This window comes from Maribacter sp. 2-571 (assembly GCF_050589625.1).
Taxonomy (GTDB): domain Bacteria; phylum Bacteroidota; class Bacteroidia; order Flavobacteriales; family Flavobacteriaceae; genus Pelagihabitans.
The window spans coordinates 113740-166246 of sequence record NZ_JBNGOP010000008.1; the positions used below are offsets into that span (position 1 = coordinate 113740).

The window sequence follows — 52507 nt, forward strand, 5'->3', positions numbered from 1 at the left end:
TTTGGTTGCAATTCCATTAAAAATCGAAGTGCATCTTTTTCTGCTCGTGGAATAGTTAGGGTTTTTGACAAGGTGATGACCGAATCAAAATAGGCTTTTGCCTTTCCCGGTTCGGTTTTGCTATAAAATTCACCCAAGTGGGTATAGCTTGCGAGTTGTCCCCGTTTGTCGTTTTGAAGTTTTCTCCATTCCAAAGGTTTTTGAAATGCTGTTGGCGCTACGTCCTCTCCTTTATGCCATTGGGCATAAGCCAGGTTATCCAGCACCCTTGCGCGCGCTCGTTTATTTTTAAGGGAAACGGTATCCTTTTTAAGCTTTTTTAAAAGCGTTATGGCCAGGTCGTATTTTTTGGAGTCAATGTAGGTAGCGGCGAGGTTGTTTTGGTAGACCTGTCGTTCTTTTTCAAAAGGAGCGTTGTCTATGGCGATGGAGTAATACGTTATGGCGTCGGGATAGTTGAGCAATTTTCTATGATCGGTGGCGAGGGCATTTTGGGCAGAACTGATGTACTTCGCGTCTTTTTCCAAGGTGAGATAATCCAATGATTCGGTTAAGGTTTCCTTGCTTCCAAAATAGTCGCCTTGAATTTTTTGTATAAGCCCCATGCTCATTAATCGTCGCCCCACATTACTACTATCTTTTAACGTTAAAAATGCGGTTTTTGAGGCGTTGAAGTGATAGAACGCACTGTCAAAAACTTGGAGTCTTTTGTAATATATTCCCAAGTTTTTATGTGCTTTACCTTGATATGATTTATTGGCAGATCGGTTGGCGGCATACAATAAATGGCGATCGTAAAAAACCGTGCTGTCCTGTTGCCCTGCCTTATGGTGAAGTATAGTTTTATGATCGATTACTGCCAAATGTAGGGAGTCGAAAGGCAATTTTTTGGAACGCTTAAAGGCGCTGTCCACAAATTGCATGCGTGCTTGTAGGTTCAGCTTCGTATTCTTACTTTTTTTCAATAACCGTAGAATAGAGGTTTTCTTTGGGCTTTTGAAAGATGCAGGTTCAAAATAATGGCAATTTGTACATAAGCACAACAAAAAAAGAAGGGATGAACGCTTGGTTAACATTGGGAAATATCTTTCGATAAAAGTATGGAAATAAAAAAAGCCACACTGCAAAGTGTGGCTTTGGATAATTGAACAAATGGACTATCCATCCTCCCGTTCCTCATCAACATCCCCATCGTCTCCTTCCGTGGCCTGCGTTTCATACAGGGTATCGGTTTCAGCAATGGGTTCGCTGGTACAAGAAAATAAAAAGGTGTTGCATACTAGTGCCAATACGGCTATGATCGCTTTTTTCATAATTTTAAAATTTTCGGATTAAACAAAGAGGTGGCCGTCCGGGACGTTCCCGAATTTGTTTTTGCCAGCCACCCGTGAGTGTTGGAGTACTCCTTGTTTTGTGGAAAGTGAAATCCGGTAGACGGCAGCGTTAGGCTACTTTCCAATGGGCCAAACCCCACCGTTTACAGATTTCCGTAAGTATGATTTTTCTAGAAGTGCTATGTTAGCTTTGCATAGCGGTAATCATTGTTGAGACAAATTTATAATCATCCAAAGCTTATATTTATGGGGAGTTCCAAGAATTCCAATAGTTCTTAGAAATTCCATTTAAATCCAAAAACGCCAACCTAACGATGGAAACAAAGACCAGTGATAGTTATCAAAAAGCGGTTTTAGCGAAGTACAAAAAGGAAAGAGGAGGAGAAATGAGCAGCTATTTGACAAAGCCCACACGGAGACAAATTCGGAAAGCTTGCTTATGGTTGTTGAACAAACGGAACACTAAAAATGACCAACATACTTTAAGACTATTTTTTCAGTTCGAAGAAGACGATAACCGAATTTCAAAAATTCAAAAATTTGACGGAGACAAATTTCTTCCTATAATCAACTTCTTAAAGGGGAAAACTAGAAATACGAGTATTGAAAGTTTAGAGCTGATAGGCTGGCTGATTGACTTTCGCCCAAGGCCATTACAAGAATATTTGAAATCTGGGAATTTAGTTTTAGAAGAGGATGAATCAAGCCCGGAAACCTTAATAGTACCAGGGGAGTTTGATACAACAGATGTTAACGAATTAGAAAAAAGGTCGGAAGAAGAAAGGAAAAAGAAGGAAAATGAGAAAATAAAAAGAAAAAAAGAGGCGACGACATTAAAACAAAAAGAGAAAAAAGGAAGGAGCCGGCTAATTATTACTATCAGTATCGCATTTGGAATGATTTGTTTTTTTGTGGGTATTCAAAATTGGCCGCTAATTTTTCCAAACAACAACCCTGGCACTAATGGTTGCCTAACCTGGGCCGATTCGCTATACGTAGAGGTGGCCTGCGATATAGGGCCTTATTCAGAATTTGGTACAGAAGTGAAGCCTATTGAACAAATACCATCGAGAAACATGCGCAAAGTAAAGGTACATGCGGCATATGATTTTTTTACCGAGGACAACAAACCCCGTATATGGTATTATAAGAGCAAGGACGGGGAAATCGAATATTTTACATATCCCGGTAGGCATCCCACCAATGGAGAAACGTTAAAAAAGATTACCCCCTATATTATTGAAAAGTATGTGGATAAACATCGGTACAACGCAGGTTCTTTTTTAGCGCCCAATAATACCAACAAGAATTGAACTATTATGGCAAAACACCTTTTAAGAATCATTTGGCAGCACTAGCTGCAAAAATATAGCATATTCCATAATTCCGATGAACAAAACGTACACGACCGAGCACACGCCTTTCTTCCGGTAAAATCCTATAATTCTTACAAATTATACAGTAATTATTACGGATTATACATCCTTAAAGTTTTGCCCCGTACTTCTATTTTACCTTGCCCTCAGTTTTAAAAAAGCGTCCGCCCGATGCTCACCAAACGGGCAAAGTTTTTGGAGAACACCAACAACGTACACGGTGCGTAAATCCTGGTCCGAGAACGGTAAAGACCATACTTTTTGAAACACGGCCGATAGTTCTGGCCGTTCCTTTGCTTCCCCCAACCAATGTTACCGTAAATCGGTAGAACATGAAATTTCCCCCCTTTAAAACGTAATCTTAAACTATTTATATTATGGAAACTAAAATGAAGCGAGTATCAAAAGGAGCGATCCGATTATCCATTCCGGCGAAGGTCGCCTACAATGCGGATACTTTTAGAAAAAGCGTTTTTAATTTACTGGACGAACTGGGCTGTCCCAAATGCTTTTCGGGGGTTGACTGTTACTTTACCAACATACGGGACTATCTCGTAAACCCGAGCGACCTAAGTGTTACGCCGATTGAGGAGACGGCAAACTTGGCAAAGCCCATTTCATTTCAAGGCAACACGTTAAATGTTGGTCTAAGCCAGGAAACCGCCTATAACATTGACAAAATAGAGGTGGCGTTAAAGGATATTTTTGAGGAAATCGGTTGTTTGGCCTGTTGTTCCGGACAGGACATTTTCTTTCAAGAACAATTTGAACGTAACTTTTAATGCCAGACGATGCCTAAGACAACAAAACTAGGGCAACTACAATGCCTACCCGAATTAGGGGTAGGCATTATCTATTCGCCCCTTATCGAAAAAATAGCGTTTCCGGACGGCCTGCTGGACACTTTGGAAATAGAGCCACAGACCCTTTGTATCCGTAACAAAGAGGATAAGCTTATTGCGCCTCGGACCGCTTTTGAGTCCGTAGCGGAAATGCCCTATCATAAACTGGTACACAGCATCGGGGCACCGGTAGGAGGGGGGCTTGCGCCCGCCGAAGAACAATTGGCCCTGATCCGATATGCCACCGAACTGTTTCAAAGCCCCTGGGTGACGGAACACCTTAGTTTTAATGCGACCACGGAATTCAATACCGGCTTTTTTCTGCCGCCGTGTCAAACGGAAAAGGGACTGCAACAGGCCATTAACAATGTACAACAACTGCAAAATGCCATTGGTGTGCCAATCGCCGTAGAAACAGGGGTAAACTACCTTCGACCGAACGACAGGGAAATTCCCGACGGCCAGTTTGTGGCCGAACTCTGCCAGCGTACCGGTTGTGGTATTCTTTTGGATATCCATAACCTTTTTGCCAATCAATTGAACGGCAGGCAGGGCATAAAGGCGTTTTTGGAACAGATACCTTTGGAACATGTGGTTGAAATACATATTGCCGGCGGAACCGAATTGAACGGATTGTGGATGGATTCCCATTCGGGCCCGATAGACGAGCGCCTGCTCGCCATAACCCGTGAAATACTACCGGACCTTCCCAACCTCAAGCAAATCACCTATGAAATTTTTGATTCGTACATCCCCGTAGTCGGAGATCGGACCATCATCCGCGAAATGGAAAATGTTAGAAACCTCTGGGAAAACCGAAAAACGGCCTATACCATTCCGGAAACAAAGCAAATGCCTAGGGAAGTGATTGCCGTTCAGAAAATGAATAGCGAATTGGAACCTGAACAGTGGGAGCGTATACTGGGAAGTTTGGTCATTGGAAAACCAACGGAGAACTTAGGGTACGATGATCGGGCACGAGTGGATACCTATCAATATCTTATCCGGGAGTTTCGGGCCTCTATGATCGCCCGTATTTTTAAGCTGACCACACGCTATATGATGTTGGTTTTGGGAAAGGAGGCCTTCGTCGTTGTTTTAAGGGATTTTTGGAGCGGATGTGCGCCCGAGCAGCTCAGTTACAAGGAGGCCCTCAATTTTTCGGACTATCTGTTCGAGAAAAATTTTAAGCTTCCTTGGTTGTTCCGGCTATTGAAGTACGAGGTTGCCGTGCTAAGGACCCTGATGGACAACGAGCTGAGAATCGTCCATTTTGATGCCGATCCCACGCCGATGTTCAATGCGCTGTCCCAAGGAAAGCTACCCGATCAAATCGGGACGGTCGGAAATTACGAGGTTGAGGTACTCCCGGAAAGGGAAAAGACGACCTGGGTCACTGTTTGACCTTTGCGGTTTGCTCTGGGGTAAAAGTATTGATGGAGTTTTGATACAAGAATGGTATAAATATTTTTAAAAGTCAGCAATTAGCATAATTCAAACATATTGGAACCATGTTCGCTAACAATGGTCTTGTTTCACTCCCGAGTAAACACATAGCGGTGTGTTTTAGGGGTATTGATGTCGTACAATTGTTGCTGTAAGGTTTCTAGCTCTCTTTTCAACTCATTTTCGAGCGGTTTGATCTTGATATAGGTTGCAAACTCCCGTTCAAAATAGCCGTACCAGGGTTTGCCCTGAAATTGTTCAAGTTTTTTCGCCAGGTGTTTTTCCTTGGAATCCAAGGAGCCATCTCCTTGGTAGTCGGAAAGATGGGCGTACGCTATTAGGGGAATGGTGCGTAATGCCGACTCTTTTTCATGATAGGTATCGCAAATGGCCGCTACCTTTAAAGCCTGTGCGTATTGGGGAGTGTGCGTATTTTGCGCTAGATCGATCCCCTTTTGGAGCGCTACATGGGTGTATATACCAACTGGAACACCATCGATCTTGAGTTGATAACTACCCGAAGGTACATCCGTTAAAAAGAGCTGTTGTCGATTGAACCGGGCCATAAACGGAACCAGGTCCAACGCTTTTCTTTCTTCCGGATCCATAACAAATGGGAGTGCTCCCTCCCGAAGATCAAAGCGGATTTGCCCCGGGTCGGTAGCGATATTTTCAACGGAGGCGTTTATGGCGGTAAGTACTTTTTTATCGGCGGTACGGATCGCCACTTTGGAAACGTATTCCGGTTCTCCAAGAGCCTTTAAAATTTCATAGGCCATGACCACGTGGCCCGGGGTACCCGGGTGAACCCGATCTTCCCCTACCAAGGTAAAGGTGCTGTCCCGTTGTTGTCTTTTGCTATTGATGCTGTCCATTTTGGCATGTAGGTCTATCAAGGGTAGCGCATATGTTCGGGACAGCTGCCGTATGTGTTCTGCGCAACGGGCCAGGGCATCGTTTACCCCATAACGGTTATCGCTGTCCAGCAATGCCGTTTGTTCATAGATACTGGGGGTCATCAGAATAGGGACCGTTCCCGAACCGACCAGTAAACGGACAAGGGTATCGGTTTTTTTACGGTAATGGTCCAATGCCTTTTGGCGCAGGGCGATGGTGTCCGCGGCGGCTTCGCCCGAAAAGTAGAGTTCACGTCCTACATCGTTCATCCCTACCATAAGAAAGGTGTATTCCGGGTTATGGGACAACACATCCTTTTTTGCACGGTGCAGCATTCGTTCGGCGACGTCTCCGGAGATTCCACAGTTGATCAGGGAAATGGTGCTATCGGGATAGCGGGTGGTATAAAATCGCCGTAACAGGGAATGGTACGTTCCGCTATGGGTAATACTGTTTCCCAAAAAGCTGATACGGTCACCATCCTTAAACTCCAAGGATCTGGCGTCCTGTGCGGTCAGGGTAACCATACCGCTACCGATGAGGAACCCTAGCAAAGCCAATAATGTTCGGGTGCCGGGCAGAGTAAGGGAACGAAGGGGTGTTGAAAAAAAGGGCATATGCGGTCTTGATAAAAGGTTGCTGTGGATAACGGAAGTCATTTTCGCTAAAGTAAGGTTTCGGTACCACTTCAAGGGTATGCCGCGAAATGCATTTACAATGGCCAATAAAAAAAGAAGCAGGGATCGCTCCCCGCTTCTTTATTACTTCAAACAAATACTTATTTCCTTGGCAATTTTGTCGGGTATCGTCTAGTTAACGATCATTTTTACCGACGTACTTCCCTGGTCGCCAATGACGTTCAGCACGTACGTTCCATGCTTTAAACGGCCAATGTTGAGTTGTTCCTCACCGGACAGTTCGGTCTTCGTGAACACTGTTCGGCCCAACATATCAAAAATACGTACCGAATAGTTGTTCAGATCGCTACTTACGGTAATGGTACCATCCAACACTGGGTTGGGTGCCAAGCGAATGTTGACTTCGGCCGATAGCGCATCGTCCAAACGGGCAACGGCGTTCGCCGACCCCGTCGTGAGATCTCCTATGGCATCGAATACTGCATACCCGACAATTTCAGTGGCGTGGGCCACTTCCGAGTCCCTGGAGGTTTCTTCATGAAAGCGCACTTGGGCACTGTTACCGTTAAAGGAACGGTACCTGACCGTACCGGTATCCCCACCATCCGTGGTTTGGTCGTATGCCATGAACAGGGCGTTCTGAGAACTGTACGATTGCTCAAAATTGATGGTATACCAGGCGTCGGTAACCGAATTGGGTGTTGCGGAAACTTCGAATTTGGCCGATCCGTCACCCGAACCTGTACCGGAAGTAATGGCAATGTAATGGATGTTTTCATCGTTATGGCCACGATTCCCGTCTTGGGTACCTCCATTTTCCTCTTCTTGAATGAGCACCTGAAAACCGGTAGTGCTCACATTACGGATACGCACTCCTACCGCATCGCCGCCGTTAAGGGACGCTACGTTGGCAAATACGTTCGGTTTTTCGGTAAATGCCGAAGAGAACTGTACGGTCTTCCATGAAGTGCTTGCCAAAAAGCTTCCCGCTTTTACTTCCGCTCCGTTCGACATAATGTGTTCTCCCCGTTCTACCACCATATAGCCGACATCTTCAGAGGCGTGTTCCTCATCAAGATATTCCCACTCATCTACCTGCCATTGGAAACTATTGGATGCCACGTCCTTTACCCGTACCACGGCGGCATTGCCCCCATTGAAACTGATACTCCCAACGAATACGATAGGGTCGTTGTAGGTATTGTTCAAGGTAACCGTTTTAAAAGTGTGGTTATTGCTGGATTTGCCCACTTCTCCGAATACAAGGCCGGTAGTGCTCCCGCCGTTTACGAATTCGATGTAACCGTTACAATCCAACCTTTCAGACGAAATACCGCCACAGGTATTGGTGGCCGCATCATAGGCGCCGGTGTTTATGGCCTGGTCTTCCGCTTCCAAGGTCTGCCCGTTGACCATGATCTTATCTACGATCAAGGTGATATCGCCCCCATTGTCGGTTTCGCCATTATTGGTAAATACCACACGAATAGTACCCTCGGTGCTCGGTGCAAAAAAAGAATAGTCCGCATTTGAGGTCTTTGCGGTTCGGCTTTCCCCGATTTTCTCGCCATTGACCTGTACTTCGAAAAGCTCTTCCCCAGTGGTACCCCTTGCGGTAACGATAATCTCATTGGCAGGGCTTCCCAAGATCAAATTGGCTTCACCAAACAAACTTGGGTCGTTCCAAGAGCTATCGGCCGTAGCGAACCAAGCCAGCTTGGATTCCCTTCCCGATCCGTCATCGTCGTTCAAATGGACGTCAAGACCGATGCTGGTTTCGGCATTCGGGACAATTCCTAAAGAGGCCAAAGAGAAAACAACTTCCAAATCATATCCATCCGCGGTTTCTATCATTTCGAAAGCAGCATTGGAAACATCATACCCGTTACCGATTTCATAAAGGGTACCGTCATTATATTTAAATGTAAATTGAAAGTCATTAGAATCGTAACTGTCCCCCTTCGCATTATCGCCATCAATATAAATTTCTACCCCATCGTCTTCATAGGGTTCCGGGGAATCGGAAACCAACACATCGTCGGTAACCCTGACGAAAAAATAGAGGTTGGTGTCGTCCCAGGTAGCATAGTACGTACCGGAAAGGTCGTCCGAACTGTCAATATTAAGTGTTCCGGTATCCATATTGGCACTGTTGAGGTCATAACCTTGTGCGCCATAGGCCGCATCCTTAATTCCATCTAATAGCGGTGCCGCTTCCGTTAAGAAAATATCGGCGGCCTCGGTAACGTTAGGTTCACCGTCATCACCTCCGGAATCCGTTCCTTCAAATTCAATGAATCCATTGCAGTCCAATCGTTCCGAAGAAATGCCCCCGCATGAATTGGTCGTTTCGTCATAGGCACCGGTATTTACCGCTTGGTTTTCGGCCTCGAATACGATACCATCGATACTGATCCTATCAACGATCAACGTAATATCGGCACCCGTAGCGGTTTCGCCATTATTGGTGAACACCACACGAACGGTTCCGCGCTCGGCCGTTTCAAAAACGTAGTTTTCGTATTCGGTAGTAGCTACTTGGGTTTCCCCTATTTTTACACCGTTTACCTCTACATCAAAGGTCTCCTCACCAGTGGTCCCCTTGGCGCGGACGACTATCCCATCGTTGGCGATAACGGTACCCGGAGTAAACGAGATGTTATCCAAATTGTAATATCCTTTTACCTCCAGTCGAAGCACGGCCTCTCCTTCGGGAAGGGCCACTCCCAAAAGGGAATTCGGTTGGTATACTCCAAAATCACCTGTATTGGTTATGGGCAGATCCCCTAGCGGAATTCCGTCCAACAGTATTCTGATTTCTTGGTTCGCCAGGGAAGTGGCCGCCAAAAGGTTAATGTCATAACTCCCTGCGGCAACGTTCACCGTATACTCCAACCATTCTCCGGGCTCCGTAAAAGTGATGACACAATTTCCGCCCGAACCGCTGGCAACATCTACCTCGTCGATACGTCCACAGGCATCCCGTACCCCGTTTTCCGCATCGTCCGCAACATCGTTATAGGCAACATTTTGTCCGCCCTGATCATAGTTCTCCAATTCCAGAACGGTACCTGGGGAAATGGCCCAGGGATTACCACCATTACCGAAAGTACTTTGCGCCGGCAGTGCATACGAAGTGTTTAAATTATGTACCGGAAAACCGTTGTTTACCGTTGGGGTCCGTACTTGGGCCGAAGCAGAGTTCGGGTCGTACGGATTGCTCATGGTACTCAGTAAATTGGTTTGTGTCTGTGTCAACCCTGTTGCGTTGCTGAAATTCGGATTTAATACCAGGTCGTTACCACCCACGATAACCGCGTTTCCGCCGGTATTCCAATGGATGTTGTCAATATAGGTAACATTGGTATCCTCGTATTTGGAAATGACATCCGTATCGGAGTTGGAGTTTACCATGACGTTTCCTTTGACCACCACATCGTTTACACGACCAAGGGAAAGTTGTGAATCGCCTATGGCTACCGGATAGGCCGGATCGGCAATTCGGGTAGATTGGGCATTATCGAACATGATGTTGTCGACCACGTCCACAAAATCACTGGAAAAAACATTGATGCCCTGACCGCCATTCCCATAACATTGGTTATCGATTACAAGTGTTCGGCCCTCGTACAATTGCCTTACCGAGGCATCCTTTTGATCTTGTTTAAAATCATCGATGATAATGCCATTCCCGTCCGTTACGCGATTGCCGCCGATAGAGCCTGCAAATCCCCGCAGGTTGGTATTATAGCGGCTAATATTGTTTTTGATGATGATCCTATGGTTCGGATATTCGGGAAAACCGGGTTGCCCGGTGTTTTTTGGTTGGTAAAAGGAAATTCCACTATTGGCATTGATAGCGGCATAGGCACAATGCTCGATAATGTTGTTCTCGATAATGACCAATTCTACGGACACGGCCACACCGTTGCCGGGAAGATCATGAAAGTAGTTGTTCCGAATAATGATGTGGTGCGATTCGTTGTCGATTCCCACACCCCGTCTTTGATACCATGATTCGATTCCGAAATCAGGATTGTCGATGATGCCTTTTGGGTCATCTTCGGAGGCATAAAATTCAAAGTTGTCTATGATGATATAGGAGACCTTAAAAAAGTCGAAGCCTTTTCCTGCGGTAACCTCTATCTTGGGGCGGTTGCCGTTCGCATCATTGATACCCCTAAAAGTGATATACTGTCCCGGCGCTCCCGAATCATAAAAACCAACTTCTCCGTAGGGATTGTTAGGATCTTCATTTTTGTAAATGCCGGGCAGTACGTTTACTTCATCGCCGGGCGCTACCGAAAAGGACGCCTTTTGAATGGTTTTAAAGGCCATTTCCTCGCTCAGCCCAGAGTTGTCATCGTTCCCGTTATTGACATCTACATAATAAATGTTCTGCGCGTATCCCATGATCAAAAACAGCATGAAAAAGCACATTGTAAGTAATTGTTTGATTCCCATATTCTTAATTTAACGACACTTTTTTTGCGCATCGGCGGCAAGGATACCATTAAAATTGAGAATAAAAAAATAAAATGGTTAAACGTTTAATCATTTTACGATGAACTACTCTTTTTTAAGGGACGTAGGACCATTTGTACAGGAATAAGGGCGATCCATACACCTGGTAAGGATGTTTTACCGGCAACTACATATCTTGTAAGTATAACGCTTATAAGGCTATAGGATAAAACAAAAAGTGTAAGCCACTTCAATAATAAGCCCTTAAAGAACGCTTGATTTTTATGGAACCAAACAGGCAAACTACCGCTCGTACCGACAAAAATTCGAATGCTTCCGGCATCGAAAAGTTGACCGCTGAAAAAGCTACCGAATCTAATGCACTTGAAATCCCTACTATAAACTTACCAAAAGGGGGAGGGGCCTTAAAGGGAATCGATGAAAAGTTTAAGGTGAACTCCGCTAATGGCACGGCCGGTTTTAGTATCCCTTTGCCCGTCACACCGGGACGAAACGGATTTTCACCGGAGCTTTCCCTTTCCTATAATTCGGGTGCCGGGAACGGCAGTTACGGTTTGGGATGGTCGTTGGAATTTGCCACCATCCAAAGGAAGACCGATAAACGTTTGCCCCGATACCGGGACGCGCTGGACGAAGACGTTTTTATGTTTTCCGGGGTCGAAGATCTGGTGCCCTATCTTGAATTGGATACCAATAGCGGTGCTTATGTTAAAAAAGAAAGCGTCACTCCCGATGGGTATACCATAACACGATACCGGCCCAGGATCGAAGGCGGTTTTGCGCGAATTGAAAAAATTGTTCATCAAGATCATGGTACCTACTGGAAGGTAACGACCGGGGCGAATATCGTTACTATCTTTGGCCGGAGTATACACGCCCGGATCGCCGACCCTGAGGACCATTCCCGAATTTTTATGTGGCTTCCCGAGTTTCGCTACGACGGCAAGGGCAATTGGATGCGTTATGGGTACAAACAGGATACCAACGTTGCTTCGGATGGCAACCCGCTGTCCGATGTACACCTTCCTGATACACTTTTCGAAAAAAATAGAAGGTCCGGCCTGGCGCCTTTCACAAATACCTATTTGAAAAGTATTGGCTATGGCAATCAAGAGGCCTATTATGCCGACGATACAAAACCGTATGACCCGCAAGACCCCGAAAGTGACGTCCATTTTTTTGATTTGATATTCGACTATGGGGAACATAACGAGGCCCTGCCGACACCGGCCGAGGAGCGCCCATGGGAATATAGGTCCGATTCCTTTTCCTCATATCGTTCCGGATTTGAAATCCGTACGAACCGTTTGTGCCAACGTATTTTAATGTTTCATCATTTTGAAGAAGAAAAACAGTTTAAGGGTACGGCCGAAGAGGGCGATTTCGGTCGCGATTACCTGGTGCGTTCCTTGGAATTGTTTTATGGCCCATCCTCCATTAACGGTTCCGGAGTATCCGAAGTCACCTATTTGAACGCGATCAAACAATCGGGCTATATACGCAAACCGGATGGAACGTATTCCAAAAAATCGCTCCCCGAATTGGAATTCGACTATCAGCGTCTTTCATGGGGCAATGAAGTTAAGGTGGTAGATGCCGCCCATATTGCCAACACCCCTGTAGGCCTATCCAACAATTATCAATGGGTAGATCTCTATAACGAGGGAATTCCCGGAATTTTGACCGAAGAAGCATCCGGGTGGTTTTACAAAAACAACCTAGGGGATGTCGACGAGAATGGCCGGGCCACTTTTGCCCCGATGCGGAAGGTTGCCGAAAGGCCCTCCTTTTCCGGACTTGCCACAGGTGTTTTATCGCTTAGGGATTTGGAGTCGAACGGAGAAAAACAACTGGTGGTCGCGAGTTCGGGGGTCAATGGCTTTTTTGAACTCACCGATACCGAAAAATGGACCCCGCTACAGCATTTTGAACAAATGGCGAACATTGACCTACAGGACCCCAATACCCGTTTATTGGACCTTAACGGCGATGGACGGCCCGAATTGGTGATCACCGAAGAAAATGCCTTTGTATGGTATGCCTCGGACGGAAAACAAGGATACCTGCCCGCCGAGTTTGCCGAAAAGACCTTTGATCAAGAAAAAGGTCCGGCCATTGTTTTTGCGGATGGCGAGCAAACTATTTTCTTGGCCGATATGTCCGGTGATGGGTTGACGGATATTGTTAGGATCCGCAATGGAGCGGTGAGTTACTGGGCCAATAAGGGGTATGGTGTTTTCAGCGCTAGGATAGCCATGTCGAACGCCCCTTTGTTCGACCGTCCCGACCAGTTCGATCCGCGGTATTTACATTTGGCGGATGTTAGCGGAACGGGAGCAACGGATTTGATCTATTTGGGTGAAAATAGCTTTAAGGCCTATATCAACCTTAGTGGAAACGCCTGGAGCGATGAACACCTGATAACGCCCACTTTTCCTATGGGAGGCGGTGCCAAACTTTCGGTTGTGGACCTATTGGGTTCCGGTACCTCATGTGTGGTCTGGTCCTCCGATTTACCGAGCGATTCCGGTACCCCCATGCGATATATCGACCTAATGAACGGTAAAAAACCGCATGTATTACAGCGCTATAAAAACAACCTTGGAAAGGAAACGTATTTGGAATACAAGAGTGCTACCCATTATTACATAAAAGATAAATTGGCAGGAACTCCTTGGCTTACCAAATTACCGTTTCCCGTTCAGGTACTGAGTGCGCAAACCACTGTGGAAAAAGTAACGAATGTACGGTTCAGGACCACCTATAGTTATCACCACGGATATTTCGATCATGCCGAGAGCGAATTTCGGGGCTTCGGAAGGGTAGAACAGCAAGATACCGAATACTACAACACCTGGGCAAAGAACGTTGCTACGGATACTTTGGAACAAGATCCGGTGCTGTACCAACCGCCCGTTTTAACCAAAACCTGGTATCATACCGGCGCTTTTTTAGATCGGGAACAACTTTTATCACAATTTAAAAAGGAGTATTGGTACGAGCTGTATAAGAAACAATTTCCCCAACTTCCCTTGAATGTTCCGTCGCTTGAATTGCCCAACATTACAATTTCCGATACCGTCGATGCCAGTGATTTCGAAACACTAAGGGAAGCGTTCAGGGCCTGTAAGGGCATGGCAATACGCCAGGAGGTTTTTGCTTTGGACGCCCCGGAAAATCCCACTGATACGGAATTGCAGCGACAATGGAAACCCTTTACGGTGGCTTCCCACACCTGTTCGGTACGATCGCTCCAGCCGAAACAAGAAAACCGATATGCGGTTTTTTTACCGACCCAAAGCGAAACCCTCAATGTTTCGTACGAACGATTGGAAGAGGATCCCCGAATAGGGCATACTTTCAACTTGGCAATCGATGAACTGGGAAAACCCCTAGAAACGGCATCGGTAGTTTACCCGCGCCAAATAGCTCCGGAACAACATCCGTTGCTAAAACGGGAAGCCGACGCGGCTGCCATGGTCTATGAAAGGGAAGATGAAAAACAGGCCTATATTGCGGCACTTTCCGCCGCCCGCAACGCTCAGGCGACACCAATAGTTACCTACACCAAAAACACTTATACCGCTGATGTTGTTTCACCGACCATCTATCGCCTTCGTACTTTGGCAGATACCCAAACGTTTGAACTGACCGGAATGGATAAAGCGAAGACGCCCTTGTTAACGATATCCGATTTTGAAACCGTGGAGGCTGCCGCGGTCTTGGACTATTTCGAAGAAGCGGATCCGACCATCTTCCAAAAACGTTTGATAGAACGGGTACAAACCACCTTTTATGACGAAGCGCTTCTGCAAGAGTTGCCTGTTGGAAAGCTTGCGAGCCATGGGATTACCTATCAGCGCTACCAATTGGCCTATACCGCTACCATTTTGAATACCATTTTTGGGGATAAACTTCCCGTCAATACGGCTGCTTTGGAAGCTATTATGGGCGATGGGGATACCGATAGCCAGCAGGCGGATGCAAAGTTTTCCAAACGGGACGGCCATTGGTGGATCCGTTCGGGAATAACCGATTTTTTGAACGGCGGCGATCTCAGTTTGGTTAAAAATCGGTTTTTTTCGCCTCAAAAGTATCAGGATCCCTTCGGTGCGGATACCAGCGTATCCTTCTACAAGGACTATTTTCTAATGATGGATAAGGTGACCGATGCGCTCGGAAAGGAAATCCGCGCGATGGACTTTAACTTCAGGACCCTGAGTCCCATAAGGATGCAGGATGCCAATAACAACCTTTCCGGCATTTTGTTGGATGAGATCGGTAGCGTAAAAGCGATTGCCGTAATGGGAAAGGGCAATGAGGCCGATAGCTTGGAAGGCATAACGGAATTCACGGATCAGGCAGAGCGAACCCTGATTTCGGAATATTTTGTGGAAGGCGATTCGGCACTTCTCGAAGTCAAGGCCCGAGCATTATTGCAAAAAGCGACAACGCGTTTTGTATATGATTTCGATTCCTATAAAAATGCCATTGCAGCTCGGGAAGCGCAAGACCCAAATATGGTGGCAATGAACCCTTGTAAAGAGATCGGTGCCAAACCCACGGTGAACGCCACCATTTTACGCGAAAGGCATATTGACCCCGATTCACCGTTACAGCTGAGCTTTGAGTATTCCGACGGTATGGGAAACATAGCTATGGCAAAAGCTCAGGCCGCCCCGGGCGAAGCGCTGGAACTTACCATAAACGATGATTGCACCACCCTTCTGCAAACCACCAATACAGGTGACCGCCTGCGTTGGATCGGTAACGGTAGAACTGTTCTGAACAATAAGGGAAATCCCGTAAAGCAATACGAACCCTATTTTTCGGTGAATCCGTTTTACGAAAATGCCATGGAATTGGTAGAAAGGGGAGTAACGCCGATTACCTATTACGATGCCATGGGCAGGGTGATCAAAACAGAATTCCCGGATGGTACCTTTTCCAAAACGGAATTCGATAGTTGGCAACAACGGGTATACGACCAAAACGATACGGTAGCGGACAGCCGTTGGTATGCAGATCGGAAAAACGGTCAATTGGGAGAGGCGCAAAAGAGTGCCGCGGAAAAGACATTGAAACATAACAACACACCGACCATTCTTTGTTCGGACACCTTAGGACGTACGATACTTAGTATAGCGCACAATAGGGCGGGCATTAGAGATAATCAGGGCGGGTTTATTCCGCAGACCGATGAATTTTATGCCACCTACATTGTGCTAGATGCAGAAGGTAACACCCTGAGCGTGATCGATGCCAAGGGAAATACCGTGATGGCCTATTTACATGATATGTTAGGGCATCGGGTATATCAAAACAGTATGGACGCAGGGGAACGTTGGATGCTGAACAACGCCATGGGCAATCCCGTAAAAAGTTGGGACAGCAGGGACCATGTGTTCAGTTATGAGTATGATGAATTGCAACGCCCGGTTCGCAAGAGGGTAACGGGAGGTTCCAAAAATCTGGACCATCTGTATGAAATTTTGGAGTATGGAGATCGAAAGAATCAACCCGTGGCGGAACGCAACCAAAGAATCGGGAATAATATGCTGGGCCAACCAATGCTACATAAGGATACCTCCGGGATTACAACCTTTGTGGTGTACGATTTTAAAGGGAATATCATAGAGCATAGAAAACAGTTGCTGAAAAAATAAAAACGATGTTCGATGCCACCACATATCATTTGCCGAACTGGGAAGACAATCCCCAGTTAGAACCCGAGGTGTTTCGGTACTGGGACACCTATGACGCCCTAGGGCGTCCCGTTCAGGAAATGATTGGACGTTCGGGGCTACAGAGGAGTACTATTGTACGAACGTACGACCCGGCAGGGCTATTGAACGGGATTATGGCCGACTGCGCGGAAAGAGGATCTAAAAATTATGTAACGCAGATCGACTACAACGAAAAAGGGCACCGCACCGGAATCACCTTTGGTAACGGAACGAGAACCACCTATACCTATGAGGCGGCAACCTACCGGCTTTCCGTTTTGCGAACTGTGAGGGCAACCGAAACGCTACAGGAACTCCATTATCATTACGATGGCATAGGTAACATCGTTGCAGTGGACAACACGGCCGACGATGTACATTTTTTTAACAACCAAAACGTTTCTCCGTCCAAGACCTATGAATATGATGCACTATACCGCCTTTGCTTGGCCCATGGCCGTGAACATGCCGGCCTATCGGGATCGGGCGCCGCATTGCCCGATGATCAATGGGACGCCTTTCGGACCAATCTTCCGCATCTCGGTGATGGGAGGGCCTTACAGCGTTATCGACGGCAATACCGATATGACGCCGCAGGCAATATGCGTACCATCAAACACATTGCCGGTCTCGGCGCACTTACCCATCGGTATACCAAAACCTTTTCCTATAACAATAACGATGGCGATAGAAATGCCCTGGGCGTGCCTTCAACGGCAACAAAAAACAACCGATTGCTACGGTATAGTGTAGGAACGGACCCACAGCAGTATGCCTTTGATGCCCATGGAAACATGTCGGCCCTGGCACCAAATGCCGCCGATGACAGATTTGCAATAGATTGGGACAGCTTTGACCGATTGGCTTTTTTACAATTGGCCAATCAGGGAACCGCACACTATCGATATGGTTCCAATGGGCAGCGAGAGCGAAAACTGATTACGGACGGCAACAAAATACTCAAGGAGCGAATATATGCAGGGGCCTTGGAGGTGTACCGTGAATACCGTTCCGACGGTACCGTAAAAATAGAACGGGAATCCTTTCACATCACCGATGGTAGCAGAAGGATCGCTATGGTAGATACCAAAACAGTGGACGACCCTTCCGATCGTACTCAGGAGCAGCTGTCGCGATATCAGTATAGCAACCATTTGGGTTCCTCCGCGCTGGAACTCGACGATAGGGCAAGGGTAATTTCCTATGAAGAGTATTACCCATATGGTACTACGGCCTACCAAGCGGTAGGGCAAAGCATTGCCCCTTCGGCAAAACGTTACCGATATACCGGTATGGAAAGGGACGAGGAATCGGGCCTGAATTACCATTCCGCCCGCTATTACCTTCCATGGTCGGCAAGATGGCTCAATACCGATCCGATCGGCATAGCGGGAGGAATAAACCTATATGCCTATGTGTATAACAATCCTGTGAAATTGAACGACCCCAGTGGAACACATCCGCCGGATGTTGAGGAACCGCAGCAGCCAGCAGAACCAGAACCGGCGGAAGAGACCGAGACCGTTCCGGAAGCGGAAGGGCAAACGCCGGACCGACCGCTAAATCTTCAGCTCGATCCCGAATGGGCCCGGCAAATGTTTGGGCCTCCCATCTTGCTGCCCCCGATCGATCCGGACCGTTTGGTACCCCTTGCAAACCGTCCCCCATCGGGACAGCCCTTGCCACCGCCACCGGATGTTCCACAACTCCCGCTACGGAGCATGCCGTTTTTTTCCAGATTGTTGTATGGAATACAGCAAGGCGCCGCAACCTTCAAAAGAAATGCAGAAACCAGAACATTCGATCTGGGCAGGTCTTTGCAAGAAGATGAAACACGATTTAGACTAATGATCGGGGAAGAGCCCGAAACGCCGGAAGTGGGGGCGACCCTGGCAAGTGCAGGTTTGGCCATTGCCGATAATGCAGGCCTTGTAGATCAGGTGAAAGAAGCTGCCTTGGGGCCCTTGTTGCCATTGACCATAACCGGAGTAGCCGGGTATCTCGTTTACGGCGCGGCACAAACGGGCGGTTCCGGTGATGGTACCGCATTAACGGGAGTACTCAATAACCTCAGCGGACTGGCCCCGGAAATACCCCTTGGCGACAATCTTAGGTTAAGGCTTCCCGGATCAGCGCCGATAACGACCCCTGCAAACCCGGAAGGTCCGGCGACGGACTATGTCGGTCTGGGCCTCGGTCTGGGCCTAAACTTGGGAACCATTCCCGTGCAAACCAGCCCTGATGGACCACCGACCCAAGTACCCCGTCATCAATTTCGATTGGATACCAACTCCAGGATCAACATCAATGGGGGCAACAGCAGGTTCAATCTAAATGTTGGATATCAGTTAACGTTCTAAGTAGAATTATGTTCACGGAAGATACCTATTTACTGCCCAATTGGGATGCCGATCCCGAGTTGGAAACCGAAACCTTTATACAACAACATACGTATGACGCCATGAACAGATCGTTTTTACAAAAAACGGGACGCTTAGGACTGCCCCTAAGTACCGTAATCCATGGTTACGACCGCGGGGGATTGCTGTATACGGTTCAGTGTGAAGCCGCCGAAAAGGGTGCGAAAAATGCAGTTACGGGCATTTCATATAACGAAAAAGCGCAGCGTGTCGGTATCACATATGGCAATGGCAGTTCCACTGCCTATAGCTACGAAAAGGATACCTTTCGTTTAACACGCTTGGTTACCCTTGGCATGGCAGGAAAAGTACAAGATCTGAACTACGCGTATGACCCAGTAGGTAACATTGCCAGGATTGAAAATGAAGCTCAGGACACCATTTTTTTTAACAACCAAAGCGTTGCACCTTCCAACGATTACGAGTACGATGCCCTTTACAGGCTCCAACGGGCAACCGGAAGGGAGCATATCGGGCAGGCCGGGGTGCATGCCAATAGTCCAGATGACCGAACGGATGTATTCAGGACAAACCTTCCGCATCCGGGAGATGGCGGGGCGTTACAGAACTATCGGCAGTATTATGAATATGATGCAGTGGGCAATATGCGCTTTGTACGGCATCTTGCCGGCCTTGGAAACCTTACGAACAGATGGACCAAGACGTTTGCCTACAACAATAACGGAACCGATAGGAACGCCCTTGGGGTCGATCCGGCAACGGTCCACAGCAATCGATTGCTCCAATATCAAGTGGGGACCGACCTGCAGCAGTTTTCGTTCGATGCCCATGGGAACATGATGGCCCTACTCCCCAATTCTGGCAACGGGCAGTTCAATACCGCTTGGGACTGTTTTGATCGGCTTGGGTTCATACAGCTTTCGAACCAAGGTACGGCACATTACATTTACGATGGCTCGGGACAACGGAGTCAAAAAATACGTACCGACGGAAACCGAATCGTTAAGGAGCGCATCTATTTAGGGTCTTTCGAGATATATCGCGAGTTCAATAGCGATGGAAGCGTGAAATTAGAACGCGAATCGTTGTTGGTAAAAGACGGTTCACGACAGGTAGCCTTGTTAGAAACAAAAACAGTCGACCACCCATCGGACGATTCCCCGGAACAGTTGGTTCGCTTCCAGTATGGCAATCATTTAGGATCAACGGCCCTGGAATTGGATTGGACAGGAACCATAATTTCCTATGAGGAATATTACCCCTATGGGGCTACCTCTTACCAGGCAATGGACCAAACCGTCAAGGCCGTTGCAAAGCGCTACCGGTATACCGGTATGGAAAGGGACGAGGAATCTGGCTTGAACTACCATTCGGCACGGTACTACCTTCCGTGGTTGTGTAGATGGGCTAGTGCAGATCCAATGGGAATAAAGGATGGCGTGAACGTATACGGTTATGTTTCATGCAATCCCATAAAACTTATGGATACTACGGGAAACTATGGAGAAGCGGGTCACTTTTATACCGTATATTTCGTTTCATTGGCGGCTGGTATGGATGCGGAAACAGCGTTCAAAAATGCTTTTTTTGCTCAGCTTCCCGATGAAATAGGTGAATTGGATGCTGTCACCGCTCAAGCGAGAGCGGCTGTAAAACAGTCAATTTCCAACAAAGAAAGGGATGAGGTGCAAACGTTTTTACATGCACTCACGGGAAGCGACGCAAAAAAAGAGCGGACCAGAACTAAAAAAGCGTTAAAAAAATTCGACTCCGGATCTATAGAATTTGGTTTTTTGATGCACCGTTTGGGTGATACCTACGCGCATTCCAAGTCTAATGGTCAAACCTATTCAACTGGGATGGGGCACGGTGCCGCCGGTCACACCCCTGATGAAATATTTCGCAGACCCGCGCTCTATAAGAGTTATGTGCTGGATTTATATGATACCTTAAGTGCCCAGACCAAAGCAAAAGGGAAAAAAACAAGGTTGTCCAGAAGCCAAGTAGAAGCGTTCGCCGATAAAATAGGGTCTATAAAGGTCATGACTCCGGAAAAGAAACATCAGGGCAAATATACCACCAAAGTAATTCCTCCTAAAATAGATGCCGGCGCAACGGAAGCGTCAGAAATAGCGATGATAAGATCGTTATCCCAAACCATGATGAAACAAAAAATGAAGCTCTATGCACCGGAAAAAGACTCTTATAGTATTTTTAATTCCGCAACTGCCGGTTGGACAGATTGGGACGACTACAAGGAGAAATACGGCAAGAGTCATTTAAAAAGTATTTTGGGCAGTGATATCAACAATGCCTTTGGAAATGTTGGGGACGCCCTTTATTCAGGGTCGAATGCCCACACCACGCCTGTCGATATACCAACCCCTCTTATCGATATCGATTGGTCTTTTCCAAAAGATAGCTTTGGTTTTCCAAGATACGAGTGTTTGTTCGCTCCTTGTACTCCTTAAGAAGCCTTTGCGGTACTGAAGTGCAGGACTATGTGGTTCAAGTACACTGGTTATCCTCCAAGGTATCATCTTCCGTTTTACTTTAAAAAAGGCAAGTCAAACGGGTTTATTTTAAAGGTAGTTCGGTGGCATTAGGTAACGATGGTTCGCAGTAGGAAAGAATTCGATAAAAGTAACAAGATAGGTATTGGAGTTACCTATCAGGTGTAGCAACACTTGAACTACCATTTACACAAAATGTAAAACCATTCATACAGATCGGGTTCGTACCCGCGCTACTACTACATACCTTGTAAGGGTAAAAATTAAACCACTAGTAAGAGAAATCGTTAGTTCCCCCTAAGAACCTATCGTTTTTATGGAACCCAATACAAAAGATGCGTCCCGGGCGGCAAACCTCTCGAACGCCACCAGTGTCGAAAACTTGACCACCGAAAAAGCTACGGAATCCAACGCTCTGGAAATCCCTACAATTTCACTTCCAAAAGGGGGAGGTGCCTTAAAGGGAATCGATGAAAAATTTACTGTAAACACCGCAAACGGAACCTCGGCCTTAGAAGTGCCCCTACCGATTACCCCGGCAAGAAATGGTTTTTCCCCGGCAATGGGCCTTAATTACAATTCCGGTTCCGGAAACGGAATTTTTGGTTTGGGGTGGTCCATGGATTTTTCGGTGATTACCAGAAAAACGGACAAGGGCATTCCCAGGTATACGGACGAGGATGTTTTTATGTTCTCGGGAGCTGATGACCTGATTGCCTTTATGGAAGAGGAGACTCCGGGGAACTGGACAAAAAAGGAAACCGTGGTCGGTGCCCTTACGATATCCCGATATCGTCCCAGAATTACATCGGACCATTCCAAGATAGAAAAAATAGCCCATCCGGTAAAGGGCATTTACTGGCGGGTGATCGATGCCGCAAATACCGTTACAATTTATGGTAGAAATTCAGAAAGTAGAATTGCAGATCCTACCGATCCTCAAAAAATTTATTCTTGGTTGCCCGAGTTTAGTTTTGACGACAAAGGCAATTGGATCATATATGAATACAAAGCAGAAAATTTTGATGCGGTACCCAATAACAGTAACGAATCGAGTCGTTTGTCGGGCATACAAAAGCTCACCAATCGCTATTTAAAAAGGGTAAAGTATTTCAATGCCATTCCTTACTTTGTCGATGCTGCCGATACCTTTGATCCTCCTGTACCTTTAGATCCGGTCTTCCATTTGGAACTGGTGTTGGATTATGGCGAACACGATTTGCTAAAACCAACGGTTCAGGAAGTACCGGGTCAATTTTGGAACCATAGGGAAGACCCTTTTTCTACCTATCGATCAGGTTTTGAGATACGTACCTACCGCCGTTGCGAGAGGGTACTAATGTTTCATCATTTTCCGGACGAACTCCAACAGGATGGATCTCCTTTTGGGACCGACTATCTCGTCCGTTCCCTTTCCATGGGATACCGACCTTCCGAGTACAACGGTTCCGGACAGACCGAGGTAAACTATCTCGGAACGATTACGGAAAGCGGTTATGTACGAAAACCGGACGGCAGCTATGCAAAAAAATCGCTACCGCCACTGGACCTGCAATACGAAGCGCTGCAATGGAGTACCACCGTGATGACGGCGCACCAGAACGATTTGGTCGACCTTCCCACGGGCCTCCAAGGAGACTATCGATGGACGGACCTTTTTGGAGAAGGAATTTCCGGAATACTGAGCGAACAGGCCGAAGGATGGTATTACAAACACAATCTGGGCGACGTGGAAGGTGATGGCAACGTTGGTTTTGAGGTAGGTACGAAAGTAATGGAGAAGCCATCGTTTACCGGACTTCAAACGGGGAAACTTACTTTGGTCGATCTTGATGCCGATGGCAAAAAACAGTTGGTTTCCAAGACCACTGGATTGCAGGGATATTTTGAAGTAAACGACGATAACGGTTTCAACAACTACCGACCGTTCGAACACCATATCAATATTGATTTTGGTAACCCTAACGTAAAATTATTCGACATTACCGGCAATGGCAAAGCGGATATCGTAATGACTGAAGAACGGGTCATCACCTATTACGAGGCCCGAGGACGCGATGGATACAAAAGTGCCCTGTCGGCATTAAAATCGTTTGGGGAAGAAGAGGGCCCTGCAATCGTATTCGCCGATGGCCAGAATACCATTTTTTTGGCCGATATGACTGGTGACGGCCTCACCGATATTGTTCGGGTCAGAAATGGGGAAACCTGTTATTGGGCAAATATGGGCTATGGCAGGTATAGTGCAAAAGTGGCCATGCAAAATGCCCCCTGGTTCGACCATCCCGATAAGTTCGATCCCAAACATATCCATTTGAACGATATCAGTGGAACCGGAACAGCTGACGTGATCTACAAAGGAGCCGATACGTTTAAGGCATTCTTGAATTTGGGTGGAAACGGGTTTTCGGACGTTCAGATTATCGATCCTTTCTTTCCTATAGACGATATGTCCAATTTAAAAGTGGTGGATCTGTTGGGAAAAGGTACCGCTTGTTTGGTTTGGTCTTCAGGACTCCCTTCACACAGCCGTACGCCATTACGTTACATCGATTTAATGTCGGGCAAAAAACCCCATGTGCTCGTTGCCTATGATAACAATATGGGCATGCATACCCAGTTAGGGTACAAAAGTTCAACACATTTTTATCTGAAGGACAAACGCGAGGGAAAACCATGGATCACAAAACTGCCCTTTCCCGTACAAGTGGTAGAAAACGTGACCGTCACCGAAGATACGACCAATGTAAAATTTACAACAAAGTATGTTTATCGCCATGGATATTACGATCATGGGGAACGGGAGTTCAGAGGGTTCGGTCTGGTCGAACAAACAGATACCGAGCACTATTCCGAATGGAAGGATCTCGACGGGGACAACCAAATGGAGCGATCGGAACATCTTTTTCAAAAACCGGTGTTGACCAAAACATGGTTCCATACCGGTGCCTTTATCGATCAAGGTAAGATCTTGGATCACTATAACGAGGAACATTGGTACAACGAATTTGAAAGACATTTCCCTGGGGCCTTACCCCCTGTGGGCGAGCCCATTTTGCAAGATGCGTTATTGCTTCCCTCCGGTCATATTGGTGATGTTACGGTAATGGAGCGGTTGAGGGCTCAGGAGTTTCGGGAAGCGGCACGCGCTTGCAAAGGAATGGTATTACGAACGGAAGTGTTCACCTTGGATGCCCCCGATACCCCTACCGATCAAGAAACCCAATTGCAGCTCACGCCCCATTCGGTTGCCACGCATAACTGTCATATTCTATTGCAACAGCCCTTGGGCCCAAATCGTCATGCCTGCTTTCAAGTAATCGAAAGCGAAGCGTTCACCATCCAGTACGAAAGGGATGTAAATGATCCCCGTATCTCACATAGCTTGAACTTGGAAATAGATCGCTATGGAAACGTTTTACAAACCGCTAAAGTGGCCTATGCCCGAAAAACGTCGGATGCTACATTACCGCAAGAGGTGAGGGACAGCCAATCATCGGACCAAATCGTTTATACCAAAAACACCTATACCAACGATGTGTTTTCCGATCGCGAACACCGTTTGAGACTGCCCTTCCAAAACGAAACCTTTGAAATAACGGAACTGCCAAAAATGGACGGTCATTATAAGTTGGTCGATTTTGTCGACCTGCTAGGTGCGGGCACACAAGAAATTTCATATACCGCAACGCCGTCCCCTGGAGTACCGCAACGCCGAAAAATAGAACATTTTAAACAACTGTATTATAAGAATGACCTTAGCGGTCCCTTGGCCCCAGGGGTTTTGGAATCCAAAGGAATCGATTATGAATCCTATGTATTGGCATTTACCCCGGAGGTGTTGACCGATATTTTTGGGGGCAAATTGGCGGCCGATTTCCCGGGTACCAATGGTTTTTATGTGCATTTCAATGGGGATGCCGATTGGTGGGTGCCTTCCGGAACGATCCAATATATCGATGCCGGGGAAACGGTTGCAGCTGCTCAAAACCGATTTTATGTGCCGCTTTCGTTTTCCGATGCCGCCGGAGCCCGCACCCAGATCGTTTATTATAAGAATTATGCGGCTTTTACGCGAAAGACGATAAACCCGTTGCTTACGGAAACGACAGCTGAAAATTATAATTTCAGAACGTTGGCCCCTACAAAGCTTAGGGATGGTAATGACAACCTAAAAGAAGTGATCTTTGATGAATTGGGCATGCCCAAGGCAATGGCCCTCTTGGGAAAAGATCTCGATGGCAATGGGATGGCCGAACTTGAAATGGGGGATGACCTTTCCAATATTACGGAATGGAGCGATGGGGAAACGGCACTTATAGCGCAATACTTTCAGGAAACCGATTCCAATATCCTTGAGCAAACCGCTCAAACGCTACTACAAAGGGCAAGTGTGCGCTACCTGTACGATTTGGAAGCATTTATGTTGAGGAGAAAGCCAATGGCGTCCAGTACCCTCAAAAACGAGCAGCACCACAGTCAGTTGAACCCGGGTGAAACAACTCCCCTAAGAATCGTTTTTGAGTACAGTAGCGGTTCCGGAAGTGTTATTATGGCAAAGGCAAAAGCCGAGCCGGGCGTGGCGAAAAGCGTTGTCGTTGAAGAAGACCTTAGCTATACCGTTACCGAAATGGATACCACTGCTTTTCCGCAACCCGGGGTACGGTGGGTCGGAAACGGCCGTACCGTACTGAACAATAAGGGAAACCCGGTAAAACAGTACGAACCTTTTTTCTCCGTTGTACCCCAGTATGAAGATGCCCCTGAACTTATAGCGAAAGGGGTGACCACGGTATCCTATTACGATAGTCTCTCTAGGCTTGTAAAAGTGGTGTTTCCCGACCGCACCTTTTCAGAAATTAAATTTGATGCTTGGCAAAAAGAGGTTTTCGATCGGAACGATACCATTACCGACAGCGGTTGGTATACCGACCGTATCAACAACCAGATCGATGCCGAACTTTTGGCACAGGGCAAAGACCCCGCCAAGGAAAAAAGCGCGGCCGAAAAGGCTGCGACCCATTTCGGGACCCCTTCACGGGTTTATTTTGATGTTTTGGGAAGAGCGGTGCTCACAATGGCACATAACAGAAAGTCCGACAATTCGGATGAATTCATACAAACGACGATCGCTATCGATATCGAGGGAAATACCCGTTCCGTAACCGATGCGCGCAACAATACGGTAATGGAATACCGGCATGATATGTTGGGGCACCGTTTATGGTCGGGAAGTATGGACGCGGGAGAGCGATGGAACTTCTTCAACGCCCTTGGCCGCCCGATCCGCCGCTGGGACCAGCGCGACCATATCGTATTCACGACTTATGATGTTTTGCAACGGGTATTGACCAAAAAAGTAACGGGTGGGGACGGTGCGGTTTCATTGGACAAGGTTTATGAAAAAAATGAATATGGAGAAGGGGCACCAAATGATAAACAACACAATCTTCGCGGAAAGCTAAGGGTACAGTTCGATACCGCAGGAAAAATCACGTATCCGTCCTACGACTTTAAGGGCAACCTCCTAAAGCAACAGCGGCAGTTTTTGGAAAATTATAAAACAACCCCGGATTGGTCGGTAGGGAACCCCGACCTCTTATTACAAACGGCTCCGCCAAAAGAAACCCAATGGACGTATGATGCCCTGAACAGGGTAACCCTAAAAACCAACCCGGATGGGAGTAGCACCAATACATTTTATAACGAAGCAGGATTGCTGCGCGAAGTACGCGCTACCCAAAACGGCGCTACCCAGACGTATGTAAAAAATATTGGATACAACGTAAAAGGGCAACGAGAAAGCATCGTTTATGGCAATGATGTACGAACGGCATATGCCTACGATAGCGAAACGTTTCGCTTGCACAACATACGCACGAACCGAATCGATAACGAGCTGATTCAGGATTTGTATTATACCTATGATCCCGTAGGAAACATTGTTGAAACCGAAGATAGGGCGATCCCTACGGTATTTTTTGGAAACCACAGGGTCGTTCCCCGAAACACCTATACCTATGATGCCATTTATCGGTTGATCGTAGCAGAGGGCAAAGAACATATCGGTCAGGCCACACACGGTAACTGTGATCAATGGAACGATTTGCCCTTCATGAAAAACTATAGCCCGGGATCGGATATGGAATGGCGCAACTATACCCAACGTTATGCATATGATCCCGTTGGGAACATTATGCAAATGCGACATATCGCGATCAACGGCAACTGGACCCGAAACTACGATTATGCCGCAACGAACAATCGGCTATTGCGTACCAATATCGGTGCGAACACCTATAACTATAGTTACCATCCACTTCATGGCAATATAACCGATATGCCCCATTTGGCGACTATGGATTGGAACTTTCGGGACGAATTGAGCAGCACGGCCTCCCAAACGGTATGCACCGGAAAATTACCCGAAACCACCTATTATGTATACGACGGTAGCGGAAAGCGGGTACGAAAAATAACGGAAAACCAATCCGTTAACGGAAACGCACCGACCCTAAAGGAAGAACGACAGTATTTAGGGGATATAGAGGTATACTTAAAATTTAGCGGGACGGATACAGGTTTGGAACGGACCACTTTGCATATCAGCGATGATCAGGGGAGGGTCGCCATGATAGATACCCGAAACGGTATTGACGATGGTACCGATGTGACGACCACGCGATACCAACTTGGAAACCGCTCCAATAGTGCTTCGATCGAGTTGGATGGGAACGGTGCGGTAATCGGGTATGAAGAGTTCCACCCTTTTGGAACTACGGCTTACCAAGCCGTAAATGCTTCCATTAAAGCCGCTGCCAAACGCTATCGATACACCGGTATGGAACGCGATACCGAAAGTGGACTAGGCTACCATAATGCCAGATACTATATCCCTTGGCTGGGCAGGTGGTTAAAACCAGATCCCGTGGGGCTGTCTGCAGGGGTAAACCTATATGCCTATGTAAACGGAAATCCTATAAAGCTTATCGACCCTAACGGTACGGATGACGATGATGGTTGGGGTTGGGGAACGGTACTTACCGTAGCGGCGGTAGTTACGGTCGCCGTTGTGGTCACCGTGGCCACCGCTGGTGTGGGCACCGCAGCGGTAGCCGGTGCCGTTGGGGCAGCGGGACTCACCGGAGGGGCGGCGACCGCCGCTACTGCAACGGGAGCGGTCGTAGTTGCGGGCGCCTCCGGGGCACTGGGGAGTGTTGCGGCGACCGGTACCTCCAATGCCATAACGGGAAGGGACGATTCGTTGGTCGATGCTGCCGTATCCGGCGGTGTGGCAGGGGTCGCAACGCTCGGGGTAGGCGCCGCGTTGGGCGCTGCGGCAAGAAGTGGGGGAACCGCCGCAATGGCAGCTTCCGCCACTGGAAATGCTTCAAGGGCCACCAATGCTGCCGCAACCGTCGCCAGGGCCGCACATTCCCCGGGCGCCGTAGGCGTAGCGACAAGATCGGCCGGTAGGGCCACTATGGGTGCCGTAGCCGGTGGGGTAGGAGGCGCTACCCAAGAAACAACACGGCAGGTAGTGAGCGGGGAATACAGTGCCAACGACGGTTTTGATACCGATCGCATCGCCGAATCGACCGGTAGCGGTGCCCTAATGGGAGCTGCACTGGGTCCCGTAATAGATCCTATTGCTACCCGGGCCGTAAACAATATTAGTACAAGAGCGGCAAGTTTGGGAAGGGTACGGGCCGATCGGGCAGCGGTAGCCCGTGGGGAACGTGGTCCAGGTCCAGCACGATCCGCATCCTACGACCCCGCTACAAGAAGAACTTTTGAAGGGCGTAACGAGCCCTATAGCAAACCGATACAGGACGTTCTTCAGAAACGAATGAATCAGTTTTCTACCAGACCGGATGCCGATAACCCGTATTTCGGGAGACCCGGACAACAACATGCCGAAATCAATTCTACCAACGATGCGTTAACTGCCAGGGCGAGCCTTTTACAACGTGAAATGACACCCTGGGATTTGGCACAGGTTACCACTTCGGTTCGCCGTTCCAACGGATCCAATGCCGGGGAACCTTTTAGAAGATGTCCAAGATGCGAGGTGGTAACAGAGGGCATGAGCATGACCCCGGATATGGTATCGGCCGAGAGCACCCCACATCCCTATTACTCCAGATGACCAATGCCATCCGGAACATATAAAAAACTAGAAAAGAGAAGCAAATTTCGGCCCTTTTAAAAAAGTGCCATTCCATAAAAAATGAAAATTTAAAACATAAAAAATCAAATCATGGCAACTACAAAAAGTAAGCACAGAGTACATGGAACTGTTACCGATCTTCAAGGTTTTCCTTTGGAAGAATTGATGGTACAGGTTTTTGACAAAGACCTAAGGTCCGAACAGTTGATCGGTGAAATCCGTACCGATCGTAAAGGAAACTATGAATTGCGCTATGATCCCAAAGAATTCATGAGGTCCGAAAAAAAGTACCCCGATTTGGCGGTGAAAGTGCTTTCTGGCGATGGTAAAAAGTTGCTTTTTGAACCTTCGATGGCAGAAGTACGGTTCAACGCAAAACGAACGGAACACATTTCCGTGCAACTCCGGCAGCAGGTGCCCCGAAAACATGACGAGTTTACGGCCTATGTTACCGATACCGCTACCGTACGTGGGAATCTTTCCATTGCCGCCCTAGAAGAAAATGAAAAGACCAAGGACCTTTCTTTTTTGAGCAACGAGTGTAATATTGAAGAGGGGCACCTGCATTATTTGACCGTTGCGCATCGCCTTTCCGAAAAGTATGATATCGAGCCGGCATTTTTCTATGGTCTTTTTAGGACCGAGACCCTGATGAAAAGGGAAATGGCAGATTTGTTACATGTGCGTTTTTCAATTACCGTCGATACCGCGTTGGAACCCTTGTTTTACGACATTGTATTGTTGGACGAAAAAACCATTACCAAGGATATCGGTAAGGCGATCAAAGAACAACGGATCAAATCGGGCGTCAAAAAGGAATTGAGGTCTATTTTGGCCGTACTACAAAAGTTTAGGGAAGCCGCGGAAAAATATACTAAGGAGACGAAAAAAACAAAACTGTTGAACAGCATTTCCAGCTTTGTAATCTCCGATAAGTTGGGCAAGATCGGTGATTTGTTTGCCCAGGCCAATGGAAGCTTTGATGCTTTTTTGGGAAGCATGGAAAAAGAAAACGTATTCAATAACCAGGACGATGGCGAGTTGGCAAAATCGAGTGTAATGCTAACCCAACTGCTGGGTTTTGACGATGATATTCTGGAACAGGTAAAGACCGAAGAGGGCATAAAAAAAACAGAGGACCTAAAAGACCTGGTGTTTTTGGAGGCCAAGGAGTGGAAGGCAAAGTTATCCAAACGCGAAACCGGTTTTACCATTGCAGGAAAAACAATGAGCAAAAAACTGGCCGCCTATCATTCCGGGGCACTCGTAAAAAAGCTGGAAGCAAAATTTCCTTCGCAAGCCTACATAAAGCGTTTAAGGGCAGAAAAAGAACTGGAACCATCGGACAAAAAAGTACTTTCTTTTTTAGAAAAAAACAAAGCTGTTGATTTGGCCACGACCAAATTGGATCTTTACTTCAAAAAAAATAAAAAAAGCGCCCCAAAAGACGATGCGGTCAAAGCAAAAATAAAACAGCACCAGCGCCTTTTTAGACTCACCCCTCGCTACGAACACATCAAGGGATTGCAAAAAAATAACGTGCATTCCGCCCAGGGAATCGTTTCTTTTGGAAAGACCCGTTTTGTAAAGGAGATCGCACCAAAAGTCGGAATGAACGCTAACGAGGCAAAGGCTACTTACGAAAAGGCCGAACGCATAAATACCGCCACCATGTTAATAGCCGGTGATTTACAGGCGGCAAAAAGGAGGGTGGATATTCCGGCCTTGAATCCGGCAAATTTAAAGGCGAATATGGAAAAGGTCGGGGAAGACTTCCCAGACCTGAAATCCCTTTTCAAGCTTACGGACCTTTGCGAGTGCGAACATTGCCGTTCGGTCTATAGTCCTGCGGCCTATATGGTGGAGACCTTGCAGTTTTTGGACAAACGCGCCATAGTGGATACCACTACTACGCCTTTTACCTATGGAAGTTTGGCCAAGGATAAGCTGTTCGAACGAAGACCGGATCTCGGGGACCTTGACCTGAGCTGCGAAAATGCAAATACCCCGGTACCCTATATCGACCTAGTTTGCGAGTTACTGGAGGAGCAGGTAAGTCCGGCCACAGGGATCGCTTTCAACGGGCTCATTGCCAAAGGGGCCGTAACCAATGTATTGCTTAACGCGATGCAAACGGCGGGCTTTAAAATTACCGAAAAGGCAACTATTTTTTCGCCGGACGTTAATGGGGATTTTATTTTACGGGACAAAACGCTTGTTTGTAAAATCACCAATACCGGGCCGAACCAATGGAACATTAAAGAACTGCGGCAAACCTATGGAAGTGCAGCGGCATTGGCCGCGGCACCCTACTATGTGAATGCAGGGGCCTATACGGAATTGAATACCAAAAAGTTTGCGTTCGGACTACCGTTTGATCTGAACCATACCGAAGCGAAAGCCTATTTTTCCCGTTTTGATCTAAAAAGAGCGGAAATGATGAACGACTTCGAGACCGCTGGCGCACCGGTCAAAGAGGCGATAGCCGCGGAACGGTTAGGACTCACCGAACAGGAACGTATTATTATCGTTACGCCCGATACCGCAGGGCAGCAAAAGTACTGGAACACCACCGCACCTGCCCTTTTATCGACAATGAAGGTGGTAGACAAGATGTTGGATAAAACGGGATTGACCTACCAACAACTGGCGGAGCTTTTGGAACTTGGTTTTATCGCCAAAGTGGACAACCCCTTTATCAAACATTTGGACAGTTCCTGTGATACCGCCCAAAAAGAAATCGCCAACCTTGATGTTGCCATGCTCGATAGGATACACCGTTTTCTGCGGTTATGGAAAAAAACGGGTTGGGCCTTCCATGTGCTGGACGCAATGGTTGAGCAGACCAATTTGGGTAACGGAACCCTGAACGATCGGACCATCATTTTGATGGCCGAGATGGCGAACATTCAAGAGCGTACCGGTATAAAAAACACCGAACTAATAGGTTGTTTCGGAACTATACCACATACCCTAAAAACGAATTCGGACGCTATTCCCTTATATCAGGAGGTGTTTTTGGATACCGCCAAAAATGGAGTGGTCGATGAGGGCCTTTTTCCCGAGAAAATCGATGGGTCCGGGCAGCTAAAAAACGTCTTGGGTTCGCTTTCCCTCATCTTTCAGCGTTCCGAAGAAGAGCTGGGCGCCTTGATTGCAATAACCGATGGAAAGCTCAATTGGGGCAATCTAAGTATGCTCTTCGCTACGGTAAGGTTATGTCAAAAAAGAAAAATGACCATAGCTGATTTTTTAGCCTATCGAGAACTTACCGCCATAGATTTCTTTGCGAATACTGCTTCTTATAATCAGTTTTTAGATGCCTTGGACCGTGCAAAGAAAAGTCCTCTTGGAATTCAGGATGTTCGGTTCATGTTACGCCATCAAGCCGCGGATATCGACCTCAGGAACATGGCCGATACCCGGATTTTGGAAGTATTGACAGCCCTGCAAGGTGCCGTGCGGGATGCATACCTAAATACAGTTTCCAACTTTGATGATACCTTGTCCGTTGAGGAATTGACGGTCGAATTCAAAATAGCATTACAGGGCCTACCTGGCATCACCGAAGAAATTGCGAACACTTTCGTGCGGATGGCACAAGGCGATTGGAACCCGCCCAACAATCCGCCCGCGGCGACTTACATTGACGACCATATTGCGGATTTTTTCGATACGACCAGTGTGAAGACCGCCCAAGCGGCGATCGCTCCCGATCTGGAAGCGGAACAAAAAGTATTTATACAAACGATAACAGCGGCGATTTCGGACTATTTGTTCACCTTGGAAAAAAAGACCGCTATTACCCAATTGTTATCCGAAGCTTACGGTACCGATACCACACTGACCGACCATGTGATCAGCTTGTCGAAATTGGGACAACCTGCACCGGCGGCGGGGACCTTGTTGGATATCCTGACCGATACTAGCCTTATCGATACCGCCGCCATCGACACACTTCCGGCAATCGATGAAGGTGCCTATCCCGACCAATACAGGGCCTTGCGCTTAACCCATAAGCTGTTGCCATTATGGGCCGCTTTTGCATTGGAAGAAGAAGCGTTGCTGTGGTGGTTACAGATCGGTGCGGTTCCCAACTGGCTTCTTTTGGAAACCATTCCATATCAGAATGGGCAGAATCCGGTCGCTTACGACACTTGGGAAAGTTTTATACTCCTAATGGACCTTTCCAAGAAGTATGGACCGGTAGAAAATCCAGCCGATCCTACGGCGCCATTTACCTTTCGCTCGGTATTGGACCTCTTGGATCCCACAGTGGCAACGGCCAATTCGGACTGGTTCGACGCCCTTTCGGTACTAACGGCCTACGACCGCGCACAACTAGAAGCGTTGGACGCCCATTTTGGATGGTCGGCGCCCAATCTTAATTCCTACACCGATCCTAAGGTATGGATGCAAATGGAACAATGTATGGAGCTGCTACGAAAGATGAACATAACGGTAGCCGATGCCATACAATTTATAAAACCCCAACTGACCGCTACCGATACCGCTGCTCTGCGGGTAGCATTAAAGTCTAGTTACACCGATAGTCTTTGGTTGGACACCTTAAAGGAAATTATGGATGCCATACGTCCGCAGAAAAGGGATGCCCTTACCACATACCTACTCGCGGTCAACCCCAATATGGAGGCTACGGAACACTTGTACGATTATTTTTTAGTGGATACGGAAATGGAAGCGTGTATGCCTTCATCGCGGATCGTGCAGGCCCATGGAACCATACAACTGTTCGTACAGCGCTGTTTAATGGGATTGGAACCCGAAACTGCCGCTGATGTGGAGAACGATACGGGCTGGGACCAATGGAAATGGATGCGACTGTATCGGCCATGGGAGGCCAACCGAAAAGTATTCCTTTATCCCGAAAACTGGATTATGCCGGAACTGCTCGACGACAAGTCCTTTCTATTCGAGGAATTGGAAAACGAACTGCTCCAAAACGAGCTAAACGAATACACCACAGAAGATGCGGTAATCAGATATGTCGAAAAACTGGATGATATCGCCTTCTTGGAAGTAATGACGGCCTACTACGAGGTCGATACCTATACCATGCACGTATTTGCCAGGACCAAAGGCGGTGATCCGGCGCAATACTATTACCGCAGGTTTGAAGGGGAACGGTACTGGACACCTTGGGAAAAGGTTGCTTTGGATATCTCTAGTGATCAATTATTGGCTTTTAAACGTAACGGTCGCCTACATTTGGCCTGGCCCTTGTTCAGCGAGGAACACAACCCGAACGAGCAGGCCCTGGTTCCGGCCATTTCCGATACCGAATCGACTATGGATGCGGAGGATACCAAGCCCGAACGAAGGATGCGCATTCAGTTGGGCATCAGTCAGTTTGCAAACGGTATGTGGAAACCTAAAAAAATCTCACAAGACGGCATCGTTACCCCAAAAAACTATACCAAGGACGAGAACGACTTGGATCGCTCAAAGTTCAATTTCATTTATGAACCGTTTTCGGAACATATTATCGTATTCCATACCGATTATGATCAAAACACGGAATTCCACACCACCGATGGTGTCTTTAACATCGCCGGTTGTCAGGGATATCCAGAGTTGATCAGTACCAACCAAGGAAATTTCCCCGACTTTTTCCCCGATATCAATGATACGCGTTTAAAAAAACAGCGCTATCATGAGTTCGGTGGAGACAGTTTTGACAACCTGGTAGTCATCAACCTATTTACATTTTTTGGTTTTCAGGAACGTTTGGGAAAAACGCCCGGCCTTTTCCGGATTACCCATCCTTTTCAACTGAATGTATTCGATATCATCGGATACCTGCTGCAACTATTGATTTCCGCAGCGGCTTCCAGTGGAAAAGTACATTCACGTTTTGCCAAACTGCCGCTGGGAACCCTTTTTCCTTACTTTTTTGAGGACAGTGACCGTGCCTTCGCCATTGTTCCCGGAATGTATGGTATTCAAGAAGACGATCAAGGCAAGGAGTATTCGGTAAAAAGGACCTTTTCCGATATTCATAGGTTGCTGTTGGAAATGTTTGCACTCTTTCAGAAATATACCGTTAAATGGAACCAAGACCCGAATCAGGATCCGGTTGCTTTTGTGGAGGAATTTCAGAACGATCCCGATACGCTCCATATCAAGGAAGAACTGCAAGGATACCGTGGCTTAAGGATAGGGGAGCAATATAAGAACCTTTACCATCCGTTGATCTGTCTTATTCGTAGGACCCTTTATAATGAAGGTGTTGCGGGTATTATGAAGCGAGAAGTGCAGCTTACCCAAACTTCTTTTGATTTTAAGGCCACTTTTGATCCGGCATTTCCGGTAGTGGAACCCTATCCGGTAGCCGATTTGAATTTTGATAGTGATGGCAGTTATGCCGCCTACAATTGGGAGTTGTTTTATCATACTCCCCTGATGATCGCAAATCGGTTGCGCCAAGATCAAAAGTTTGAGGAGGCCATGCAGTGGTACCACTACATGTTCGACCCTACAGGTACTTTGGAAGGCAGTGCGCCCCAGAAGTATTGGGTAACAAAACCGTTTTTCCTTCACAATTCGGACGATTACATCGACCAGCGCATCGATACCTTGCTCTACAAGGTGGCCGATCCGAACACACCGGAAATCAAGGAACTGGAGTTCGCGATAGGACAATGGAGGGAAAAACCGTTTAGACCCCATACCGTTGCCCGTTTTAGACCCGTGGCATATCAGAAGACGGTACTGATGAACTACATCCAAAACCTTATCGATTGGGGCGATAATCAGTTTGGTATGGATACCATGGAGTCCATCGTACAGGCGACCCAGTTGTATGTACTGGCCGACAAGCTTTTGGGCAAAAAGCCAAGAATAGTACCATCCATTGTAAAACCACCATACCAGACCTATAATCAGATAGAGAACGAATTGGACGCTTTTGGGAATGCCTTGGTGACTTTGGAAAACCTGATACCCGACCTAGCGGTATTGCCCCAGGAGGGTGCGGAATTGCCACCGCCCCCGACGACCTTGTCAAGCCTCTACTTTTGTATTCCGCAGAACGATAAAATGCTCTCTTATTGGGATTTGATAGCCGACCGTCTCTTTAAGATCCGAAACTGTCAAAACATTGATGGCGTGGAGCGGAGCTTGGCCTTGTTCTCACCACCTATAGATCCGGGGGCCCTGGTAAAGGCCGCTGCCGCCGGAATGGATATTTCGGCAATTTTCGGTGGCCTCAATGCCCCCTTGCCCCATTACCGTTTCAATGTTTTGGCCCAGAAGACCTCGGAGTTGGTACAAGAGGTTCGTGCCCTGGGCAATGCCCTGTTACAGGCGTTGGAGAAAAAGGATGCGGAGGAAATGGCACTATTGCGAAACAGTTTGGAGCGAAAGGTGCTACAGCAAATGCGAGAAGTAAAACTATTACAGATCAAGGAAGCGGAAGAGCAGATAACGGTACTCAAAAAAGGAAAGAAAGTAACCGAAGAACGAAACTCCTATTATAAGGAAGTGGAAAGAATAATCCCGAACGAACAACTGAACCTGGACAAACTGGCAGAAGGACAAAATTTTCAGTTTGCTTCCCAGATCGTTCAGGCGACCGGTGCTATCCTTGGGTTGATTCCCGACTTTAATATAGGAGGGCACGGTGCCGGAGGGTCCCCTGCGTTTCATGCCACCTTCGGGGGCTCCAATTTGGCGGAAGCGGCCAGCGCCGCCTCCAGCGTACTCAATATTTTTTCGAGCGTAGCCAATTACGAGGCCAATAGGGCTTCCATACTGGGAGGGTACGATAGAAGATGGGACGATTGGAAACTTCAGGAACACCTATCCAATAAAGAACTGGAACAGATGGACCAACAGATCGTTGTTGCCGAAATTAGCAAGGAACGCAATGAAAAAGATTTGGATAACCATGATATCCAAATCGAGAACAACGAAAAGAACGATGACTTTATGAAGGACAAGTATACCCATAAAGAACTTTACCAATGGATGGTAGGGGAAATTACGGGAGTATACTTCAAAGCGTACCAATTGGCCTTCGACATGGCCAAAAAGGCCGAAAAATGCTATCAGCACGAATTGGGCAATACCGATACCTTTATCGATTTTGGATACTGGGACAGTATGAAAAAAGGATTGTTGGCCTCGGATCAATTGTTGTACGACTTGAAACGGATGGAAGTTGCCTATCTCGATAATGACAAACGCGAGTATGAGCTTACAAAGCATGTTTCCTTGGATATGTTGGACCCCTTGGCACTGACCAAATTAAAAGCGACGGGATCCTGTGATTTCGAGATTCCGGAAGCGCTTTTTGATATGGACCATCCCGGACATTATTTTAGAAGATTGAAAGCGGTGAGCATATCCATTCCCTGTATCGCCGGCCCATATACCTCGGTAAGCGGCAAGTTGTCCTTGGTGGCCAACAAATACCGTAAAAATACCGATAAGGCCCAAGGGGCCGCCACACCCTTGGAAGAGTATCAGGAAGTTGCAGGGAACGATTCCCGTTTCACCTACAACATCGGAACCATACAATCCGTTGCCACGAGCCAAGGACAGAACGATAGTGGGTTGTTCGAACTTAATTTTCGTGACGAACGTTACCTGCCTTTCGAACGAAAAGGTGCCGTTAGCTCATGGCGATTTGAGCTCCCGTCCGAAGTGCGACAGTTCGATTACAACACCATTAGGGATATTATCGTACATGTGAACTATACCGCACGTGAAGGTGGCAGTACCTTGCGAAACCTTGCCGAGACCACCTTGGTGGAAAAAATAGGGACTATGGCCCAAGAATTGAACAAACAAGGGCTCCATAAAGCCATAAGTTTTAAATACGAAATGCCGAACGAATGGCACTTGCTCACGACAACCGGAACGGTAAATGCCGAAGTGAAAAAAGAGCGTTTGCCCTATTTTGTACAACCCTTGAACTTGGCGGTGGACTATGTTATGTTCATTGCCGAGGTACAGGACAATCCGGCAGCGATAACCATTCAGGTAGACGATACCGATCTGGTCTTGAACCGAAACGACGATTGGCAGTTGTGTATCAACGAAACGATGGGTCTTAGTTTGGATAGTCTGTTTAAAATCGACATTGCCGATGCGGATCGGGACAGCATCAAGGATTTGGTAATGATTGTCAAGTACCAAGGCTCATAAGACGCCATATAATATAAATATAAAAAATAGCGGGACTTGTCCCGCTATTTTAACGAACGGGGAGGCGTAATGGTAGTGCTTTTTCAAAAAGCACCAATATTACACCATTTCTGATGTTAAATTACCCATTAAAAATTGTTCTTTTCCGTGTATGCTTCAAAATAAAAGCTAACCATAGCTATTGCTATGCTTGGATTTTCTTTTTCGCCTACCCAAAAAATCCCTGGTTTTTATTTGCGTAATTTAACACCAGAAATGGTATTATTTTGACCCAATTTTGGAAACGGTAAATTGGAAAATTCAAGGTATTTTCCTTTTAAAATGTAAGCCTTTTAAAGTTTACTGAGTACCTTAGTTTTAGCGGATGGGGTGCCCCTATACTAACCTGATATGAAGTAGGTAGCTAGGCAAGACGGGGTTTTGAAAACGAATACAATCACAAGTGATGTCAAAAAAAGTTAAAGTATGCCTTGCCATGGGTGGGGGAGTATCCTTAGGCTCTTTTTCAGGGGCTTCGCTTACCGAAGCGATCAAATTGTTATTGCTATTTGGGCGTGATAAAAAGGGCATGCCCTATACCGATGTGGTAATCGATGGGATGAGCGGCGCCAGTGCCGGTGCCATTGCCCTGGTCATCTTATTACGGTCATTACTGGATTACAAAAGGGTAATGACCATCTTTAATGCCAAGAAGGGCAATTCGGAATCCGAGGTGTCTTATGATTCCTTGCTTCAGGAAATCGCGGACGATTACTTTAATACAGATAAAAATGCCCTTCCAGCGGATACGGCTATCAGGGAAAAACTGGTGGCCCTACAAATGGCACAAAAGGTGCAGCGCCAAATTTGGGTGACCGCTTTGGACAGTAAGGCGCTGTTCGGGGAAAAGGTGGCAAAAAAGTCAAAAAAAGACCCACACAGTTCTTTTGGCCTATTGGATCGAAACCTATTGGTCGCTTTGGCGAAAGACTATGTGGTACCTGTTGCGAATAATGAAATTGACCTAAACAACCGACAGCTGCTAGACCCCAAAAGGGTAGTGCTGGCCTGTTCCCTTACCAATATGTTGCCAATGGAACTGGGTACGGATCCCGGGATCCCGGGCAGGCGATTACAGGAAAACGTGATCAAGTCTACCGGTTCCCAAAACCATACCGAATTGCGTGTTATCGATTTTGTTTTTGATAGGGAGCATTTGGGAAAGAAAACAACGGATCCTTGTTGGTTCCAGATTTCAGAGAGTGGTGACGATCAAAAGATGCATCTGAACCTAAACGGAAAAAAAGCGTGGCGCTTGATTACCGCTACCGCTTTGGCCTGTGGTGCCTTTCCCATCGCATTTGAACCGGTATTGTTAAAACGTTATAAAGAAGAATTTCCCAACAACACCTGGCCCAAGGTGTTCGAAAAAATAAAGGAGGAACTAAAACAACTACCGCAACGAGACCATCGAAAAAAAAGTTTTTTTAATGAGAACGGGGACAATTATATGGATTACGATTCCTTCAACTTTCCATATGTTGACGGGGGAACCTTTAATAACGAACCCATTAAGGAGGCTTTTAGAATAGCCAGTTTTCAGGATTTTGGAAACCAAGAAAAGGATTTTGACCGTCTTGTACTTTTTGTAGATCCCGCGGTTCGCGAGGAAAAGTACAACTCCTTTAACACACGTTCGTTTGCCGCTGTCGTTACCAAGGAACGGAGAACGAATTTTAAAGGGGAGGTAAGCAAACTTTTTGATAATGTATTGGATACGGTAGGAGTGCTTGCCAACCAGGGCAGCGTAAAGGAAGAACACCGTATTGCCGACGTTCGGGAGAACCTCAGGTTTCGCGACCAATTGTTCGACTACATCGAGTCAAGTAGTTTTCGGAACCTCACGGTAGCCCTTGTAAAATCGGCTTTTGATAAAATTCATAAGAATCTGCAAGAAGGGCTGATTCCCTTGGGTACTCGCGATGTGCTTACTTATTTTCAAAATGAACTGCTTCAAAATTGCAAACGCCATGGGCTTGATCCGATCACGGTGCCCATTCCCGTTTTAACCGATATCCACAATGCCATAATAGCCAACAGCACTAGTATGGAGGAGATTTATGGGGTGTTGAACGCGAATGTGGTTTCGGAGGAAGACGCGGAAGTAAGGATCAATTTGTTTGCCCAGACCATTTTCCGAATGGTGGCCGACTTTTCCCTGGGTACGGTCGGTAAAAACGAGAAAGCGGAGCAGTTGTCGGTATTACCGGTAATGCCCGAGAACTTATACACCATCAAATTACCGGGCAGTGAGGTAGAGGCGTTTGCCGGTTTTGCCTCATTGGAATCGCGAAAGTATGCCTTTGAATACGGAAGGTTGAGTACCTTATTGTCCCTTCGGGAGGAAGACCCCTTAAAGTCGTTTCGGGAACCTGGCGAAGCTGCGGTCATTGGCGGGTCGGAGCTGTCCATGATAGAAGCGCGGTATACCCGAACCTTACTGGAACTGCCCTTTTATACCAAGGAATATCGGTTTGCCGACGACCTTTATGATCGTCTTTATAAACCAAGTGCACGGCGGGTAGTAGGCCTGTTTGGCGACAAACTATGGAAGCGTACGGCATTAACGGCCCTTCCCTCTTTTCTTGTCGGTGGGTTGGGCGGTACGGTAGCGCCCTTTGCATTGCTGGGTACAAATGCCTTTGTATCCATTAAAAAAGCCCTTGGTCTAAAAACCAAAGCCTTTGCCGATGATGTGAATTTCAGAAAATTGGTACCGATTACCATTTCTATTTTGAGTGCGGAAAAACTTCCCCGAAAAGTAAAACTATCGTTTAAAAGCCCCCGATACGCGGAGCATTGGGTGCCTATGAAGCTACACCTGCATGCCGATGGCACGCGCCAGTACCTTTTTCAGCTCTATTATTTGGAATATCTGGAACAGCATAGGAACAACCGATACGAGATTCCGGAGTCCGTTTCCATGCACAAAACCGATGCGCAGGCGGTTACCCGTTTGGGGCTCACCCTCAAAGATCGCATTGCCAACCCCAAGGTAGATAGCAGTCTCAACGTTTTTCAATGGCGAAAACGGATAGAGGCCGAATCGGAACAGATCGAGCTAGCGGCCTTACGGTTAAAGGGCCAGGACCTGGGAAATATCATGGACGATATCAACAATAAACATTTTACGCTTTTTTACTCCCTCAAAAACCTTAACTATCACGTGAACCCTATTTTGGAGTACGATCTTCGAAAAAACGGGGGAACCGAACCGAACAGCTGGTACTTCAAAGAGAACACTACCGCATTTTATAAAACGTTTTAGGGGCTTTTCATCTTGAGATACCTACCCTTTAAAAGGAAACGACAATTCTATTAGAGTATTTCTTCATCAAGAAATTGTTTTACGAACGAGAGCTACAAAAGGATAATCTTACCTACATACTAAATATCTTGTTGGGTCGTTCTTTGATACAATGGTGTTTTAGTAAAACGTTCAACGAAACAAGGGCACCGCAACAGGAATTCCAAAATAGCCAAAACTATATGCCAGATTTAAGCAAAGAACTGTTAAGGATAAAGAGTAGCATCGATACTTTTGAAGAGGCCGATGATGATAGCACAAATGAGAGTATCCGAGAGTATTTGAAGGAAGTATTCAGCAGTTTAAACAAAGGGCTGCAATCTGTAAATAATGAGGAACGGGGCTTGTTGAACGGAATAACAAAACTGTTGGGGCAGTTAAACAACGAAACCTATAGCGACGCTGTGCAGGCATTTGTGTTTTATGTGAATCCAAGCCAGGGAACATTAACATTGAATGGTTACGCAGGAATAGAGGTCCACAGTTCTGAATCGTTTTCCTTTGAACATCCTGTTTTTGAAAATTATGGAAACTTACGCTACAAGGCCTTGAATATGGAAATGGAAGAGCTTGATGCTTGCGATGTGGAAATCGATGATTGCGATTTTGAAGATGAAATAAGCGACATGAAAGTTTTTTTGGTATTAAAATCATTGCACTTTTTTAAACAATGTTTTGATAAGGTTTTTGATAAGGCGCTTCTGAAGGACCTTAACATGACCGATACGACCTATTTTTTTGTAGCGGAACATGATGCAGATCAACTATTGCTTCAAAAAGTAAGCTGAATATTATTTGAATCGGGTACTTCGGAAACCGGGCAAGCTCCATTCCCGTTTTAAGTTATTTCAGAACCAAAAGCGTTAAAAATTTGAGCTCAAGACTAGGGCATTGGATAATATGCCGTTTTCATTGGTCACAATCATAAGTTGAAAGGATTCACTTTAACACAGGTCTTTCCTCCGAACACGCGGAGCGACAAATCTCCAACAGGTCGGCGGTAGCGCTTGACGATCAACAACTTTATGGTATAGAAAACAGCTTTCTGTCAATAGATTCCCTATCCTTTGATATACTATTAAAAAGCATCTAGTTCATTTCCTATAGGTCTCTTGATTTTAAATACATTTTGGTTTAGTCTCATTGCAGAAGTTTAATTGTACATATCGATATTGAAAATAGTGTAACTTTATCTTATCAATTAGGGTTGGATGTATTGTATCGTAGACATAGAGACCACAGGGAACGGTATAAAGGGCAACCGGATTACCGAGATTTCCATTTTTAAGTTCGACGGATATGAAGTGGTCGACGAGTTTACATCACTGGTAGACCCCGAATGTGAAATCCCTTTTTTTATTACTGGATTGACCGGTATCGACAATGAAACGGTTCGTGGTGCTCCGAAGCTGGAGGAAATTGCCAACAAAATTTTAGAAATTACCAAGGATTGTATTTTTGTGGCGCACAGCGTCAACTTCGATTACAATGTTATAAAGCACCAACTGCAGGCCATTGGTCTGGAGTTCTCACGTAAAAAACTTTGCACCGTACGGCTTTCCAGAAAGTTGCTTCCGGGCTACCGTTCCTATAGTTTGGGCAAACTATGCACCGCGCTCTCCATACCACTGGAAAACAGGCATCGTGCCAGGGGCGATGCGCACGCTACGGTATTATTGTTCCAAAAATTATTGCGTGCCCATGGTGCCGAAAAAGTGTTTAAAAACTTTTTGAACGCCCGTTCACAAGAAGCTACCTTACCGCCTTCATTGCCCAAGGAAACATTTTTAAAATTGCCTTCGGCCGCAGGGGTGTACTATTTTCGCGATGGAAATGGTACTATTATTTACGTAGGCAAGGCCATCAATATCAAGAAAAGGGTATTGGGCCATTTTTACGATAAATCCAACAAAGAGGTACGGTTATGCCAAGAGACCGCGCATATTGATTTTGAACTTTCGGGAAGTAACCTCTTGGCACTCTTAATGGAATCAACGGCAATTAAAAAACACTTTCCCAAATACAATAGGGCCCAAAAAAAAGCCGTGCCCTCTTATGGGATATTTGCATATGAAAACCGGAGAGGGGTGTTGCATTTGGCCTTCAACAAATTGAAATTGGTGCCGGCTCCCTTAGCTACGTTTTATAGCATAACGGCCTGTCGTTCCTTTTTGCAGGAGCTTTGCGACCGGTATGCGCTATGCCCTAGGTTTTGTCAGCTTCAGGAAGGCTCAGGGGCGTGCTCGCATTACTTATTGACCAGCTGCAAAGGTATCTGTAACGGGGAAGAAGCTACGGAGAAATATAATGATAGGGTGCACGATGCCATTTCGGAAATTGGGGCGAACGCGGAAGAAACTATTTTGATCAAGGAAAAGGGACGTTCGTTATCCGAGGAAGCTTTTGTATTGTTGAAAAATGGGGCGTATTGCGGCTATGGATTTATCGATAAGGAGGTGCCCATCCGGAACGAAAGCGATATCGAAGGGTTTTTGATGGCCCAAAAGAGTACACTGGAAACGGAGAGTATCATTCGTGCCTACTTGAACAAAGGCAAGGGGAATTGCATTGCGCTATCGGAAACGGTCGTTTCTTAAATCGGTTATTCTCTTAGTTTTCGATACATGCGGATGATAAAGAGCATCCAGATCAAAAAAATGACCGAAACAAAAATGGAATATATCAAAATGAAATCCATTATTTTTTATCCTTAAAGTAATTCATAAAACCAAGTATGGTCGGTGCCCAAAATGCGATAAAAATAGCATCCAGTTTGTCCCCGCTAAGGAACTTGTATTCCGAGACAAGTATAATCGATATGACTACCAGGAGCATGACGATGTTCATGACTCCAACTTTCTCAATAAAGTCTTTGATCATTTTTTCGTAAAGTAATTCTTATTAAAGATAGTTAATTAAAAAGCGCTGGCCCTAAAAATATTATGATTTCTTTAACATTTGCAAATATCGGAAAGAATTAGGTCTTTTTTTAGTACAATCGCACAAAATAATACTCCAATTGCCCGTGTTGTTTTCATAGGGCATATCATCATCGGTGCAATTGGTATTAGTTGACTATGGACACTCATCGCTCAGCTTCCGGAGCATGCTTGACCAACGGTTTCGAGACCATCTGTTTTCAATGTATTGAAACCTCCTTCGATATTGACCATGTTGTGGATGCCCCTACTCTTTAAAATAGATGCTGCGATGACCGAACGATACCCTCCGGCACAATGTATAAAAAACGACTCGCCCTTTGGGAAGCTGGACAGATATGAATTCAATTTGCCCAATGGTGTGTTTACCGCTTCGGTAAGCCGTTCAGCACGATACTCCTCTTTTTTTCGCACATCAAAGACCGGTTGTTCCGTATTTCTTATTTTTTCGGCTGCCTCGGCAGCTGGTTGGGAAGCCAGGGTATCCAAATCTTTTCCGGCATGCCTCCAAGCTTCGATACCGCCTTTTAGATATCCTATGGTACCATCAAACCCAACACGGGATAAACGGGTCAGGGTTTCTTCTTCCTTTCCTTCTGGAACAATAAGCAAGAGCGGTTGTTCCGTATCGGCGATAAGCGCACCCACCCATGGAGCAAAATCGCCATGGAGCCCGATGAATATGGACCTTGGGATATGGCCGTTTATAAAATCGTTTTGATGGCGTACATCGAGCACCACTGCGCCGGTGGTGTTGGCGGCCGTTTCAAAATCTTCCGCGTCGAGTGCCGTATGCCCCCTTTTCAAAACCTCGGAAATGTCCTCGTAACCTTCGCGGTTCATTTTTACGTTCAACGGAAAATACTCCGGGGGAGGTGCCAAACCATCGGTAACCTCTTTAATGAACTCGGCCTTTGTCATATCGGCCCGTAAGGCATAATTGACCTTTTTTTGGTTGCCCAAAAGATCTACCGTTTCTTTCATCATGTTTTTACCGCAGGCCGATCCGGCCCCATGGGCGGGGTATACGGTTACATCGTCCGCCAAGGGCATGATTTTAGATCTCAGACTATCGTATAACAATCCGGCCAAATCGTCCTGGGTCATCGCACCCTTTTGTGCTAGGTCCGGACGGCCTACATCGCCAAGAAAAAGCGTGTCGCCGGAAAAAATGGCATGGTCCTTTCCATTTTCATCTTTTAAAAGATAGGTCGTGCTCTCCAAGGTGTGCCCAGGGGTGTGCAGTACTTTAATAGTGGTTTTGCCAAGCTTAAATTCCTGCCCGTCCGTTGCGATCAATGCCTCAAAAGTCGGGTTGGCGTTTGGCCCGTAGATGATGGGAGCTCCTGTTTTTTCGGCCAAGGTAACGTGACCGCTTACAAAATCGGCATGAAAATGTGTTTCAAAAACATACATAATCTTTGCGTTGTCCTTTGCCGCTCTTTTCAGGTAAGGGGTCACCTCCCTAAGCGGGTCTATAATGGCAGCTTCCCCGTTACTTTCGATATAGTAGGCCCCTTGGGCGAGACATCCGGTATAAATTTGTTCGATCGTCATAGCATTTCTTTAAATTGATACGACCTTACTTTTTTGAAGGCCATAAAAACAGTGTTTACATTTCATCGCAGGTCTTCGGCCGTCGATGTTTTGTTTTGATGCGCAATTTTATCCTGTAAAGGCGTCCCATATCTGGGATCGTCAAAATGGGCGACCGCCTCTTTTACCTTTACGAAGAGGCATTCTTCCCTTAAGCAATCGATAATCCCGTTGCTATAGAAAATATCGCGTATGGGGCCTATCGCACCTGCGATATAAAACTGAAGTTGGCGTTCGTGCAGTTCTTCGATTACGGCGATCAATGTCCGCGTTCCCGTTGCGTCGATATAATTGATGGCCTCCGCATTCAGGATAACGGCCCGTAAGGCACCTCCTTTTTGGTCCACATAGCGTAACAGTATTTTTTTAAAATATGCGGAATTCCCAAAATACAACTGCGCATCGAAACGGACGACCAGCAGGTCGTCCCGAAGCAGGGCCTCCCCTTCAAAACGGTTTACGTTTTTATAATAATCGGAGCCCCCGATGTTTCCAAGAATTGCGAAATGGGGCTGGGAGGTACGATACACCATCAGCAATAGCGAAAGTAATACCCCAATCAAAATACCGCCCGTAATGCCAACGGTCAGCGTTCCCAAAAAGGTAATGCAGAGCACTGCAAACTCGTCTTTCCGGAGTCTCCAAAGCAATTTTGGATACTTCAGGTCGACCAGCCCGACCACCGAAACCATAATAATGCTCGCCAATACCGCCTTGGGCAAATAATAAAACACCGGCGTTAAAAAAAACAAAGTGAGCAGCACCAGAGCCGCAGCGAATACTCCGGACATTGGGGTACGCCCGCCCGATTCAAAATTGATCGCCGATCTGGAAAAGCTGGCGGTCGAACCATAGGATTGAAAAAAGGAACCTACAATATTGGCGGTTCCCAAAGCTATCAATTCTTGGTTGGCGTTTACATAGTCGGTATGGTTGCGTTCCTCCATGGCCTTGCCTATGGAAATGGTTTCTAAATATCCTACAAGGGCCAATACCAGAGCGATCGACCACAGACGGGAAATCAATTCCAACGAAATGTTCGGGGTGTCGAATTTTGGAAACCCTATGGGAACCTCGCCCACGATCTTGATGCCCAATGACGTTGGTGCTATAAAATACATGCACAGAACACCTAATATGACCACCAATAACACGGCAGGAATGCGTTTGTCCCATTTTTTGATAAGCAGAATGATCAGAATACCGGAAAGCCCAATACCTAGGTCGTATAGGTTGGTATCGCCCAATTTTCCCATGGCATTGCCCACCAGTTCGTAAAATTGGGTGCTTTTTTCAATTTCAACACCGAGCAAGTGGCGTAGCTGGCTAAAAATAATGATGATCGCCGCCCCGGAAGTAAAGCCGTTGATCACTGGCTTCGATAGGAAGTTCACCAAAAACCCCATTCGTAATATTCCCAAAAGAAGCTGTATGGCCCCTACCATCAAGCAGAGTACTATAGCGGCCGTAATGTAGTTTTCCGTTCCGCTAAGCTGCAATGCACCCAAGCCTGCGGCAACTAATAGGGAGTCCATGGCGACCGGCCCCGTGGACACTTGCCGTGAAGTTCCCAAAAGGGCATAAAAGACCAACGGGAGCAAGGCGGCATACAGGCCGTAAACAGGCGGTAGCCCGGCAATCATGGCATAGGCCATTCCTTGCGGTACCAGTACGATACCGACCGTAAGCCCTGCTACAAGATCTCGTTTGAGGTCCTGCTTTTGATATAAGGGCAACCATTCCAAAATGGGAAGAAACCGTCGCATGGGGTAAAGGTACTCCAAAAAGCGAAAAACAAGGGTGACCTAAGTTACCGACCTATAATCCATTTGCCGATCAAGATATAATACCATTTCAAAGTTAAAATGGTATAAGACAAAAGCAAAACGGAACGATTGGGAAACCTATACTTTTTCAAAAATGATGAAGGTGTTTTTTTGGTCGTTGACGGCTTGTTTGAAAAGCGCTTTGAGCAAGTCGTAAAACGCAGGGTCGAAATACGTACCGTTTAATGCCAGATCAAAACTTAAGAGCACATTCCGTTGCTTATGATCACAGCTAAAACGATAGGTAACACTTTTTGCCTCGTCCAACGACATCGCCTTGTTTTCGGGAAGTTCTTTGATCTTGTAGCCTTCTGGAACTTCGATATTGATCTGATAACGAAATTTTTGTGGATATCCAAAATCGATAGGATAGCTACGGTTATCCAATTTAAAGGGATTCTCTTCAAAAAAATGGATCAGGAAGGGATTGAAATACAGTTTGTCGCCTTGGGCGACATCTTCCAATTCAAATGAAAAGCGCTCCATTACCCGTTCGTCGGTACTGCGTTCGTCGTTCTTTTTATAGTCGGTAATAACAAAAGTATCTTCCTCCCCATCTTCTTGCATCTCGTCCAAATAGGCTTCTTTGGTAAGCCGTTTTAATCTTTTTCTTTGGCTGATCGCGTTATAGCCATCGGTTAAAACGTCCATAACCCCAACCGCCTTTTCGGCCTCGGGATCGAATTTGATACTTGCCCTCACTTGGAACTTGTTTTTGACCATAGGTACAATGTCCTGCCAATAGCTTTCGTTTTTAAAGTCCATCACCCGACCATAATGGTTAAGCGTACGATAGGGGAGGTAGCCAAAGGGATAAAATTTATCCGTGGCATCCAATAGAAAGTCTTGACCATCGATCGTCGTTTTTGCGAGTACATAATTGAAATCGTTCATTACTGGATGCTTTTGTTTTGGAAGCCCGTTGTTTCTGGTGGATATCATCATTAAATCTGTTTTAATGTCGGCTGCGTTCAACAAATTGATCAACGACATATTAATTTCCCAGGCATTGCCTTTTTTGGCATCGAAGGCGTCCTTTACCCTGGCGGTGCCATAACTGGCGTAGCGTTCGTTCCAATTGAAATGGTTTTGCACAAACTTGTAAATGTTCTTGGCACGGGTCATCGGGTCTCCTTCCGTAAGCAGTTTTTCAGGAACGTTCCGTTCAAAAAAGCCCTTCTTTAACAACTGTCTGCCAATGTCCTTATCGGAACGGAATTCCTTGTCCACATCCTTCCAGCTTTTGGTATACCGGGAGGTAGTGCCGTCCAAATGGCGATATTCCGACAGTTCAAATTCAATTTGCGAAATATAGTTTTCTTCGGACAGCGAATAGTCCTCTTCCATTTGAAATGCAGGAATGTCCTTCATCGTGTATTTCAATACCTCACAGTCCGCACCTTCGGGGTATCCGGGAACATAAAAACAATCTTTTTTGATCTTCGCATCGTTGGTGCTCAGGGCCAAAGAACCTTTTAGCGCACGGTTGTATACATAGTTTCCGGGAATACTGGCATTAAACTCACTGTAGATCTTGGGAATGTTCGATTGAAAACGCCATCCCTCAAAATTAAAATCAAATGGAGTGGTAATGGTATACTTGTATTCCAAGATGCTTCCTTTTTCCATTTTAGGAAAGGTAAAGGTTTTGGAGCGCCATCGTTCCGTTTCATCCTTGTTGAAAATTTCTTGGGACAATACATTATATTGATTGGCCCCGTTGTGTGTTACGGCCTTTATATTGGCCAACTTCTCTGTAGATGCCCCTTTGTGGTACAGGTATATTTTGATGGTTCCCTCCTTAAAAGCTTTTTCATCGAATATCTTAATTTTTTTGTGGAACTCTTTTACCAGTAAAATACGATTGTCAATGACCTTAAAATAGTTGTCGCCCCTTTCATAAAGGACCACGGCATGCGCTTCAGGATCTTTTTCATAACGCTCCATTTTTTTCTCGGATTCGCTCAATCGTCCAAAGGTATCTGGCATTTGGGCTAAACCGAAAAAGCTGAGCAATAGGCAACAGATAAAAGGGATACTTCGTAAAAACATGATGGTTTGGTTTGGTGGTATTTGAATTAGTACTATATATGATCGTTCGTGATTTTTGCCGGGGCTACGAAGCCGGTACCAAAACCGCTTACCTCAAAAAGAAAAAAACCGTAGTAATTGTATTACCTTTTGACTTTTTTACTTTCTTGAAATTTCTGATAAAACGAGTTCAGATTTTCATTCAAAAATTACGCTATCTTGAAGAACTATAAATCGTTTATGATATTGCGTATTCGCGTGAGATTTTTCAATAATCCTTCCAAATGATCTAGATGTAACATATTGGCACCATCACTCTTTGCGATGGATGGATCGAAATGGGTTTCCATAAACAGTCCGTCCACACCGGTAGCGATTCCGGCCCTTGCAATGGTCTCGATCATATCGGGCCTACCGCCGGTTACCCCTGAAGATTGATTGGGTTGCTGTAGGGAGTGGGTGACGTCCAGCACCACGGGAGCATACTTTTTCATTGTGGGAATTCCCCTAAAATCTACGATCATGTCCTGATAACCGAACATGTTTCCCCTTTCGGTGATCATGACCTGTTCGTTTTTAGAGTCGGTAACCTTGGTCACGGCATGTTTCATGCTTTCCGGACTCATAAACTGTCCTTTTTTAAGATTGACCGTTTTACCCGTTTTTGCGGCAGCGACGACCAGATCGGTCTGACGGACCAAAAAAGCGGGTATCTGGAGTATATCGACATATTCTGCCGCATGGGCGGCGTCTGCCTCGGTATGGATATCCGTAATGGTCGGTACCTCAAAGGTTTTCGATACTTTTCGTAATATTTTTAAGGCTTTTTCGTCCCCGATACCGGTAAAAGAATCGACACGGCTTCGATTGGCCTTTTTAAAACTGCCCTTAAAAACATACGGTATTCTCAATTGATCGGTTACCGTAACTATTTTTTCGGCAATGCGAAGTGCCATTTCCTCACCTTCGATGGCACAGGGTCCGGAAAGTAAAAAAAAATTGCCGCTATCGGCATGCTTGATTTTTGGAATACGGGTCAGCTCCATTTCTTAAAATTTCCACAAAGATAGCGTTTCCGTAGGTTTTCCTTTTTAGCTTTAAACCTCAAAAACTGGTTGTAAATGATAAAAAAACTACTCGGTATTATACTTTTTGTTTGGGTAACGATCGGCAATGCCCAGGTACGTAAATACAGTGAACAAGGGAACGGACTCATCAACTTGGAGAAACATCAGGTCAATTTTAACCTTTTGAGCCCCGGGGTAAGTTATGAAATAGGGCTGTTCAGGAACCAAACCATATCTACTTCCTTAGGTCTTGGCCTTGCAACGTATGAGGAAGGATATGCCTTTGGCCTTGCTTGGAACAATCGCTATCGGTACTATCATAATCTCAAACGACGGAAGGAGCTGCGTAAAAACGTCTCCGGTAATTCCGGTAATTACATTGCGGCGGCGCAAGCTATTTTTTTCTCCCAGTTGCGCGTAGCTACCAATATAGAGGGGCCTAACGATTTTAATGTCGGCTTTTACGGAATGGTTTACGGCATACAGCGAACGTATCCAAAAGGACTGAATTTTACCGCGGAACTTGGGGCCGGTTATTATAGGGGCGATGGCGTGCTTTCCGGATACGGTCCCTTGTTCGGACTTTCCCTCGGTTGGACGCCTAAAAGGAAAAAGTAGGTGGTGAAAAGTATGGAGTATGGAGTATTGAGTCAATAGTGTCCGGTTAATGTAATAGTAATCTTTGTAAAGACCTTAAAAATATACAAGTTACGGCCGTTCTTT

The 52507-nt window shown here is 46.3% G+C and carries 21 protein-coding genes (1 of these 21 cut by a window edge); 12 read left to right on the forward strand and 9 right to left on the reverse strand.

Going from position 1 to position 52507, the window contains the following annotated elements; genetic code table 11:
* A protein-coding gene (locus ACRD7P_RS08145) for a tetratricopeptide repeat-containing sensor histidine kinase (RefSeq protein ID WP_430907049.1) crosses the window boundary here: on the reverse strand, positions 1–965 show its 5' portion. Its footprint begins 862 nt before the window's first position; only the first 965 of its 1827 coding nucleotides appear in the window; its start codon is at positions 963–965; its stop codon lies beyond the left edge, outside the window.
* Between the two features lie 192 nt (positions 966–1157).
* Positions 1158–1313, reverse strand: a complete 156-nt coding sequence (locus ACRD7P_RS08150; protein WP_430907050.1) for a hypothetical protein — start codon at positions 1311–1313, stop codon at positions 1158–1160.
* Between the two features lie 335 nt (positions 1314–1648).
* Between ACRD7P_RS08150 and ACRD7P_RS08155 the strand changes: the two genes are divergently transcribed.
* From ACRD7P_RS08155 to ACRD7P_RS08165, 3 genes are all read left to right on the forward strand, one after another.
* Positions 1649–2647: a hypothetical protein gene (locus tag ACRD7P_RS08155; protein WP_430907051.1), complete on the forward strand. Its 999-nt coding sequence runs from the start codon at positions 1649–1651 to the stop codon at positions 2645–2647.
* 452 nt (positions 2648–3099) lie between these two features.
* Entirely contained in the window at positions 3100–3492 is a 393-nt protein-coding gene (locus tag ACRD7P_RS08160) for a hypothetical protein (protein WP_430907052.1), read from the forward strand.
* A gap of 9 nt (positions 3493–3501) precedes the next feature.
* Complete coding sequence (locus ACRD7P_RS08165) at positions 3502–4956, forward strand: DUF692 domain-containing protein (RefSeq protein WP_430907053.1); 1455 nt, start codon at positions 3502–3504, stop codon at positions 4954–4956.
* A gap of 131 nt (positions 4957–5087) precedes the next feature.
* On the opposite strand, the gene ACRD7P_RS08170 is transcribed toward ACRD7P_RS08165, so the two are convergent.
* The gene (locus ACRD7P_RS08170; RefSeq protein WP_430907054.1) at positions 5088–6554 is read right to left on the reverse strand and encodes an SGNH/GDSL hydrolase family protein; all 1467 of its coding nucleotides are present in this window, start codon (positions 6552–6554) and stop codon (positions 5088–5090) included.
* Positions 6555–6704: 150 nt separating this feature from the next.
* On the reverse strand, positions 6705–10997 hold the full coding sequence (locus ACRD7P_RS08175; protein ID WP_430907055.1) for a sugar-binding protein: 4293 nt from the start codon (positions 10995–10997) through the stop codon (positions 6705–6707).
* 284 nt (positions 10998–11281) lie between these two features.
* Between ACRD7P_RS08175 and ACRD7P_RS08180 the strand changes: the two genes are divergently transcribed.
* The 8 genes from ACRD7P_RS08180 (at position 11282) to ACRD7P_RS08215 (ending at position 44922) form a co-directional block, all read left to right on the forward strand.
* Positions 11282–16684 carry a SpvB/TcaC N-terminal domain-containing protein gene (locus ACRD7P_RS08180; protein ID WP_430907056.1) on the forward strand — a complete coding sequence of 1801 codons (5403 nt, stop codon included), beginning with the start codon at positions 11282–11284 and terminating at the stop codon, positions 16682–16684.
* Between the two features lie 5 nt (positions 16685–16689).
* Positions 16690–19104, forward strand: a complete 2415-nt coding sequence (locus tag ACRD7P_RS08185) for an RHS repeat-associated core domain-containing protein (RefSeq protein ID WP_430907057.1) — start codon at positions 16690–16692, stop codon at positions 19102–19104.
* Between the two features lie 8 nt (positions 19105–19112).
* Positions 19113–21596, forward strand: coding sequence for an RHS repeat domain-containing protein (locus ACRD7P_RS08190; protein WP_430907058.1), 2484 nt, complete (start codon positions 19113–19115; stop codon positions 21594–21596).
* Positions 21597–21954: 358 nt separating this feature from the next.
* Positions 21955–29787, forward strand: coding sequence for a SpvB/TcaC N-terminal domain-containing protein (locus ACRD7P_RS08195; protein WP_430907059.1), 7833 nt, complete (start codon positions 21955–21957; stop codon positions 29785–29787).
* A 111-nt stretch (positions 29788–29898) separates the two neighbouring features.
* A complete protein-coding gene (locus tag ACRD7P_RS08200; protein WP_430907060.1) occupies positions 29899–38979 on the forward strand; it encodes a neuraminidase-like domain-containing protein in 9081 nt (3026 codons plus the stop codon).
* 445 nt (positions 38980–39424) lie between these two features.
* A complete protein-coding gene (locus ACRD7P_RS08205; RefSeq protein ID WP_430907061.1) occupies positions 39425–42286 on the forward strand; it encodes a hypothetical protein in 2862 nt (953 codons plus the stop codon).
* A 221-nt stretch (positions 42287–42507) separates the two neighbouring features.
* A complete protein-coding gene (locus ACRD7P_RS08210) occupies positions 42508–43113 on the forward strand; it encodes a hypothetical protein (protein WP_430907062.1) in 606 nt (201 codons plus the stop codon).
* 423 nt (positions 43114–43536) lie between these two features.
* Positions 43537–44922, forward strand: coding sequence for an exonuclease domain-containing protein (locus tag ACRD7P_RS08215; protein WP_430907063.1), 1386 nt, complete (start codon positions 43537–43539; stop codon positions 44920–44922).
* Positions 44923–45022: 100 nt separating this feature from the next.
* Here the strand turns inward: ACRD7P_RS08215 and ACRD7P_RS08220 are convergent, their stop codons facing one another.
* The 5 genes from ACRD7P_RS08220 to kdsA all read right to left on the reverse strand — a co-directional run bounded on the left by ACRD7P_RS08220 (position 45023) and on the right by kdsA (position 51763).
* The gene (locus tag ACRD7P_RS08220) at positions 45023–45205 is read right to left on the reverse strand and encodes a hypothetical protein (RefSeq protein WP_430907064.1); all 183 of its coding nucleotides are present in this window, start codon (positions 45203–45205) and stop codon (positions 45023–45025) included.
* A gap of 212 nt (positions 45206–45417) precedes the next feature.
* Complete coding sequence (locus ACRD7P_RS08225) at positions 45418–46821, reverse strand: MBL fold metallo-hydrolase (protein WP_430907065.1); 1404 nt, start codon at positions 46819–46821, stop codon at positions 45418–45420.
* Between the two features lie 62 nt (positions 46822–46883).
* Positions 46884–48626: a SulP family inorganic anion transporter gene (locus ACRD7P_RS08230; RefSeq protein WP_430907066.1), complete on the reverse strand. Its 1743-nt coding sequence runs from the start codon at positions 48624–48626 to the stop codon at positions 46884–46886.
* Between the two features lie 138 nt (positions 48627–48764).
* A complete protein-coding gene (locus ACRD7P_RS08235) occupies positions 48765–50738 on the reverse strand; it encodes a DUF3857 domain-containing protein (RefSeq protein ID WP_430907067.1) in 1974 nt (657 codons plus the stop codon).
* Between the two features lie 206 nt (positions 50739–50944).
* Complete coding sequence (kdsA, locus tag ACRD7P_RS08240) at positions 50945–51763, reverse strand: 3-deoxy-8-phosphooctulonate synthase (protein ID WP_430907068.1); 819 nt, start codon at positions 51761–51763, stop codon at positions 50945–50947.
* Between the two features lie 75 nt (positions 51764–51838).
* On the opposite strand from kdsA, the gene ACRD7P_RS08245 reads away from it, so the two are divergent.
* Positions 51839–52402: a hypothetical protein gene (locus ACRD7P_RS08245; RefSeq protein WP_430907069.1), complete on the forward strand. Its 564-nt coding sequence runs from the start codon at positions 51839–51841 to the stop codon at positions 52400–52402.
* Positions 52403–52507: the final 105 nt, after the last annotated feature.

Bases quoted from the DNA above. Each gene is read 5' to 3' on its own strand.
- ACRD7P_RS08150 (WP_430907050.1), bottom strand. From the start codon at position 1,313: ATGAAAAAAGCGATCATAGCCGTATTGGCACTAGTATGCAACACCTTT.
- ACRD7P_RS08155 (WP_430907051.1), top strand. From the start codon at position 1,649: ATGGAAACAAAGACCAGTGATAGTTATCAAAAAGCGGTTTTAGCGAAG.
- ACRD7P_RS08160 (WP_430907052.1), top strand. From the start codon at position 3,100: ATGAAGCGAGTATCAAAAGGAGCGATCCGATTATCCATTCCGGCGAAG.
- ACRD7P_RS08165 (WP_430907053.1), top strand. From the start codon at position 3,502: ATGCCTAAGACAACAAAACTAGGGCAACTACAATGCCTACCCGAATTA.
- ACRD7P_RS08170 (WP_430907054.1), bottom strand. From the start codon at position 6,554: ATGACTTCCGTTATCCACAGCAACCTTTTATCAAGACCGCATATGCCC.
- ACRD7P_RS08175 (WP_430907055.1), bottom strand. From the start codon at position 10,997: ATGGGAATCAAACAATTACTTACAATGTGCTTTTTCATGCTGTTTTTG.
- ACRD7P_RS08180 (WP_430907056.1), top strand. From the start codon at position 11,282: ATGGAACCAAACAGGCAAACTACCGCTCGTACCGACAAAAATTCGAAT.
- ACRD7P_RS08185 (WP_430907057.1), top strand. From the start codon at position 16,690: ATGTTCGATGCCACCACATATCATTTGCCGAACTGGGAAGACAATCCC.
- ACRD7P_RS08190 (WP_430907058.1), top strand. From the start codon at position 19,113: ATGTTCACGGAAGATACCTATTTACTGCCCAATTGGGATGCCGATCCC.
- ACRD7P_RS08195 (WP_430907059.1), top strand. From the start codon at position 21,955: ATGGAACCCAATACAAAAGATGCGTCCCGGGCGGCAAACCTCTCGAAC.
- ACRD7P_RS08200 (WP_430907060.1), top strand. From the start codon at position 29,899: ATGGCAACTACAAAAAGTAAGCACAGAGTACATGGAACTGTTACCGAT.
- ACRD7P_RS08205 (WP_430907061.1), top strand. From the start codon at position 39,425: ATGTCAAAAAAAGTTAAAGTATGCCTTGCCATGGGTGGGGGAGTATCC.
- ACRD7P_RS08210 (WP_430907062.1), top strand. From the start codon at position 42,508: ATGCCAGATTTAAGCAAAGAACTGTTAAGGATAAAGAGTAGCATCGAT.
- ACRD7P_RS08215 (WP_430907063.1), top strand. From the start codon at position 43,537: ATGTATTGTATCGTAGACATAGAGACCACAGGGAACGGTATAAAGGGC.
- ACRD7P_RS08220 (WP_430907064.1), bottom strand. From the start codon at position 45,205: ATGATCAAAGACTTTATTGAGAAAGTTGGAGTCATGAACATCGTCATG.
- ACRD7P_RS08225 (WP_430907065.1), bottom strand. From the start codon at position 46,821: ATGACGATCGAACAAATTTATACCGGATGTCTCGCCCAAGGGGCCTAC.
- ACRD7P_RS08230 (WP_430907066.1), bottom strand. From the start codon at position 48,626: ATGCGACGGTTTCTTCCCATTTTGGAATGGTTGCCCTTATATCAAAAG.
- ACRD7P_RS08235 (WP_430907067.1), bottom strand. From the start codon at position 50,738: ATGTTTTTACGAAGTATCCCTTTTATCTGTTGCCTATTGCTCAGCTTT.
- kdsA (WP_430907068.1), bottom strand. From the start codon at position 51,763: ATGGAGCTGACCCGTATTCCAAAAATCAAGCATGCCGATAGCGGCAAT.
- ACRD7P_RS08245 (WP_430907069.1), top strand. From the start codon at position 51,839: ATGATAAAAAAACTACTCGGTATTATACTTTTTGTTTGGGTAACGATC.